Origin of the sequence: Streptomyces sp. NPDC057486, assembly GCF_042802415.1 — a bacterium.
Taxonomy (GTDB): Bacteria; Actinomycetota; Actinomycetes; order Streptomycetales; family Streptomycetaceae; genus Streptomyces; species Streptomyces yanii.
Genome location: NZ_JBHVEE010000052.1, coordinates 1 through 57,671, shown reverse-complemented (window position 1 = coordinate 57,671; position 57,671 = coordinate 1). Strand labels below are relative to the sequence as shown.

Genomic DNA, 57,671 nt, shown 5'->3' with positions numbered 1-57,671 from the left:
CCCCGACTCGATCGCCGTGGTGGCGGCATTGACGATCCCCTGGAGCAGTATCGCCGTACGCCGCGGATCGTCATCCCCCAGCTCCGCCAGCGCATCCGTCAGCGGAGTGAGCAGCTCCCGGTGTGCCTGCGCCGCGCTCTCCCTGACCACTGCCGCGTCCCGGACCCCGGCCAGCGCCTGGGCGATCCGGTGCTCGCCGCTGCGTACCAGCTCCAGTTGCGACGTCACATACGCGGCGATCTTCTGCTCCGGTGTGGCGGCCGCCGACATGCCCGCCCTGATGGCGGACGTCCAGCGCGGCATCGCGTCCTCGACGACCGCGGCGAGCAGTTCGGGGCGGCCGGGGAAGTACTTGTAGACGCTGTTGCGGGCCAGGCCCGTGGCCTTGGCGACCGCCGTGAAGGTCACCGCTTCCGCGTCGCCGCCCTCCAGCAGTGCGCGTGCCGCCCGCACCAGGGCCAGCCGCTGCTGGGCGTGGTGCTCGGCGACCGTGGCGGCGCTGATCTTGGGCACCGGCCCAGTTTAGTGCCGTGACCGGCAACGTCCGCCCCGTGGGGAGTGCCGTCCGTTGCGTGCGATCGCAAGGCGGCCGAACGTCCTCGGGCGGGGTCCCGCCTGCTCGAACGAAGCCGTCGGGGGACCCACTTGGCGACGGTGTGTCGCCATCATCTATCTTGGCGACGCACCGTCCCTAACATCGATCCTCGAAGGGAACCGCCGTGTTCCTCGCACTGCTGGAGCTGCGCGCAGCCCGTGGCCGCTTTCTGCTCATGGGGTCCGTCGTGGTGCTCGTCGCCGCACTCGTCGGCATCGTCTCCGGCTTCACCACCGGCCTCGGCGACGACACCGTTTCGGCCCTGCGCCGCCTCCCGGCCTCGCACCTGGTGTTCTCCTCCGACGCCCGGTCCGACCAGTTCGCCCGTAGCCTCCTCGACGACCGGGCGGCGGCCGCCTGGCGCCGGGAAGCCGACGCCGACGCGACCCCCCTGGGCGTCTCCATCACCCGCGGCACGACGGACCGCGGCGCCGAGGTCGACCTCGCCGCCTTCGGCGTCGAACCCGGCTCCTTCCTCGCCCCGTCCGTCACCGCGGGCCGGGGCCTCGACCGCACCGCCGACGACAGCATCGTGATCTCCGCCAAGCTTGCCGACGAGGGGGTACGGGTCGGGGACACCCTCGTCGTCGACCGGCTCGGCATCCGGCTGCACGTCACCGGCCTCACCGACCGTTCCGCTTACGGGCATGTTCCCGCCGCCTACGTCCCGTTGACCACCTGGCAGCGCATCCGCTTCAGCACCCCGGGCGCCCCGGCCTCCGCCACCGCCACGATCCCCGACCAGTTCAGCGCCCTGGCCGTACGCGACTCCGGCGGCGGCTCGTTCGCCGCCCTGGACCAGCGGCTGTCCACCACGACGCTCACCAAGGAGAGGGCGTACGAGGCGGCCCCCGGCTACACCGGTGAGCGCGTCACGATGAACTCGATCCAGGTTTTCCTCTACCTGATCGCCCCGCTCGTCGTCGGCGCGTTCTTCGCGGTGTGGACCGTGCAGCGCCGGCCCGAACTGGCCCTGCTCCGCGCCCTCGGCGCCTCCCGCAGGCGGCTGCTCGCCCACACCGTGCTCCAGGCCGCGCTGGTCGTCGGTCTCGGCACCGCGGCGGGCGCCGTCCTCGCCGCAGCTGTCGGGCTGCTGGTCGGTGAGCAGGTGCCGTTCAGTCTTCCCGCCGCCACGCTCGCCGTCACCATGTGCACCGTCGCCGCCGTCGGCCTCGCGGGCACCGCCCTGACCCTGCGCCGGGTCACCACCGCCGACCCGCTGACCATGCTGGGAGCCAACCGATGAGCCTCGAACTGACCGGCGTCACCGTCGAATTCGGTCGCGCCGACGCCCGGACCACCGTCCTCGACGGCCTCGACGTCACCTTCGAGCCGGGCTGCACGACCGCGCTCGTCGGCCCGTCCGGATCAGGCAAGTCCACCCTGCTCGCCGCCGCGGGCGCCCTGCTGCGGCCCACCGCCGGCCAGGTCCTGCTGGACGGCGAGGACCTGGCGACCCGCACCGACGCACAGCGTGCGGCGATCCGCCGCGAACGGATCGGCTACATGTTCCAGAGCGGCAATCTGCTCTCCGGGCTGCCCGCTGTCGAACAGCTCCTGGCCGCCGTGTACATCAGCGGCAGACGCCCTCGCGCGTACCGTGCCCGCGCCGAGGAAGCGCTGACCGAGGTCGGCCTCGGCCACCGCCTGCGCCACCGCCCGGAAGAGCTCTCCGGCGGCGAACGCCAGCGCGTCGCCCTGGCCCGCGCACTGTTCCTCGCGCCGAAGCTGCTGCTGGTCGACGAACCGACCGCGGCCGTCGACCGCTCACAGGCGGGCGAACTGGCCGCTCTCCTGGTCGACCGCACCCGCCGGGACCGGTGCGTCACCGTCGTCGCGACCCACGATCCGGTGGTGGCGGAGGCGGCCGACCGGATCGTCGACATGGCGGAGTTGACCGGTGCGGCGCGGGAGCCGGTGTCCGGCGGCCGCTGAAGGAGCACCCGCGTACGTGCTGCCCGGGGACGGGGCCGTGCGTACGCGGGTGCCGCCACCTATCCGACGGGCGTGACCGTCACCGTCCGGCTTCCCGAAGCCTGCTTCCCGTCCGTCCGGTAGGTGGCTGTCAGCGTGGCGCTCCCTGAGGCGCCCGCCGCGACCGTGACCGGCACCTTGACGTCGGCTCCCTGGCCCGGCCTGAGCGCGGGCACCGTCACCTGCTGCGTCCCCCAGCCGCCGGGCACGGTCAGGTCGAGCGTGCCCTGGCTCCGCCGCACGTTCATCCTGTTGACGACCCGGACCGTGATCTCGGCGCCGGTGCCTGCCGTCAGGGCCGCGGGCGGGGTGAGGGTGATGTCCGCGCAGGTGCCGGCCAGCCACTTCAGATCGAACGACGCGTAGGTGATGTGCTGGTAGTCGGCGCGCTCGTACAGCAGCCCCACCCGGCCGCCCGGCAGACGCGTCAGCGTCGAGTAGGCGGCGGCGCCCGGATCGACGACCTTCCTGATCGGCCAGGTCTTCCCGTTGTCGCAGGACATCTTCACCGTGAGGTTGCGCCGCGCCGAAGTGTCCTCGGTGTTGCTGAACAGCAGCCAGGACGACTGCGGGTTCGACGCCGGGGCTCCGGGGTTGTAGCGGATGACGGACGCGTTGTTCGCCGGGTCGACCAGGTTGGTGTCCTGGGTGAACGGGGTGTAGTTGACGCCGCCGTCGGTGGAGTAGGCGATCGTGCGGTAGGGCCTGGACCGGTTGTTGAGCATGACCGTGTCGTCGGACAGTTCGACGGTCTTGTTCTCGTCGCCGCCCGGACCGACGGGGTTGCCCATGTGCCAGGTCTCGCCGTGGTCGTCGCTGTAGGCACTGACCGCGTAGTTGGCGCCGTTGTTGCGGATCGCGTATTGCTGGATCAGCCGGCCCCGGTACGTGCCGTGCCGCAGCTGGATGCCCTCGCCGGAAGCCGCGAACATGCCTGCCCAGGCAGGGTTCTTGATCTGCTTGGTGATACGGCGGTGGGTCCACGTCACACCGTCGTCGTCCGAGTAGCTGTAATCGGCCTGCAGGATGTTCGGGTCGGTCTCGTCATTGCCCGTTCCGGAGCCGAAGAAGCCCTGGTTCACCGAACCCGCGTAGAAGAGGAAGATCCGGCCGGTCGTCCGGTCGGTGAGCAGGCTCGGGTCTCCGTAGCCGTTGGGCGCCGCCTCCTTGCGGACCACCTGTTGTGCCTGCCAGGTGACGCCGCCGTCGGTGCTGCGACGCAGCACGATGCCGATATGGCTCGGCAGGTCACCGAGGGTGGGGCGGGCGTCGTAGGCGGCGAGCAGGGTGCCCCGGACCGAGGTGGTGAGGGCGGGGATGCGGTAGTGGGGCGAGCCCACTCCCGCGACGGTCAGGTCCTGGGAGGTCAGTTCGCCTGCGGCGGGGGGCGCCGCGCCGTGCGCGGTGCCGGTGGTGGTCAGCACCATCAGGGCGGCGGACAGCAGGGCGACGGAGACTCTGCGCTGCATGAACGATTCCTCTTCTCGGTGGGGGGCGGGCGGCCCATCTGGCCGTTCGCCCCGCGAACAGGGAGGGCACCGCGCAGTCCGCGGGCGAGTGACCCGTCCATGGCACGGAGGAGGCCTCGCGGGTCGGTGTGGGGGTGTGGCGTACTGCGCGCCAGGATCAGAGCCAGACAGATGACGTCTGATGTCCTGTTGGCACACGGACCCTAGGCACCACCGCGGCACCCGTCAAGGGTCCGCAGGGCCAGGTCCTGCGAGCGGCAGGGCCTGGCTCCGTTCTCCGGCGGGCGTCGGCGCCCCGGTCAGTCCACGGCTGCCACGTCGCGGGCGCGGGCCTCCGCGATCCGCCGCCTGACCGGCGCGTAGTGCTCGCCCAGCGCCTTCGTGAACCCGGCGATGTCACCGGCCCGCGCGGCGTCCACGATGTTCTGGTGGGCGGCGATCGTCGCCGTCTCGTCGGCATGCGTGAATCCGTCGAGATGCGGCGCGACGATCGCGTACACGTCCCAGAAGGCCATCGACAGCTGGCCGATCAGCTGATTGCCGAGCGGTGCCACCAGCAGTGCGTGGAACGCCCGGTCGGCTTCCACGAAGCCGTTCCCCTCCTGCGCCCCGGTCGCGCGCATGGTGGCCACCAGGCCTTCCAGCGAGTCGAGCTGTTCCGGGGTCAGCAGCGAGACGATCCGGTCGGCCATCCCGCGTTCGAAGAGCTCGCGTACGTCGACGAGGTCGGCCATCACCTGGAAATCGTCGTCGGGGGAGAGCAGTCCGCGGAAGGTCAGGCTCTCCACCAGGGCGGACAGGCTCAGCCGGCCGACGTATGTGCCGTGCCCGTGGCGGACCTCGACGATGTCCAGCGCATTGAGGATCTTGACGGCCTCACGGACGCTGGAACGGCTGGCGCCGAGCGCCTCGCACAGGGCCGGCTCGGTGGGCAGCGGGTCCCCGGGGCGGAGTCGCTCTTCGAGGATGTAGCGCTTGATGCCCTCGACGACTTCCTGCCGGAGCAGCTGCCGGCCGGGCCTCGTACCGGACATATGTGAACTCCCCACCTCTTGACCCCTCTCCATTGTCAAGCTACGTTCCCACGCTATCAAGGCATCAGACATCTGACGTCTTATGCTTCGGGCTTCGCGATCCTCGTGATCCTGCTTCCGCCCTCGTTCCTTCCCGCCCTTCCGTCCCACCCCTGACGTCCCTGGAGGACCCGTGCCCGAGCTGAGATCAGCCGGTGTCGAGCGCCGCACCTTCCTGCGTTACACCACTGCTGTCGGTGCGGCAGCAGCCATCACGGCGAGCCTTTCCGCATGCGGCGGACCGACCTCGACCACCGACGGTTCGTCGGGCAAGGGCGGCGGCAGCGGCCTCATCGAGGCCGGTCTCTCGTACCCTCTGTCCACCGGCTTCGACCCGATGATCACCTCGGGCGCGACTCCGTACGCCGCCAACATGCACATCTTCGAAGGCCTTGTGGACCTCGACCCGGCAACGCTCGTGGCCCGCCCCGCGCTCGCCACCGAGATGCCGAAGAAGATCAACGCAACGACCTACCGGGCCACGCTCCGCGAGGGCGCCACCTTCCACGACGGATCGCCGGTCACCGCCGACGACGTGGTGTTCAGCTTCGAACGCATCCTGGACCCGAAGAACGCCTCACTCATGGCGCAGTTCGTGCCGTTCATCGACAAGGTCGAGGCCGTCGACGCGAGCACGGTCGAGTTCAAGCTCAAGTACGCCTTCGCGCTCTTCCCGTCCCGTATCGCCGTGGCCCGGATCGTCCCGAGGAAGATCGTCGAACCCGACCCCAAGGCGTTCGACGCCAAGCCGGTCGGCTCCGGGCCGTACGCGTTCGTCTCGGCCACCCGCGAGGACAAGATCGTCTTCGAGGCCTACGACAAGTACAACGGCCCGCACCCGGCCAAGGCCAAGAAGATGATCTGGCGCCTGATGTCCGACCAGTCGGCGCGCGTCAGCGCCATGGAGTCCGGCCGGGTCCAGGCCATCGAGGACGTCCCGTACATCGACGTGAAGCGGCTCTCGGGCTCGACGAAGACCGAGTCGGTGCAGTCCTTCGGGCTGCTCTTCCTGATGTTCAACACCGCCGACAAGCGGTTCGCCGACAAGCGGGTGCGCCAGGCGCTGCACTACGCCCTGGACACCGAGAAGATCATCTCCACCGCGATGGTCGGCAACGCCGCGGCGGCCACGGGCTATGTCCCGGCCACCCACCCCGACTACCACAAGGCCGCCACCGTCTACACGCACGACGTGGCCAGGGCGAAGAAGCTGCTCGCCGACGCGGGCGTCAAGGACCTGTCCTTCACGGTGCTCACGACCGACACCGGCTGGGTCAAGGACATCGCTCCTCTGCTGAAGGAGAGCTGGGAGGCGGCGGGCGTCAAGGTCACGCTCGACATCGCGCAGTCGCCCGCCCAGTACGCCAAGGTCGACAAGGGCGGCTTCGACGTCCTCGTCGCCCCCGGCGACCCGTCCGTCTTCGGCAACGACGCCGATCTGCTGCTGCGCTGGTTCTACTACGGCTTCTGGCCGGAGAGCCGGTACGGCTGGGGCAAGTCCGCCGCGTACAAGCAGGTCAAGCAGCTCCTCGACAAGGCCGCCCAGGCAGTCGACGAGACGAAGCGCAAGGCGCTGTGGGGCCAGGTCACCGACCTCGTCGCCGACGAGGCCGCGCTCTACCCGATCCTGCACCGGAAGCTGCCCACCGCCTGGAACGAGAAGGCCCTGCCCGGCTTCAAGCCGCTGCCCACCACGGGCCTGTCGTTCCTGGACGTCAGCCGCGCCTGACCGCCCGACGCCCGACCGGGCCGGCGGGGGATACGCCGCGCCCGTCCTCCGCCGCCGTGCATCCGTCCGACGGGCATCCGGCGACGGAACCCCCACACCTGATCACCCGGTGCCGAACCACCGCACCCGATCACCCGGTCCGGTCCACCCCAGCCAGGTGGACCGGACCCGGCCGACCAACCACAAGGAACCCGACGATGGTTGCTTTTCTCCGGCTCGCGCTGCGCCGCGTCGCGATGATGCCGGTGATGATCCTCGGCATCGCGCTGCTCGTCTTCGTGGTGCTGCAGTTCTCGCCGGTCGACCCGGCCTTCAACGCGCTCGGGGAGAGCGCCACCCCCGAGGCCCGTGCGGCCTTCGCCGAGGCCAACGGGCTGGACGACCCGCTGCCCGTGCGGTACGTCCACTTCCTCGGACAACTGCTCCACTTCGACCTCGGGATGACCGTCCCGCCGAGCCAGCCCGTCTTCGACCGGATCACCGCCGCCTTCCCGCTCACCGTGCAGCTGACGTTCCTCGGGCTGATCCTCGCGGTCGTCCTCGCCGTCCTGTTCGGTGTGACCGGCGCGATGTACCGGGACCGCTGGCCCGACCAGCTGTTCCGGGTGCTGTCCATGGCCGGGGTCGCCATCCCGTCCTTCTGGCTCGGGGTGCTGCTCATCCAGCAGTTCGCGCTGAACACGCCGATCTTCCCGACCGGCGGATACACCAACCCCGCCGACTCCTTCAGCGGCTGGCTCACCACCATGGCGCTGCCCGCGATCTCACTCGCACTCCCGGTGTCCGCCTCGCTCGCCCGTCTCGTACGGACGTCGATGGTCGCCGAACTCGACCGTGACTACGTCCGTACCGCCCGCGGCAACGGACTTCCGCCGCTCCTGGTCATCCGCTCGGTGCTGCGCAACGCGCTCGTCACCCCGCTGACCGTGCTCGGCATCAAGGTCGGCTACCTGCTCAGCGGCGCCGTCGTCATCGAGGCGATCTTCGACCTGCCGGGCATGGGCAAGCTCATCCTCGAAGGTGTCACCGGCGGCGATGTCGCCCTGGTCCAGGGCACCGTACTGACCATCGCCATCGCGTTCCTGGTGGTCAACGTCATCGTCGACCTGCTCTATCTGCTGGTCAATCCCCGCATCAGGACGGTGTGACATGTTCGCCACGGGCCGACTGGCCAACAGACTGTCCCGACCGGGCATCGCGTTCCGCGCCCTTCCGGTCACCTCCCGCATCGCACTCGGCGTGCTGCTCGTCGTCATCCTCGGCGCCGTCCTCGCCCCGCTGGTCACCCAGGACCCGCTGACCACCGGGACCCCGGTGCAAGCACCCAGCGGCGCCCACTGGTTCGGAACCGACCGGGCCGGCCGCGACGTCTTCGCCCGGGTCGTGCACGGCTCCCGCTACTCACTGATCATCGGACTCGGTGCGACCGCCGTCGCCCTGGTCGTCGGCGCCGTCCTCGGTTCGCTCGCCGCGACCTCCCGCAGGCTCGGCGACGAGTCCGTGATGCGCACCCTCGACGTCGTGATGTCGTTCCCGCCGATCGCACTGGCCGCCGTCCTCGTGGCGGTCTTCGGCACCAGCATCCCGGTGATCATCTTCACCATCGCGTTCGTCTACACCCCGTCGCTGGCCCGCGTGGTCCGCGCCAATGTGCTGTCCCAGTACGGCGAGGACTACGTCGCCGCCGAGAAGGTCATCGGCGCCCGACGCGGCTACATCGTGCTCCGCCACGTCGCCGTCAACTGCATGGCCCCGGTCATGGTGTTCGCCACCGTCATGGTCGCCGAGGCGATCATCTTCGAGGCGAGCCTCTCCTTCATCGGCGCCGGAGTGCAGGACCCCGACCCCAGCTGGGGCAGCGTCCTCGCCTACGGCCGGCAGATTCTCCTGGCCGGCGGCTGGTGGGCCACCTTCTTCCCCGGCCTCGCGCTGCTGATCACCGTCCTCGCGCTCAACATCCTCTCCGAGGGGCTCACCGACGCCTCCGCCGCGCCGAAGAGCGCCCGCGCCGCCACCGACGCGACCACGGCCACGGCCACGGCCCCCGACCCCGTCGAGGACGCGTCCACCGTGGACATCGACGCAGCCCTCACCAAGCTCGCGAACCGCGTCGACGCCACCGAGCCGACCATCACCGCGGTACGTGAGGACGCCGCCGAACTCCTCGTCGTACGCGACCTCGCGATCCGCTTCCCCGACCGCTACGGCGCCATCCCCGTCGTCGACGGACTCGACTTCACCGTCCACGAGGGGGAGACCCTCGGCCTCGTCGGTGAGTCCGGCTGCGGCAAGTCCATCACCAGCCTCGCCGTGATGGGCCTCCTCGCCCGCAACGCCGAGGTCAGCGGTGAGATCCTGTACCGCGGACGGGACCTGCTGAAACTCTCGCCGAAGGAACGCCGCGCCCTGATGGGCCCCGAGATCGCGATGGTCTACCAGGACGCGCTCTCCTCCCTCAACCCGTCCGTACTCGTCGGCACCCAGCTGAAGCAGCTCACCTCGCGCGGCGGCACGAAAACCCCCGCCGAACTCCTCGAACTGGTCGGCCTCGCCCCCGAACGCACCCTGCGCAGCTACCCGCACGAGCTCTCCGGCGGCCAGCGCCAGCGTGTCCTGATCGCCATGGCCCTGTCCCGCAGTCCGCGTCTGCTCATCGCGGACGAGCCGACCACCGCCCTCGACGTCACCGTCCAGGCCCAGGTCGTCGAACTCCTCGTCCGGCTCCGCGACGAGCTCGGCTTCGCCATGGTCCTCGTCTCGCACGACCTCGCGCTCGTCGGCGACCTCTCGCACCGCGTCGCCGTGATGTACGCGGGCCGCCTCGCCGAGATCGGCGCCACCCGCTCCGTGCTCACCGATCCCACCCACCACTACAGCCGTGGCCTCCTGGGCTCGGTCGTCTCCCTGGAAGCGGGCGCCGGCCGGCTGCACCAGATCCGTGGCATCGTCCCCGGCCCGCAGGGCTTCGGCGAGGGCTGCCGCTTCGCCTCGCGCTGCGCCGCAGCCACCGAGCTGTGCCGCACCACCACCCCCGGTCTCACACGGCGTGGCACCACGAACGACCACGGCTTCGCCTGCCACCACCCGGCGCAGGCCGTACTGCTGGAAGGGAGCGCCCTGTGATCAGGCTCGACGGCGTCCACGTACGCCACAAGGCCCGCAGCGGCGGGTTGTTCCGCCGCGACGCGGTGCATGCCCTCACCGACGCCACCCTGGAGGTGGGGCGCGGCGAGATCGTCGGCCTGGTCGGCGAGTCCGGCTGCGGCAAGTCCACCCTCGCCCGGGTGCTGACCGGACTTCAGAAGCCCACCGAGGGCCAGGTCCACTTCCACGGCAGTGACCTGTGGGAGATGTCCGCCGACCGGCGCCGCGATGAATTCGGCTCCGCCGTCGGCGTCGTCTTCCAGGACCCGTCCACCGCCCTCAACCCGCGGCTCACGGTCCGTCAGATCCTGCGCGACCCGCTCGACGTGCACCGGCGCGGTACGCGCGAGGAGCGCGAGGCACGCGTCGAGGAGCTGCTCGACCTGGTCGGGCTGCCCGGCCACACCCTTGCCGCCCTGCCCGGACAGCTCTCCGGCGGCCAGCGTCAACGCGTCGCCATCGCCCGCGCGCTCGCACTCGAACCGGAGCTCATCGTCGCCGACGAGCCGACCTCCGCCCTCGACGTCTCGGTCCGCGCCCAGGTCCTCAACCTCCTGGTCGACCTGCGTGAACGCCTGGGCCTCGGCATGGTGTTCATCTCGCACGACATCCAGACCGTGCGCTACCTCGCCGACCGCATCGCTGTCCTCTATCTCGGCCGCATCGTCGAGGAGGGGCGTGCGGCGGATGTAGCGGGCACCCCCGCGCACCCGTACACCGAGGCACTGCTCTCCGCGACCCCCAGCCTGCTGGAGACCACCGAACGGATCGTGCTGACCGGCCCCGTGCCCTCGGCCACCAACCCGCCGTCCGGCTGCCCGTTCCGCACCCGCTGCTGGAAGGCGGACGAAGCGTGCGCCACGGTCTTTCCCGCCATGACCCCCGGCAGCGCCGAGCACCGCTGGCACTGCGTCCATCCGCAGATCCCCGCGTCCCCCACCGGGGCGCCGGCTCCCGTACCGTCGACAAGGAGCACCGCATGACCGCCCGAACCCTCCGCCGCACCGGAGTGATCCCGCCCGTCGTCACCCCGCTCACCGCGGACGGCGAGATCGACCGGCCCTCCCTGGAGCGGGTCGTCGGCCATCTGCTGGACGGCGGGGTCAGCGGACTGTTCGCCCTCGGCAGCTCGGGCGAGACGGCCTATCTGACGCCCGGGCAGCAGGACGAGGTCATCAAGGTCATCACGGCCGCGGCGGCCGGACAGGTCCCGGTCCTCGTCGGTGCGATCGAGACCACCACCAACCGCGCCATCGAACGGGCCCGCGTCGCCGCGGCGCTCGGGGCCGAGGCGGTCGTCGTCACCGCGCCGTTCTACACCCGCACCCACGACACCGAGATCGACCGGCACTTCCGTGATGTCGCCGCCGCCCTCGACCTGCCGGTCCTCGCGTACGACGTGCCGGTCTGCGTCCACAGCAAGCTCGGTCCGGAACTCCTGCTGCAGCTCGCCGCGGACGGTGTGCTGGCTGGAGTCAAGGACTCCAGCGGTGACGACGGCTCGTTCCGCCGGCTCGCCCTCGGCGCTCGCGAACTACCCGGATTCTCGGTGCTCACCGGCCATGAGCTGGTCGTCGACGCGATGATGCTCGCCGGCGCCGACGGATCCGTTCCCGGGCTGGGCAATGTCGACCCGCACGGGTACGTACGTCTTCACGAGGCCGCGGTACGGGGTGACTGGGCCACCGCCAAGGCCGAACAGGACCGCCTTGTCGACCTGTTCGACATCATTCGCGCGGTCCGCCCCGGCACGGCCTCCGCCACCGCCGCCGGCCTCGGTGCGTTCAAGACGGCGCTGATGCTGCGCGGCGTCATCACCACCAATGTGATGAGCCCGCCGATGCGCCGCCTGGACGCCGCGGAGACCGCGAGGGTCGCCGCGTGCCTGGACCGCGCCGGGCTGGCCCGCCTCTGACGGGCCGTTCCCACGGAAACAGGTCCGGTAGGACGGCCGAAGCCGTCCTACCGGACCTGTCCGCGATCCAGCTGTTACGTCACCTCTGCCCGGCGCGGGCGCGACGCATCAGCACCGTGCCGCCGAGCAGCAGGACGGCACTCGCTCCGGCCGCCAGGCCGAGGTCGGCGGCCCCGGTGTGAGCCAGCTGCGAGTCGGGGTAGTTCGGGGTGCGCGGCACTGTCGTATCGGTGACGGGCACCGTGGTGGTCGGGGGAACGGTCGTGGTGGGCGGCACGGTGGTGGGGGGCACCGTGACGGGGGGAACGGTGACGGGGGGCACCGTGACGGGGGGCACCGTGATGGGGGGAACGGTGACGGGGGGAACGGTGACAGGGGGCACCGTGACGGGGGGAACGGTGACGGGCGGCACCGTGACGGGCGGCTCCGTGGTGGGGGGAACGGTCGTGGTGGGCGGCACGGTCGTTGACGGCCGGTCCCCGTTGCCGCACCTGTTTCCGGACGTGGGGTTCAGCGCACCGACGACATCGACGGAGTTGCCGCAGGCATTGACCGGGATATCGACAGGAGCCTGGATCAAGTTCCCCGACAGCACCCCGGGGGAGTCGCTGGCCGAACCCTCGGCGCTCGCACCCCGGGTCCCGTCGGCCCCCCGACCGCTGTCGGCGTTCTCGCACTCATTACCGACGGCCGGGTTCAGCAGCCCGACCACATTGACCGTGTTGCCGCAGAGGTTGACGGGAACGTGCACCGGCACCTGCACGGCATTGCCGGAGCCGACGCCGGGAGAATTGGCGGACGCCCCGTCGGCCGAGGCATCCGCGAACGCGTAGCCGCCCGCCGCGGTCAGGATTCCTGACGCCGCCGCCATGACGATCATGCTTTTACTCAAGGCTTTACGCATTGGTTGCCCTTTCTTAGGACATCGGGCGCGGGCGGAATGCCCGCATTTCTCTCACTAGGCGGTGGCAGTAACCGCCCGGGGCTGCCGCCCCGACGGTTCTCCATGTCCGTGGTCGACAAGCAGTGGTCGCGTCGCGGCGGAATCGGTGAGTCTGTGCCTGACACGCTCCGAAAGTGCGCTTGTCGACAGTCGTAACGATGGGGAATTGGTGAAGGAAACTCGAAAGTCCACGGAAATTACGTGACCACCCGGACGGATGACGCACGCATGTTCGTCAGCCCGTTGTTCACGCGGAATTACGGGTTTCCTGACGGGCCTTCGTACGAGTGTCCGTGACGCCCGGGCATTCGGGTGAATGAAGAGAACCAAACGTCCTGCGCCGAGTTGGGCAGGGCGCTCCGACATGGGGCGTCAAGTACGAGAAGGGTTAATCGTGATCAAGAAGGTTCTGGCTACGGGTGCCGTTGCCGCCTCCATTGTCGGTATCTCGGCAACGCTCGCTCCGCAGGCGATGGCCATCGGCAACGACACCGGCACCACGTCGGTCAACGGCAACGGCACCTCGCAGTCCTTCGGCAACTCCGAGACCCGTGGTGACTGGAGCCCGCAGTTCGGTCTGGTCCAGGGCAGCCTGAACAAGCCCTGCGTCGGCCTCCCGGCCAAGGTCAACGCCGGTTCGCTCCTCGGTGTCGTCCCGGTCGCGGTCCAGGACGTCAACGTCCTGTCCTCGCCGCAGAACCAGCAGTGCACGGAGAACTCCACCCAGGCCAAGGGCGACGAGCCCCTGTCGCACATCCTGGACAACATCCCGGTGCTCTCCGGCAACGGCGCTTCGAACAGCTGATCCAGCCGCACCGAACTGGCCCGGGCCGCCGGCGTTCCTCCCCTGCGCGGTCCGGGCCCGCTGCTGCCCGCCACTCCCTCGGCGCATCGGAGATGCCGGATGATTCCGGCGGTGGCGCCGGGCGATCGGTTTATTGCGTCATTCGGGCGGATTTCCGCGAATTCTCTCCTTGAAGAGTTTCGTGCACGGTCTTGCATCGTTACGAATTACAGTGGCGGAGTTACGAGCGATCAGGACTGCGCTCGTGCGGCACGAAAGTCGTGACCGCTCCGGACTCCGTCAAAGAAAGGGATGAAAGTGAAGTACACCAAGGTTGCCGCTATCGCCGCCGGAACGCTGATGGCGATCGGTGCCGCTACGCCCGCCTTCGCCGACTCCGGTGCCGGTGGTTCCGCTCTGAACTCCCCGGGCCTCCTTTCCGGTAACGTCATCCAGGTTCCGATTCACGTTCCGGTCAACGCCTGCGGCAACACCCTGAGCGTGATCGGTCTGCTCAACCCGGCCATCGGCAACGCTTGCGCCAACGCCTGACCGTTTTCGGCGGAGCCCCGTGCTCATTGCCGGTTCGCCCCGGATCGCATCTCCTGCGATCCGGGGCGTTCCTCTTTTCTGCGTTCTCCGTTCCGGAGGTACGCGGCGCTGCCCGGGTGCGGCGGAACGACCGGAGGCATTCCACCGGCCCGGGGCGCGGAGCGCCGGCGGCTGGAGGCGGACACCCGGACAGCTGCGCAGAACGGAGCACCTGACAGTGCACCACTGATTCCGGCCCCGAAACCCCGAAAACACTCGTTCCAGTGATTAGTCATGCAATCGATCGAGTGGTCCGACAGAAAAAGGAGACCGCACAGTTGCCCGGCCGGAATCGGATCGTTACCCAGGGCGAAAGCGGCAGAGGTCACAGGTAAAGAAGGCTTGTGCGGCGCGGGGACGCGACCGAAACGGATGCCGCCGCAGAAGGGAACCCGAAAAGTGAAGTACGCGAAGACAGCTGCGTTCGTTGCCGGTTCCGTGGTTGCTCTCGGAACGGCTGCTCCCGCCTTCGCCGTTACCACCGCCACGGCCCCCGTTTTCAGCCTCGACGGCGGCGTCAACCAGGTGCTGGAGGCGGCGCCGCAGGGTGTCGAACCGATCGTCGACACCGTCAGCGGCGCCACCGACTCGGTGCAGAAGAAGGGCACCGTCACCGAGGTCGCCGGTCAGGCGGCCGGTGCGGCCCGGGGCGCTGCGCCGCTCCTCGGAGGCGTGCCCCTCGGCGGCTGATCCGTCGCAAGGCGGCAGTTTCCCCCGCCCATGGGCAGCATTCTCATTTCTCCGCTGTCGATGCCGCGTATTTCCGTGAATGTGCATGGCAGTAGCACCGTTCGGGTGAATTGCCACAACTCATCCCGCCGCCGCGAGTTGATCAGATCGCTCCGGACAGGCGGGCGGCAGAGATTCCAGAAGGGCTATTTTGTGATCAAGAAGATTATGGCTTCGGCAGCCGTTGCTGCTTCGGTCGTCGGCGTCTCCGCCGCCATCGCCCCGCAGGCGATGGCCATCGGCAACGACATCGGCACCACGTCCTACAACGGCAACGGCACCGCGCAGTCGTTCGGCAATTCCGCCACCGCCGGTGACTGGAGCCCGCAGTTCGCGCTCCTCCAGGGCTCGCTCAACAAGCCCTGCGTCGCCCTGCCGGCCAAGGCCAACGTCGGTTCGCTCGTCGGCGGCGTCCCGGTCGCGGTCCAGGACGTCAACGTCCTGTCCTCGCCGCAGAACCAGCAGTGCACGGAGAACTCCACGCAGGCCAAGGGCGACGAGGCTCTGTCGCACATCCTGGACGACATCCCGGTCCTCTCCGGCAACGGCACCACCAACGGCTGAGCCGTACCGCTCCGCACACTCCTTGCCGGGCCCTCGACGATTCCCCGGACGTTTCGCAGGGGGCGCCGAGTCCGCCTCTCCGCAGCGCGTGACAGAGAACCGCAACACCCGTGGGGCCAGTCCGTCCACGCGGCAGCCGATTCCCGGCGGCCCGGACGCACTGGCCCTCCGGCTGTCGCCGGGCGGCCGCCCGAACCCCTCGTTGGAGGGGTGTACTGGGCCGGTTGCCGCAGTTGCGGCGGCCGTCACCCATCGAACCGGGTACAGGCGTCCCATGGACCAGTACGACAGCCAACGCCCGTGGGGCCGGCACCGGCACGCGGAGGACGACACCCCGATCTACGACCGCCTGCTCGCCGAATGGCAGGCGGCCCGGCGGGACCGGGACCGGGCATTGCGTCCCGAGCCCGATCCGCCCGTCCCGGACGGACTCGTGCCCGCTGCTCGCACCTCCTGCGAGGACCTCGGCGAATGACCTCGAAGCGTCGAACTCATTCCGGACGGAACCCATTTGAGTGGTACTGCGGAACCGACGCTTCCGTAACCGGTTGATCAGTTCGTTCCACAGCGGGACGCTCTGAAAGGTGAAGCTTGATGAAGAAGATGATGGCCGGCGCAGCAGTGGCCGTGTCCCTGGTCGGTCTGTCGGCCGCCGCGGCCCCCGCGGCGATGGCGATCGGCAACGACCAGGGCACCACGTCGGTCAACGGCAACAATGGTCAGCAGGCGTTCGGCAACAGCGTCACCCAGGGCGATCACAGTCCGCAGGCACAGCTCGTCCAGGGCTCGCTGAACAAGGCGTGCGTCGGCCTGCCGGCCAAGGCCAACGCCGGTTCGCTCGTCGGCGTACTGGTGCCCGTCGCGGTCCAGGACGTCAACGTCCTGAACTCGCCGCAGAATCAGCAGTGCGCCGAGAACTCCACGCAGGCCAAGGGTGACGAGGCGCTGTCGCACATCGCGGACGACATCCCGGTGCTGTCGGGCAACGGCTCCCTCAACAGCTGACGCCTTGTGATGTGCGGGCGGCCGGGCCGAGCTCCGGACCGACCGCAACCCCGTGTCCGTACGGGACCGCACGCGCCGGTGCCCACCACTCCACGGGGGGTGGTGGGCATCGGGCGTATCCGGGTGTACAGGTCAGCCCAGGGAACGCACCGGCAGGACGCAGTGGGCGGAGGTCATGATGACGTCCTCGTCGGCGGCGAAGGAACGCAGCAGCTCCTCGCTCACGTGGTGGCCGGGCACCGCTTCGGGCCACGGGCGGGTGGCGAACATCGCGTACGCCTCGCCCTGCTCGTGGGCCGCGGCCAGCCACTGCGGTGGTACGGGGTACTGCGCGGTGAAGTGAGGAAGCGTCAGCACCGCCTGGCCGGCCTGGACAAGGAGCTTGACCGGGAGGCCCGGTGTCTCGGCGGCGCGTACGAGACCGGCGCCGACCGGCAGTCCGCTGCGCTCCAGGGCCACACGCAGGGCGGCCTCGCCGACGGCCGGGCCGTCCGACCCGTCGCCCAGCGAGTAGACGAGCAGGAAGGCGACATCGTGTCCGCCCTCGGGGTGTTCGCCGCTCCACCCGATCAGGGAGAGAGTGCCCAACTGGGCTGGTGTGAACGTGCCGATGGCGGTCCGGGGTGAGGTCATGCTCGGCACCCTAACGGCCACTGACCGGTCGTTGTGCATGCGTATCACCTGATCGAGGGAGATCTACGGATATCTCCGATGTGAGTGCCGGACCGGGCCGGCCGCGCGCCCTCCGTGCGCATCCCCCCGGACGGCTGGATCAAAATGTGTTGACGCCGTCGGGCGGTCCCGGGCTATCGTGTGCAGCGTTCCGGACGGCGGGCATGAACCGCCGGTTTCGGCCCGTGCATGGACCAGGAGGTGAGGACATTGATGACTGTCGCCGCGGTGGGCGCTGCCCACATCCCGAAGAGCATCGTTCTCACTCCCGTGGTCGCCGGCTGACCTTTTCCGCAACTTCTGCGCGCCCGTGTGCGCGTCGCCGGGGCCACCCTTTGAAGGGTTTCCCTTGTCTTTCTCCTCGCTTTCCCCGCTTTCCTCCCTCGTAGGCTCCTCCGCGTCGCATTCGCTGGCACCGTACGGCTGGGACGACGACTGGGCCGCCGAGTTCGCTCCCCACGCCGAACAGGGCCTGCTGCCCGGACGGGTGGTGCGGGTGGACCGCGGTCAGTGCGATGTCGTCACCCCCGACGGCACCGTGCGCGCCGACACCGCGTTCGTGGTGCCGCGCGACCCGATGCGGATCGTCTGCACGGGTGACTGGGTCGCCGTCGACCCCGAAGGTGATCCACAGTTCGTACGGACACTGCTGCCGCGTCGTACCGCCTTCGTGCGCTCGACGTCGTCGCAGCGGTCCGAGGGGCAGGTCCTCGCCACCAACGTCGACCACATCGTCATCTGCGTCTCGCTCGCCGTGGAGCTCGACCTGGGGCGGGTGGAACGCTTTCTGGCGCTCGCCATGTCCAGCTCCAGCGGTGATGCACTGCTGCGGGACGGGGCGTCCGCTCAGGACGGCGCCGCTCAGCCGCTGGTGGTGCTGACCAAGGCGGACCTGGTACCGGACGCCGCCACGCTGGCGTACCTCGTCCAGGACATCGAGACCGTCGCCCCCGGTGTGCAGGTGCTGCCCGTCAGCTCCGCCACCGGGGAGGGGCTCGACGTGCTCGGCGCCATCGTCTCCGGCGGTACGAGTGTGCTGCTCGGGGTGTCCGGCGCGGGTAAGTCCACGCTTGCCAACGCCCTGCTCGGCGACGACGTGATGGCTGTGCAGGCAGCCCGTGACGTCGACGGCAAGGGCCGGCACACCACCACGACCCGCAACCTGCTGGTCCTGCCTTCCGGAGGCGTCCTGATCGACACCCCTGGGCTGCGCGGGGTCGGCCTCTGGGACGCGGAGGCCGGTGTCGGGCAGGTGTTCTCGGACGTGGAGGAACTGGCCCAGGAGTGCCGCTTCCACGACTGCAACCATGGGTCCGAGCCCGGCTGCGCCGTACTCGCCGCCATCGAGGACGGCGCGCTGCCCGAGCGGCGCCTGGACAGCTACCGCAAGCTGCTCCGCGAGAACCAGCGCATCGTCGCCAAGACCGATGCCCGGGTGCGGTCCGAGATCCGCCGCGACTGGAAGCGCAAGGGGGCCGAGGGCCGGGCGGCCATGGACGCCAAGCGGGGCCGGCTGCGGTAGCGCACGGGGGGCTGGTCCACGTCCGAAAACCGCGAGTGCACCATTGGGGGGTGGCGCACACTGGACGGTGTGATGCACGAACAGACCAGGTACGAGGCGGTGAGCAGCCGCGACGCGCGTTTCGACGGGGAGTTCTTCTTCGCCGTCGAGACCACCGGCATCTACTGCCGGCCGAGCTGCCCCGCCGTCACCCCCAAGCGGAAGAACGTCCGCTTCTACCCGACCGCGGCCGCCGCCCAGGGCCACGGCTTCCGGGCCTGCAGGCGATGCCGCCCGGACGCCGTCCCGGGGTCGGCGGAATGGGACGTACGCGCCGACGTCGTCGGCCGCGCCATGCGGATGATCGGCGACGGCGTGGTCGACCGTGAGGGCGTTCCCGGTCTCGCCCACCGGCTCGGCTACAGCTCGCGCCAGGTGCAGCGGCAGCTCAACGCCGAGCTGGGCGCCGGACCCGTCGCCCTGGCCCGTGCCCAGCGCGCACACACCGCACGGGTGCTCCTCCAGACGACTGGGCTGCCCGTCACCGAGATCGCGTTCGCCTCGGGCTTCGCCAGCGTGCGCCAGTTCAACGACACGATCCGGCAGATCTACGCCCGTACGCCGAGCGCACTGCGGGCCGAGGCCGGGACCGGGCTGGGCGCGGCGGTACGGGAGGCGCGCACGACCGGGGTTCCGCTCCGGCTCGCCCACCGCGGGCCGTACGCCGCACGTGAGGTCTTCGATCTGCTGGCCGGTGAGACGGTCGCCCGGATCGAGGAGATCAGCGGTGAGCCCGGCGCCCGTACCTACCGGCGCACCCTGCGGCTGCCGTACGGGACGGGCATCGTCGCCGTCGACGAGCGATCCGCGGGGGCGTGGCTGGACGCCCGGATCCACCTGACCGATCTGCGTGACCTGACGACGGCGGTGCAGCGGCTGCGGCGCCTCTTCGACCTGGATGCGGATCCGTACGCCGTCGACGAGCGGCTCGGCGCCGACCCGCTGCTCGCACCGAGCGTCGCCGCCCGCCCGGGGGTGCGGTCGCCGGGGGCGGCGGACCCGGAGGAGTTCGCTGTACGGACGCTGGTCGGCCGGGACGCGGCGGAGCGGCTCGTGGAGATGTACGGGAAGGTTCTGGACGTGCCCTGCGGAGGGCTCACGCATGTGTTCCCCGAGCCGGGAGCGCTGGCGGGAGAGGCGGAGGCTCCGGCGCTGCGGGCGCTGGCGGCCGCGCTGGCGGACGGGGACGTACGGCTCGACGCCGGGGCGGACCGCGAGGAGGCCGAGTGTGCGCTGCTGCGGCTGCCGGGGATCGGCCCGGAGGACGCGGCGCTGATCAGGATGCGGGCACTCGGTGACCCCGACGTGGATCCGGACGGGCGCCCCGAGGCGGAGCGGTGGCGGCCCTGGCGTTCGTACGCCGTGCGCCACCTGGAGCTCCGGGAACTGTCTTCGGATCATGCCGGATCGGCCTGATCCGAACAGGACAGCCCTCAGGCCCCTTCTCGCGACCGCGCCGGCCTGCCCATGCTGGCGGTGGTGCTACCGGCAGTGGCCCGCACCCACCGGCCGACCGACGCCGTCTTTGCGTGGCCCCTGTCAATCGACCTGGCCGGCCTGCCTGTTGACGTCGACTGGCCGGGGATCCAGTACTACGCGATCGTGCTCGTCGCCTCGCTGGGGGGGCATCGCATCCACGATGCCGCTGCTCAGGCGCATCACGGGACCCGAAACGGCACGCAACGAGCAGCAGGAACGACGACGGCTCGGACCGGTTAACTGCAGCCGGTCCGAGCCGCCCCTCGTTCACGGCCGGGGCCGGACTCAGACCGGCAGGCCCCAGCGCGGCGCGGTGGTGTTCGGGGTGACCGGGCGGATCGTCAGGTCCGGGCGGTCACCCTCGGCCGTGATGAGCGCCGAGTCGCCCTTGCGGAGCTCGATCCGGACCGTGCCGTCCGCCACCTCCTCGTACCGCAGCGGCCGTCCGTGGTGGTCCCGGATCTCGATCGGGCCCTCGATGCCGTGGCGTACGACGCAGGGGGCGCCGGCCTCGCTGGTCAGCCGGAGCCAGCGGGTGCGGCCCTCCTCCCGTACCGCGCTGAGCAGGAACGCGCCCTGGGTGCGGAAGTCATGGACGGTCAACTCCCGCCAGGCGGCGGGCAGCGCGGGGAAGACCCTGATCGTGCCGCCCCAGGACTGGCACACCATGTCGTGCAGCGACTGGGCCGCGGAGAGCGGGGTCTCGATGACCGGGCCCGACTCCTTGTACATCGTGTTCGCCTGGATGAAGCGGCTCATGAGCTGGCCGAGGTACTTCAACGCGTCCTCGCCCTTGCCGAGCAGCGCGGACATCGAGGCGGCGCCGGTGAAGGTGTAGCCCTGCAGAGCGCCTTCGAACCCCACCCAGTGGGCGAGGGACTTCTCGATCAGGGCGCGTTCGTCGGGTGTCGCACCCGTCACCTCGTACAGCGGATACACCGCGAGCATGTGTGAGTAGTGGCGGTGCGACTTCGCGAACGGGACCCCGGCGCCGATCATGAACCCGTTGGCGTCGACCGGGTACGGAGCGAGCTTGGTCAGTACCTCCTGCCAGCGCGCGGTCAGCGGGTCGTCGACGCCGAGCTGCTTCGCCGAGTCCAGCAGGGTGCGGCAGCCCCAGCGCAGCAGCATCAGGTCGTAGTTGCAGTCGGGGGCGTTGACGCCGTACTCGGGGGAGAACGTCGCCGGGAGATGCAACTTGCCGTCCGCGCCGGGCGTCAGGAAGTGCAGGTAGTAGTTGACGGCCTTGCGCAGCAGCGGGAACAGCGTGTCGCGCAGGATCGAGTCGTCCATGGTGTGCCGGTAGGACAGCCACACGTTGTGCAGCGCCCAGGTGAGATTGCCGACCTCGGGGGTGGGAGGGTCCTGGCCGGGAATGCCGACGCCGTATCCGAGGACGGGGGCGGTGGCACCGCCGTTGATCAGCTGCGGGTCCGTGGTGCGTGGCAGTCCGGCCGAATCGGCTCGGTAGGGGGTGGCCACTTCCTTGGAGAGGTTGTCGCGGAATTCGCTCAGGGACCGGGTGATCGCGTCGAGCTCCAGGTGGTTGGAGCCGTGGATCAGCCAGTACTCCAGCTGGGCGTTGAGGTTCCACCAGGTGTTGGGCCAGGGAGTGGGTTCGAGCCAGGGACCGGAAGTGGCCATCACGGGCGCGTCCTTGCGCGCCGCCGATGCCGTCTTGTACAGCTGGATCCAGTAGAAGCGCTGCATCCGGGCGTCCGGGAGCGACAGGAAGCTCTTTCGGTAGTACCGGTCCCACCAGCGGTGATGCGGTACGACGAGCCGGCCGTACGGGAGGGCGGCCGCGGTCCTCACGCGGCGCAGCGCACGGTCGCGGGCCGTTGCCCTCGGGTGCGAGTGCGTGACCGTGACGTACAGGGTGCGTGCCCCGTCGCGGGCGACCTCACGCCAGGCGGTGACATGCTCGCCGCCCGCCAGCAGCGGCTGGACGGCGGCAGACGATCCCCCGTGCTCCTCGACAGTGGCGGGCGGATTGCCGGTGTAGCCGGCGGGAGGCTTCTGGAAGCCGGCTCGCGGGCTGACGGCATCGGCCGGGTGGAAGACCCAGCGGAAGCCCTGCTCGCCCTCGCTCGGGGTGATTTCGACGGCCAGCAGATCGCTGGAGGAGTGGACGAAGGCGCGCAGCTTCAGGGTGCCCGCAGTGGTGGTGATCGTGCCTTCGAGTTCGGCGGTGCGCAGCCGCATCCACCACTCGATGCCGGTGATGGTGCCGGCCGGTTCCAGGGTGAAGTGGCCGATCGGCAGGCGGGCGAGGCCGAAGAGGGAGCCGAACTCGGGGCGGTGGTCCTGGACCTCGGAGTGCTGGACGTTGAAACGGACCGCCGTGGTCGTGGCGCCCGGTTCGGCGTAGATGCCGGAGCCGAGGCGTCCGTTGCCCAGATACGGGCCCTCGTACCAGGTGGTCGGCAGCTTCTGCCAGAGCAGATCGGCGTCGTCGAGGACGGTGCGCCAGCTGTCAGCGGGGGAGTGCACGACGGGCGCGGGGGAGCCGGCAGGCGCGGTGGCCGGGGCTGCCGCCTGGGCGGGGAAGGCCGCGCCGCCCAGTGCCAGGGCGCCGCCGAGCGCGGTACCGGTGGCGAGAACAGTTCTTCGGGAATGGGACGGCGACGAGGGGGCGGTCCCGGGCGTGCGGGAAGGATCCGGTGCAGTGGGCAAGGCGTCTCCTGGCGACTCGTACACAGGCGCATCAATTCATCCGAGCTATTCCTTGACGGAAGGTAAGCAAGGGGCGCCTGGGCGTCAATAGTTCGGGAGAGATCGGATGTGTTTCCGTCCACCTGGACGGAATCCACGCTGGTGGTCGCAGGGAAGGGGGTGGGCGGTCAGCCCCGGAGCACCGCTCCCAGCCACGCCCCCGTCACCAGCAGACACGCGAAAAGCTCGACGAGTACGGAGTAGCCGGTGGCCCGCATCACCGAACGGAGCGAAGTCCGCGCCGCGCCGCCGCTGCCGAGCCGCAGGCGCTCTGCGCCGTAGATCGCCCCGACGTATCCCAGGATTCCGCCCACCACCGGCACCAGGAAGAAGCCCACGATCCCGGCGATCCCGCCCAGCATCAGCGTCCTGCGCGGCGCCCCGGCCTCGCGCGGGCGGCGCGGGCGCAGCAGCGGTTTCAGCGCCTGGTTGAGCAGCAGGAGTACGGTGGCGCCGATCAGTACGGCCCAGGCGGTCGGGGTCACGTCGGTGAGCGCCCACCACAGCACGGCGGCCCAGACAATCGCCTGGCCCGGCACCCCGGGTACCAGCACGCCCACCAGACCGATCAGCATGACCAGGCCGACGGCGACGAGCTGCCACACACCCATCCCACCAGCCTGCCCGAGTCCGGCCCGTCCCGCCCGTCGCAGGGGTCGGGGCGGACGCCGTCGGCGCAGCTCAGAAGGATGATGGGGCAGTCCCGACGCCGTGGCGGACCCGTCTCGCTCAGGCCCGCGGCGTGCGGGCCACCCAGCCCCGTTCGTACGCGTGCCAGCCCAGCTGCAGCCGCGTCGACACCCCGGTCAGCTCCATCAGGCCCTTCACCCGCCGCTGTACGGTCCGCAGTCCCAGCTCCAGTTGCTTCGCCACGCTCGCGTCCGTCAGGCCGGCCAGCAGCAGCGACAGAATCTCCAGATCGGTCGGATCGGGGCCGACGGGGTCCTCGTGAGCCCAGCCGCTCTCCCCCAGCCGCAACGGCATGGCGTCGCGCCACACCGCCTCGAAGAGCCCCATCAACGATTCCAGCAGCCCGGAGGCATGGACGACCAGCGCCGCGGGCTCGGCACCCCGCCCGGTCATCGGCACCATCGCCAGCGAGGCGTCGGCGACGACCAGCTTGGTCGGCACCCGGTCGACGACCCGGCACTGTTCGTCCCGGCTCAGGGCCGCCGACAGCTCCAGGATTCCGGACGGCAGTGCGAGCACCTCCCGCTCGATCACCACCCGGAAGGACACCCCACGGGTCGCCGCCTGCTCCTCGGACTCGTTGTCCATGCCGCTGACGGCAATCGGCTTCCCGGTGACGAGGGCGCACACCTCGCTGGTCGCACCCAGCTGCAACTGATGGAAGCGGTGCGCCACCGCGCTCGCTCCCGTGACCACCTCGACCAGATCGTGCACGGCCGGCTCGGCCGCATCCGACCGGTACTCCTCGGCGAGCAGCGCCGCCGCCAGTTCCGCCTGTTCCAGTTCGTGGCGCTGCTGGGTCAGCAGCGCGCCCAGGGCGACCCCCGGCGGCGCCGCCACCCACCGCCCCGTGCGGGCGGACGACTGGGCGGCGAGGCCCTGTTGTTCCAGTCGGCGAAGCGCACGCTCGGTGTCCGACTCGGGAAGTCCCAGCCGGTGTGCGAGGTCGGAGACCTCCGCTGCGCCCACCGCGACGAGCGCACGGTAGGCGGACTCCTGTCTCCCGTCGAGACCTATGGCTCCCAGCACCCTTGGACCCTCCCCGGACGCGTCAATTCCGCATCGTTCCGCCCACTTCGGCCGGCCGGTCGTGGCGGAAAGCAGCCACGGCGTAAACCCGCCGTGTACATCATCCCTGCATCGCCCGTCGCCATGCCAATGTGGCGCCCACCGCAGCACCAATAGCCTCCGGAATCAGGCAGCTTGTGCCGTCCTGTTCCGTATTCATCTGGGGAGAGCGATGCGCCCGATATCGCGTACGGCACTGGGGGCGGCGACCGCCGCGGTCCTGGCCGTCACCGTGGTCGCGCCGTCCGTGGCAGCGCCACCGACGGAGTCCACATCGAAGAGACCGCTGACCGGCAGCGCGGCAGCCGGCGCCGACGCCGCCGCGAAGGGCGGCAAACCGGTCACCGTCACCCTTGTCACCGGCGACAAGATCCTGGTGAGCACGGACCGTTCGGGGGTCCCGTCGGCCACCGCACTGCCCCGTGAGGACGGCACCGTACCCCTCGTACAGACCCGGCAGTCCGGCAAGGACCTGTACGTCTACCCGGACACCGCGACCGACGCGCTCGCCGCAGGCACGGTCGACGAGGAACTCTTCAACGTCACCGGCCTGATCCGCCAGGGCTACGACGACGCGAGCACCACGTCGCTGCCGTTGATCGCGGTCTACGGCCAGAGCCTGGCCCGTTCCGCGCCCGCCGCCCCGCGCGGCGCGAAGCGCGGCCTTTCCCTCGACGCCATCGACGGCGTCGCGCTGAAGGCGGACAAGGCGAAGGCCACCGACTTCTGGTCGGACGTCACCAACAACCGCTCCCGCTCCGCCTCCGGTCTGAAGAAGCTCTGGCTCGACCGCAAGGTTCAGGCCACCCTCGACAGGTCGACCAAGCAGATCGGCGCCGACCTCGCCTGGGCCGCCGGATACGACGGCAAGGGCACCAAGGTCGCCGTCCTCGACACCGGTGTCGACGCCGAACACCCCGACCTCAAGGGCCGGATCGCCGCATCGGAGAACTTCACCGACTCCGACACCACCGACGACCGGCAGGGCCACGGCACCCACACCATCTCCACCGTGGGCGGGACCGGCGCGGCCAGCGACGGCAAGAAGAAGGGCGTCGCACCCGGCGCCGACCTGCTCGCCGGCAAGGTCCTCAACGACAGCGGCTTCGGTGCCGAGTCCTGGATCATCGCCGGTATGCAGTGGGCCGTCGATCAGAAGGCCGATGTCGTCTCCATGAGTCTCGGGAGCCCGACGCCGACCGACTGCACCGACCCGATGAGCGTCGCCGCCGAGGAACTCGCCCGGAGCAGGGACACCTTGTTCGTCGTCGCGGCGGGCAACTCCGGCCCGACGCTGAACACCGTCTCCTCCCCGGGCTGCGCCCCGAGTGTGCTGACCGTCGGCGCCGTCGACCGCGACGACTCCACGGCTCAGTTCTCCAGCCGCGGACCCGTGATCGACGCGCACACCCTCAAGCCCGAGATCGCGGCTCCCGGCGTCGCCATCTCGGCGGCGGCGGCCGGTGGCCGAGGTGTCTACGCGTACCGGACGATGTCCGGCACATCGATGGCCACCCCGCATGTCGCGGGTGCCGCAGCCATCGTGAAGCAGCGTCACCCGGACTGGACCGCACAGCAGATCAAGGCGGCCCTCGTGTCGTCGGCGAAGAGCGACATCCCCGGTGACGTGCGGGAGACCGGCGGCGGACGCCTCGACGTGAAGGCCGCCATCGACACCACCGTCGTCGGTGCCCCCGCCGTCCAGGGAGGCACGTTCAACTGGCCCCAGGGCAAGTCCGACCGCACCACGGTCGACGTCCCCTACACCAACTCCGGCACCGAGCCGGTGAAGCTGTCGCTGGAGGTCCGGGGCGTCACCGGCAACGACGGCTCGGCCGTCCGCTCCTCCGTCGCGAAGCTCGGCGCGAGCAGTGTCACCGTTCCGGCCGGAGCCACCGTCAAGGTCCCGCTGCAGATCGACCCGACCGCGCAGCTGAAGGCCGCCCAGTACGGTGATGTCACCGGGCGTGTGCTGGCCACCGGCGCCGACGGCGTCAAGGTCTCCACCCCGTTCTCGCTGTACGTCGGCGCGGAGACCGTCACCCTGCGGGTCAAGCTGGTCGACCGCACCGGCAAGCCGGCCGCGGGCTCGTCCTCGCTGGACGTCATCGGTACCGACACCGCCACCGGTGAGCGCCGCTTCAACGACGGCTCGGCCGACCAGGTGTACCAGGTGCGCCCCGGCGCCTACTTCGTCTCCAGCTTCATCATGTCGCCGGACCTGAAGGACGCCACCGGCAGGCTCGTCGAGTCCGTCGGCTACCTGGCGCGCCCGCAGGTGAACGTCACCAAGGACACCACCCTGGTGCTGGACGCCCGCAAGGCTCACCAGATCCAGGTGAAGACGGAGGACCGCGCGTCCGAGAACCGTTCCACGACCCTCGCCTTCGGCCGCAGCTGGGACGACGTCTGGCTGCACTCGGGCTCGATCAGCGGTACCCGCATCGTCAAGAACTACCTGGTCGACATCCAGGGCAGGGCGAGCGACGGTGACTTCGAGTTCGACAGCGCCTGGCGTGCGTACGCCCCGCAGATCGAGAAGCTCTCGGTCGTCGGCGGCGCCGAACTGCACCCGGTGCTCGCGAGCACCGGCTCCGTCAACCTCGACGGTACCGGCGAGGCCGCGCTCGTCGACGCGGGCACCGGCACCCCCGCCGAGCTGAAGGCCGCCGATGTCACGGGCAAGATCGCCCTGGTGAAGGTCACCGACGACGGATCCATGAGCGCCCAGGCGAGGAACGCCAAGGCCGCCGGGGCCAAGGCGATCATCGTGCACCGGCCGTCACCGGGCCTCTGGCAGCCGGCGGTTGGATTTGGTTCGGCTCCGCTGCCCACCCTCGCCGTCGAAGCGAGTGAGGCCGCCGACCTGAACGCCGCCCTGGCAGCCGGCCCCGTGAAGCTGAGCTGGAAGGGCACTGCCGCCAGCCCGTTCGTCTACAACCTGAGCTTCCCCGAGACCGGACCGGTCACCTCGGACCGCACGTACAAGGTCCGGGACAGCGAACTCGGCAGGTCCACCGCCACGTACGAGGCAATGGGTGTCGCGGCCGACTACGCCGATGCGATGCTCTTCGACCGGCCGTTCGGCGGGCGTTACTCCGCATCGTTCGACGTCGTCGCCGTCCCGGGCAAGCGCACCGAGTACTACTCGGCGGGCGACACCGGCTGGGAGCGGTACGTCTCCTCCAGCCTCCCCTGGGGCGAGTCCATGGTCGACCCGGCACATACCTACACGGCCGGCTCGAAGCGTACGGAGAACTGGTACCGGGGGATCGTCGGTCCGTCCACTCCTCGCGACGCGCAGGGCAAGGAAGTGCTTGCAGCCGAGCGTCAGGACAACCTGATCGGCGTTGCCCCCGGCTTCTGGGCGGACAGTGAACACGCCGGTATCCAGGGCTCCTTCGGGGATATCGGCAGCATGAGGCTCACCAGCGGTGGCAAGGTGCTCGGCGAGTCCGGGTGGCCGTCCGGAGTGTTCACCGTCCCGGCCGAGGACGCGGCGTACGAGCTCACCATGCAGACCTTCAAGTTCGGTCAGCCCGCCGCCGTGTGGAAGCGGTCCACCCAGACCGAGACCACCTGGAAGTTCCGTTCGAAGCGGGACGAGAACGCGTACTCTCAGGGTATTCCGCTGCTGTTCCCCGGATACGATCTGGCCACGGACGGCATGAAGACCCTGGCGGCGCAGGACGGCCAGAAGATCGGCCTGAGTGTCACGGGTCACGCCGGCTACACGCCCGGCAAGCTGACCGCGGCCAAGGTCTCGTACTCGTACGACGGTGGTACCACGTGGACCCAGGCCACCACCGCACAGCAGGACGGGCGTTGGACCGCGACCGTGAACCACGCGGGTGCGGCCGGCAAGCCGGTCACGCTGAAGACGGAACTGACGGACGCCAACGGAAACTCCGTCGTCCAGACCGTCGTCGACGCGTACGCGGTGCGCTGACCTCGGCCACACCATGACCGGTCCGCCGGGCGTCCTTCCCGTGGGGGGTGGGGTCGCCCGGCGGACCTCTTTTTTCCTGATGACCCGTTTTCGTACGGCCCGTGCGGTGGACAATAAGGGCATGAGTCAGCAGGGGGAGAGGCCCGCCGCCCACGAGGACGACTGGTGGCGCAGGCTGTACGACGAAACCGCCCCGGACGCCGGGGCGAGCAACGCGGCCGACAGTCTCGACGACCGATTCGACTCGGCTTCGGGGGCAGTGGGTCCGGCGGGGCCGGGCGTGGGCATCGCCTGTCCGGAACCACCCCGCGTGGCGCCCGCCGACGGTCCGCCCGTGCCGCCTCCGCCGCCACCTGCACCTCCGCCTCCGCCTCGGCCTGCGTCGGCACCGGAACCTCCACCTCCGCCGCCTGCACAATCCGTACAGGCGCGTGCGCCGTGGGAACCGCCGGCCGGCCCCTCGCGGCCGAGGACATTCACCACACCGCCGCCGGCCGCACCGCCGGCCACGCCGCCGTCCGTTGTCGAAGCGCCGGCCACAGCCTCCGTTCCGCCGCTCCCGAGACGGCCGGTCGCCTCGAAGCCGACGGCGCCCGAGGCGGCACCGACCACCGTGCTCCCGGCCGCACCGATCCCCGGGACCGCTCCCGAACCCCCTCCCGCCCCCGAGGCGCGCCCGGGCCTCTCGTACGTGGGCGACCGCCCGCCCACCTACGACGCCGAACCGACCGCCCTCCCCGCCACCGTCCCGCAGGAACTGGACGGACTCGTCGCCGACACCGTGCTCGACGGCGCCCGCTACGGGACATACACCCTCCGCGCCGCCTCTGTGCGCGGCGATTCCGCCCGGTTCAGGGGAGAGCCCCGACGCGACGCCCTGCTCACGGTGCGGTTCGGCGCCGCCGAGAGCGCCCTCGTGCTCGTCGCGGTCGCCACCGGGGCCCGTGCCACCGGGAGTGCGCATCTCGCGGCCGCGGACGCCTGCCGCTGGATCGGCGGAGCCGTCGGCCGCAGCCACACCAGGCTCTCCGAGGACATAAGAGCGGGTCGCCGCGGCGACCTCAAGTCGGGCCTGCACCGCCTCACCGACCGCAGCTACGGCAAGCTCCGCGCCCGCGCCGTCGAGCTGGGGCTCGAACCGGAGGAGTACACCGCGGGGCTGCGGTGTCTGCTGCTGTCGGCCGATCCCGCCTGCCGTACCCGGGTCTTCTTCGGGGTGGGCGGCGGGGGACTCTTCCGGCTGCGGGAAGGCGTCTGGCAGGACCTCGAACCGGACGTCCCGGAGACCGGGGTCATGACCGGGCAGGCCCTCGTCGGCTTCGGGTCCACGCCCCCCGGGAGCGAGCCCGACGACGACCGGCTGACCATGGACCTGGGGATCGCGACGCCCCCGTCCCCATACGTCGAGAGCCCGCCACCGCCACCCGCGCAGCCGTTCCGGTTCCGGGCCTCGGTGGCCCGCCCGGGGGACACGCTGCTCCTGTGCAGTGCCGGTCTCGCCGAGCCGCTGCGCGGCGAACCCGCCCTCGCCGAGGAACTCGCCGACCGCTGGACGCCCCAGGAGCCGCCCGGCCTGGCGGCTTTCCTCGCCGACACACAGCTCAGGGCGAAGGGGTACGCCGACGACCGTACGAGTGTCGGCGTCTGGGAGGCGTAACCGCGCGCGCCATGGGTTGATGGACTCCTAGCGCGGAGAGGATACGCACCCATGGCCAAGCAGAACGTGTCGGAGCAGTTCGTCGACATTCTCGTCCGGGCGGGCGTCAAGCGCCTGTACGGCGTCGTCGGCGACAGCCTCAACCCGGTCGTCGACGCCATTCGCCGCAACGCGGCCATCGAGTGGATCCAGGTCAGACACGAGGAGACCGCCGCCTTCGCCGCCGGCGCCGAGGCCCAGATCACCGGGTCCCTGGCCGCCTGCGCGGGTTCCTGCGGCCCCGGCAATCTGCACCTCATCAACGGCCTCTACGACGCCCACCGCTCGATGGCCCCGGTCCTCGCCCTTGCCTCGCACATCCCTTCGAGCGAGATCGGTCTCGGCTACTTCCAGGAGACCCATCCGGATCTGCTCTTCCAGGAGTGCAGCCACTACAACGAGATGATCTCCAACCCGCAGCAGATGCCCAGGCTGCTCCAGAGCGCCATCCAGCACGCGATCGGGCGCGGCGGGGTCAGCGTCGTCTCGATGCCGGGCGACATCGCCTCCCAGCCGGCGCCGGAAAAATCGATCGAGCACGCCCTGGTCACCGCGCGGCCGACAGTCCGACCCGGTGACGAGGAGATCGAGAAGCTCCGCCGGATGGTCGATGACGCGAAGCGGGTGACGCTGTTCTGCGGCAGCGGCACGGCGGGTGCCCACGCCGAGGTCATGGAGTTCGCCGAGCGGGTGAAGGCCCCCGTCGGTCATGCGCTGCGCGGCAAGGAGTGGATCCAGTACGACAACCCGTACGACGTCGGCATGAGCGGACTGCTCGGCTACGGTGCCGCGTACGAGGCGACCAACGAGTGCGATCTGCTGATCCTGCTCGGCACCGACTTCCCGTACAACGCCTTCCTGCCCACCGATGTGAAGATCGTCCAGGTCGATGTGCGCCCCGAGAACCTGGGCCGCCGCTCCAAGCTGGATCTGGCGATCTGGGGCGATGTCCGTGAAACGCTGCGCTGTCTGACGCCCCAGGTGAAGGTCAAGACCGACCGCAAGTTCCTCGACCGGATGCTCAAGAAGCACGCCGACGCGCTGGAGGGCGTGGTCAAGGCGTACACCCGCAAGGTCGAGAAGCACATCCCGATCCACCCCGAGTACGTCGCCTCGGTGCTCGACGAACTCGCGGACGAAGACGCGGTGTTCACCGTCGACACCGGCATGTGCAACGTGTGGGCGGCCCGCTATCTCACCCCCAACGGCAAGCGCCGGGTGATCGGTTCGTTCAGCCACGGCTCGATGGCCAACGCGCTGCCGCAGGCGATCGGCGCCCAGTTCGTCGACCGGAGCCGGCAGGTCGTGTCGATGTCCGGCGACGGCGGATTCACCATGCTGATGGGCGACTTCCTCACCCTGGTCCAGTACAACCTTCCGGTGAAGGTGGTCCTGTTCAACAACTCCGCGCTCTCCATGGTCGAGTTGGAGATGCTGGTGGCGGGGCTGCCGTCGTTCGGTACGACCAACAAGAACCCGGACTTCGCGGCGATCGCCCGGGCGGCCGGGGCGTACGGCGTACGGGTGGAGAGGCCCAAGCAGCTCGAAGGCGCCCTCAAGGACGCCTTCAAGCACAAGGGACCGGCCCTGGTCGATGTTGTCACCGACCCCAACGCGCTCTCCATCCCGCCGAAGATCAGCGCGGAGATGGTGACCGGCTTCGCGCTCTCCGCGAGCAAGATCGTGCTGGACGGCGGCGTGGGCCGGATGCTTCAGATGGCCCGCTCCAACCTGCGGAACGTGCCCCGTCCCTAAGGGCTGCCCCGTAATCCCTGGTGGGCGCACGACGACAACTGCGGCACCTCGCCGCGTTGTCGGAACGCCCGTCAACGACGCCGTCCACGGGAACCGGTTGGCACTCGACGAACATGAAGTCGCCTGCTTGCGGCTCGGCCTGAGCAAGGAATCCGGCGGGCCGGGACGGCGTCACACCGTGAAGACGCGCTCGACTTCGTCGCGCTGCGTGCACAGGTCCCAGTAGAGGGGAGCGACCTCCTCGGCCGATGCCGCCGGTACTCCGGGCGGGCCGTCCGTGCCGATCCACACGCCGATGGCGACGTGCGCGGCCTGGACGAATTATCGTCGCGGCCATGACAGGTCGGTGAGCTGCTGGTGGTCGGCCAAGCGCGGCGCCTACCGCAACCAACAGGGAGGACTTCGCGATGTGGCCCAGCATTATTGCCGTGGTCGGCACACTGCTCGGGGGCGCTCTGACCGGGCTGCTTCAGATCAGGAGTACGCGGATCGCTCAGAGTGCTGCCCGTGCTGACCGGAGGGCAGAAGCGCTGCGCAGGGCGCTGGGCGAATTGGTGGCCGCCCTGGGCGACCATCGGCGTGCCATGTGGCATCGCGAAGTCCTGCGCCTCGACGGAGCGAGCGGAGAAGCCGTCGAGGCAGCCCGCACGGCCTCCCATGCCACGCGCTCGGCCGTGACCGGCCCACTGGTCGCGGTATCCGTCCTTGAACAATCCCTTGCTGGGCCGGCTCGTCAGGCTGCCCTGGCCGCTTTCAACCTGCGCGACGCCACCGACCACACTGTCCTGGCCTCCCGCCGCGAGGCCGCCATCGCAGCGACCGACGAACTGGTCGCCGCTGCCGGCCGAGCCATGGCCTGACGTCCGGGACGGCCGGGTGACGCAACCCGGGCACCCCGACGAACAGACAGACTTCGACACTTGTCCAAGACCGAACCACATCGGGAAGGAGAGCAGTCTTGGGAGTGTCGGAGATCCCCATCAGCTCGGCGAGTTGACCGCGAACCCGCGGTCCGCCCTCCAGACTCAGGACAGCCCACCCGCGGGTTCACTGCGTTCGGCGGCTCGCCGCAGGGGCCGGTGACCTCCCGGGACAGAACACCCAGGGCCACTCGTTCGGATCACGCCGGGCTCGCGCGCCCCGGTGCCGGATCCGGGCTGATCCAGGCAAGGCCCGGGTAGGGTCCGGCGGCTCAACGGCGGGGCGGTCGCTCAGGCCGGGGTCAGTCGCACCGTCAGGATCTGGAACGGCCGCAGCGCCAGTACGAGACCGTGCTCATCGGTCGTCGCGTCATGCAGGGGCCGTTCCAGCAGGTCGGTGATCCGGGCCCGCACGACGGGGAATCCGACCCGGAGCGTGGTCTCCGCCCGGCCGCCCGCCGACTCGTACAGCCGGACGACCACATCGCCGCTGCGGTCCTCGGCGAGCTTCACCGACTCCACGGTCACCGCCGGATGCCCGGTGGTGACCAGCGACGGCACGGCCGGGGCCACCGCCGCGCGCAGCGGCAGATTGAGCGCGAGCCCCTCGCGCACCGCGTCCGGGACCTCCGCCCCGGGTGCCAGCGCGTACCGGAACCGATGCGTGCCGAGGTCGGTCTCCGGATCGGGGCTGTGCGGAGCGCGCAGCAGGGTCAGCCGTACGGTCGTGGCGAGCCCCGACCCGTGCGGGGTCCGGGTCACGTCGTGCCCGTACGTGGAGTCGTTGAGCACCGCGATCCCGTATCCCGGCTCGGCGACCCGCAGCCAGCGGTGCGCACAGATCTCGAAACGCGCCGCGTCCCAGCCGGTGTTGTCGTGCGTTGCGCGGTGGACGTGCCCGAACTGGATCTCGGACGTGGACCGTTCGGCATGCACGTCGAGAGGGAACGCGGCCTTGAGGACTTTCTCGGACTCCTTCCAGTCCACCTCGGTGTCGATGTCGATCTGTCTGCTTTCCGCCGCCAGCCGGATCTCCTGCACGATTCGCGACGTTCCGAACGAGCGCACCACGCGCACGGCTGCTCGCAGCGGTCCCTCCTCGATCAGCTCGACCGAGTCGGCATCGATCAGATCGGTGCGGGACCGTCGGTAGTGCCGGTCGATGTCCCAGGCGTCCCAGTGGTTGGGGTGGTCCGGGTGAAGCTGAAGGAGGTTGGCCCGGTGACCGGGGGCGAGGACCTCACGCCGTGCACCGAGGTCACGGACGGAGGCGATCAGCCCGTCGCGGTCGACGGTGAAGCGCAGCAGCCCGTTGTCGAGGACGAATCCGCCGTCCGCCGTGCGGCCCGCCGTGACCTCGCGTTCGGGCACCGCCGACCCGTCGAGCAGTCCTGCGCCCAGCCCCGGCGCCTCGGCGAGCACCGCCGTGCGCCAGTCGGCCAACTGCTGGACATGGGCGCCGGACGGCAGCACGGCGCTCGCCTCCGCGTCCAGCTCCAGCACCTGACGGCGGTCGTACGGGGAGGAGTTGAGCGCCACCAGCCCTTCCGCGGCGCCGAGCGCGGTCACCGCGTCGGCGACCAGGTCGGCCAGCTCAGCCCGCACCTGTTCGTAGGTGTCGCGGGCCTCGCGGTGCACCCAGGCGATCGATGAGCCGGGCAGGATGTCATGGAACTGATGCAACAGGACCGTCTTCCACACCCGGTCCAGCGTCTCGTACGGATAGGCATACCCGGGCGCTCGAAGCGCTGCCGTCGTCGCCCACAACTCGGTCTCCCGCAGCAGGTGTTCACTGCGGCGGTTGCCCTGCTTGGTCTTGGCCTGGGTGGTGTACGTCGCCCGGTGCAGCTCCAGATACAGCTCCCCGGACCAGACCGGGGCCTGCTCGGCGTACTCCTCCTCCGCAGCCGCGAAGAACGCCGACGGCTTCTCGATCGTGACGCGCGGAGAACCCTCCAGATCGCGGAGCCGGCGCGCCTTCTCCAGCATCTCGCGGGTCGGACCGCCGCCGCCGTCTCCCCAGCCGAACGGCACCAGCGAGCGGGTCGCCCGCCCCTTGTCGGCGAAATTCTTCTCCGCGTGGGCGAGTTCACGGGCATGGAATTGTGCGTTGTACGTGTCCACCGGCGGGAAATGGGTGAAGACCCTGGTCCCGTCGATGCCCTCCCACCAGAAGGTGTGGTGCGGCATCCTGTTGGTCTGGTTCCAGGACAGCTTCTGCGTCAGGAACCACTTCACCCCTGCCAGTTCGGCGAGTTGGGGGAATGCCGCCGTGTAGCCGAAGGAGTCCGGCAGCCAGATCTCCTCCGTCTCCACCCCCAGCTCCTGCTCGAAGAATCGCTTTCCGTGCACGATCTGCCGCGCCAGCGCCTCACCGCCCGGCATATTGGCATCGGACTCCACCCACATCGAACCGACCGGCGCCCACTGTCCGTTTGCCACCGCGCGCTTGATCCGCTCCCAGATGTGCGGCTGATGGTCACGCACCCAGGCGTACTGCTGGGCCTGCGAGCAGGCGAAGACCAGCTCCGGATAGTCCTGGGCGAGCGCGGTGACATTGGCGAACGTGCGCGAGGCCTTCCGTACCGTCTCGCGCAGCGGCCACAGCCACGCCGAGTCGATGTGTGCATGGCCGGCGGCCGAGATCCGGTGCGTGCTCGCAGACGCCGGGCGGGCGAGTGCCTCGGCGAGCTCGGCCCGGGCCCCGGACGCCGTGCCCGCCACATCATGCAGATCCAGTGCGTCGAGCATCCGCTCCAGCGCCCGCAGGATCTCGTGCCGGCGCGACCGGTCGGCGGGCAGTTCGTGCATCAGTTCCGACAGCACCTCGGTGTCCAGGACGAGATGCCAGACCTCCTCGTCCAGTACGGCGAGATCCGCGGACGCGAACCGGTACAGGGGCTGGTCGCCCGCCGTGAGGACGTCCCCGAGCGGGGTCGGCGCGAAGCCGTGCTCCAGCACGGCCGGGTTGGCCGCCGCCTCGAGCAGCAAGGAGACCGGCTCACCGCCCGACGCCGCGGTCGCGACCGTCAGATGGCGATTGCGGGGGTGGATGCCCTTGAGCGGTACGCCCTCCGTGTCGTAGAGCATCCCCTCCGCCTGGAAGCCCGGCCCCTGACCGGAGAAACCGGGGTCGACGACCACCTCGACGTGGCGCCCAGCCCACGCCTCGGGCACCGTGCCCTCCAGCCGGAACCAGCTGGTCGACCAGGGCCTGCCCCACTCCGTACCGGTCCCGAACGGCTCGTACGTCCCCTTCAGCGCCTCCGTCACCGGCACCGGTTCGCCCGGAGCGTGCCACACGGTGAGGGTGAGCGGGGACCGTTCCGCGTACTGGGCGGGGCGGATGAATTGCTGGAGGGCGCGCTCCAGGCGGCCCTCCACCAGCGTGCGGTCGTCGTGCATCACGGCTCCTCGGGATCGGCGGTCGCGGGGCGTTCATGGCACCACTTCCCCGGTGACGCGAGGGGCACCCCCGACGGGCGACGGCCTACCGCGGTGGGCACCGGAGGGACCGAGCTCCGGTGCCCACCACAGGCAGGTCTACCACCGGGTGACACCCGGCGCGTGGAAGCGCCACAGCCGGTCGGAGCCGTTCAGGTGCTGGTCCGGATACGGGCTGGATCGGCTGCCGGAACCCTTGTACGTGTCGAGCGTCTGTACGTGTCGAGCGGCGGGGCGAGCGGCGCATTGACCCGAGGGCGCTACGGGTTCGCTCCGCGCCGGCCCATCCGCCACGGGCCATGGGTCGGACAAGGGCCGGTCCCAACCCGGCGGCGCGGGCAGCCGAGCCGGGAAGGGGGCGCAGGCGAGCACGGCTGCATGAACGTCACCACAGGGGCTCCCGCGGCGGTCAGTTGAGCCGCAGCGTGCCTGGCGTGGTCCGTTCCTCGACGATCTGCACCAGCTGGTCGAAGAGGGTGGGACCGCGGCCGGCCAGCGCCTCGTCGAGGGCCCGCCGAAGAGCAGGCCTGTTGGTGGGATGTGCGTGGCCGATCTGCTGTCGCAGCCGGCGTGCGGTCTCCTCGTGGCCCAGGGCCCGGGCGGAGAGCGCGTGATCGCGCCAGTCGATGACGAAGTCACCATCGTCCGGCGTTCCCATGCCGCCGCTCAGACAGTCCGCGAAGGCGTCGAGGTTGCGGCCGAAGTAGCCGCCGGGCCCGTTCACCGCCTCGCCGATCACCTGCCAGAACCGCTCCAGGCCGGTGACTTCGGAGCCCTCGATCACATAGGTCACGGTCATGGGCGCAGGGTAACTCCTCGGTGATCCGGGGATCCGCGCCGCAGGTGGGGGGCTACGGCGCGGATCGGACCGGAGGGGTGGAGCGGACTTACGTGTGCGGGCCGCCGGGACTCAGCAGCCGTAGTCGACGAGATCGAACGTCGCGTAGTGGTCGGCGGTGTAGTAGTCCTCCTGGGACGCCTCGCCCGTCACGATCCGCCGCGCGCCGCGGGTCGGGGAGCCCGGGGTGATGACCGTGTACTCGTGGTAATAGCCGGTGCTCCGGCTGGGCAGCACGCCTTCACGGTTCTGGAAGACGACCCCGTCCTGCGAGTACGGGAAGGGGCCGCCCGCCTCGATCAGATCGAGGGTGTCGTGCGCCTGGGACGGCAGGCCGGAGTAGCAGATGCTGCCGACCGACGTGGCCGCGGCGGTGGCGGACGCCGTGACCGGGCCGCCGACGAAGAGGACGGACAGGAGAGCGGCGACGCCACCGAGCATGGTGATCCGTGGGGGGATTCGCATGTCCACCATGATGACGCGCGTAGACATGGTCACGTCAACGCCAACACGTGTGAATTTTTTGGAAGTTAACAGGACCGCCGCGAATGTAACGGCCGAGCGTCCGCGAATCCGGGGTGCGCCCGCCCTCTGTGCACATATTGATGAGTCGACAAGCGTGACAGCCCCTGTGCGGGGCATGCATCCCGAGAGGAAGTTCGACGAGAAGGGGGCGATCGACTGTGCACGCGGGGGAGACGATGGAGCGTCAGCACGATGTTCAGCTGCGCCGCAGACTGGCTCGCACCGACCTGTCGGCCGTTGCCGAAGTGCGGTGTGCGTTACGGGAGTTCCTGCGATATCGATGGCGGGAGGAATCCGCCGAAGTGGCGGAACTCCTGCTCAGTGAACTGGTGACCAACGCGCTGGTCCACACGGATCACGGAGCGGTCGTCACTGTGAACGTGACGCCGGCGACGTTACGCGTCGAGGTCCGGGACTTCGTCACCCGACTTCCCATGTCGTACGTACCGAACGCCGACGACGGTACGCACGGCAGGGGATTGGTCCTGGTGCACGCACTCGCGGACGCATGGGGGGTGACGGCGCACGCGCTGGGAAAGGTGGTCTGGTTCGAGCTGGAAGGTGAAGGGCGCACCTGAGGGGCCCCTCGCTGCCTTGCCCGAACGGGTGGTTGCGCGGACGTCCTCCCGGACAACCACCCGTGGCACTCAGCCGAACTGCTGCTCCAGATCCTTGAGTTTCTGCTCCAGCGAGTCGAGCCGTGGCAGGGTCTGGGTGTCGTCCTCGGCCGTGAGATCGACGGTCCTCGGGTCGCTCGTGCTCCGGTCCGAGGTGGCCTTCGAGCTCGTGCCGTTCACGGCTTGCAGGGATGGTCGGGGGCGCAGAGGCAGCTGTCCCGGCTCCGCTGTGGCGGGCTCCCCGGCGGACTGTGAGCCCGTGGCCGGGGCGATGGACTGGACGTCGACCTGGGTGCCTCCCGGGGCCACCCGGCTCCAGGCGCGGTTCTGCCGGTTCAACGCCTTGATGTGCGCCCGGTCCAGCTTCTCCTGGTCCTTCCTGCGGAGACGGTTCTGCTCCTTCTCCCGCCGGTCCTCGCGCACCTCGTCGACCGCCTCGTCCAGCGTCCTTACGCCTTCGAGGAGCATCAACGACCAGGCGCCGAAGGTCTCCCGGGGTGCGCGGAGCCATCGCACGATCCGGATCTGCGGCAACGGGCGGGGCACCAGTCCCTGTTCGCGCAGTGCCGCACGGCGGGTCTGCTTCAGCGCCCGGTCGAAGAGCACCGCCGCCGACAGCGACATCCCCGCGAAGAACTGAGGGGCGCCCGCGTGGTCGATGCCGCGCGGCGCGTGCACCCAGTTGAACCAGGCTGCCGCTCCGGCGAAGGTCCACACCAGCAGACGCGAGCCGAGCGCCGCGTCACCGTGACTGGCCTCGCGCACCGCGAGCACGGAACAGAACATCGCGGCCCCGTCGAGGCCGAACGGGACGAGGTACTCCCAGCCGTCGGCGAGACCGAGGTTCTGACGGCCGAAGCCGACCAGCCCATGAAAGGAGAGCGCGGCGGCGACCGCCGCGCAGCAGAACAGCAGCACGTACGAGGCGGTGGCGTAGAGCGCCTCCTTGCGCCTGCGGCGTTCCTCGCTGCGTTCCCAGCTGTCGTCGGCCGCGGACGAGTCGACGGCGCGCTTCCCGCGCGCGACCATCGCCACCGCCGCCGTGACCCCCACGAGCAGCACAGCGCTCGGCAGGAGCCAGTTCAGCGATATGTCGGTCAGTCTCATGCGCGGTCCCTTGCGTCGCGTTAGGGGTTTCGGGCGCCATAGTGGCGGAATTCCCAACGGACCCAGGCAGTTCCGGGGCAAGAGAACGCCATTGGGGCGGCGAGGCATACGGATAGGCGCACTCTTGTCGAACTGCCTTACGTAGCAAGCGAGTTGAGTTCGAATTGCGCCGCCCGTGCGACGGTGCGAGTCAGGGGGCGGGCGTCAGTTTCCGTACCCGGTCGGTGTCGCACGTGCGCGGACAGGTGACGCAGGTGTCCTCGGGCCGCAGCGTGTAGAAGAGGCAGCAGCTGGCGCGGTCGCGCGTCGGCAGCGACTCACCGTTCGGTCCGGTGAGCTCACGGAAGCCCGCCGTGCCGACGTACGGCTTCGTGGCGCCGGGCAGGAGCGCCTCCAGCTCGGCCATGGCCCGTCGCTCCTCACCGAGCAGATGGGCGATGTACCAGAGGCCTTCGACGATCTCGTCCGTCGCCATGCCCCACAGCGCCCTCCTGCCACGGCGCATCCGGGGCCCGAAGCCGTCGAGCACCGGGCCGAGGTGTTCGGCCACCGCCGCAAGTACCTCGGCCCGCAGGGCGGCCTCGTCCGCCACCACCCGGGCGCCCGGAAGTGCGGCCGCCGGGTCGTCCGGCAAGCACGCGAACTCCCTCACGCGTACGGTCAGATGACCCAGGGCCCGCTGGAACGCGACGTCCTCGACGGGGATCCGCGGCACCCTGCGGTGCAGGAACCACGGCACGGTCACCAACAGGCAGGCGGGCCAGGCGTAGCGGTGCAGTCCGAAGCTGGCGACCACGTCGGGGCGGGCCTGTTGTCCGTAGTCCCGCAGCACCTGCGCGTCGTCCCAGGCGAGAAACGTGTCCAGGGCCGCGCCGCCGGCCGCGAGCTCGTCCGCACCCACCCAGCCGGCGCCGGAAGGGGTCGTCCCGCCGTCCCCGAGGACCTCGGCACGCAGCCCGGGGAAGACCTCGGCGAGGCGGGCGTACGCGTCCGTCACGGCGGACAGCGTGGTGCCGGGGAGCAGGGTGGGGAGGGTCATGCAGGGACCACCGAATCGCGATCGTTTGCAGGTAAGCCTTACCTTACCCGAACTGATCGGTGTTTGAACTGCGGCCTCGTCCGCTTATGGTGCACAACGGGCATGGTGCACGCGAGCCGGCCCACGGCCGGCCGAGGAGGTCCGAGTGGAGCAGGGCAGAGCGTGTGAGCAGGCGCGGGCGCCGTACACGTCGGCCGCGTCCGCGTCCGCGCCGCCGTCGGTACCGCCCGTCCGGATGCCGGAACAGACGCTCGGCAATCAGCCATGTGCCGAGCCGGCCGGTGCCGAGCCGGTGCGTGGCGAGCACACCCACAGCGAGCCGCCCGCGCCCCGCGTCGTGGTGCAACGGCACTCCGTGCGCGGCCAGATCCTGGACGCCCTGCGCGCCGCTCTCGTCGACGGCGAGCTGCTGCCCGGGCAGGTCTACTCCGCCCCCGTGCTCGGCGCCCGCTTCGGCGTGTCGGCGACGCCGGTCCGTGAGGCGATGCAGCAGCTGGCCATCGAGGGCGCCGTCGAGGTCGTGCCGAACCGCGGCTTCCGGGTTGCCGAGCGTGGCCCGCAGGAGCTCGCCGAGCTGGCCGAGGTGCGCGCCCTGATCGAGGTGCCCGTCATGCTGCGGCTGGCCCGCACCGTGGAGCAGGCACGCTGGGCCGCCCTGCGCCCGCTGGCAGAGGCCACCGTCGCGGCCGCCGCGGTCGGGGACCGGGCGAGCTACGCCGAGTCCGATCGCGCCTTCCACCGTGCGGTCCTCACGCTCTCCGGCAACCAGCAGCTCGTGATGGTTGCCGACGATCTGCACCGGCGCTCCCAGTGGCCCCTGGAGAACAACCCGGCCACGCGCCGCGCCGATCTGCTCGCCGACGCCGCGGAGCACACCGCGCTGCTCGACGCGCTGATCGCCCAGGATCTCGCCGTCGTGCAGTCGCTCGTACGCGAACACTTCGCGGGCGCGGACCGCTGACACCACGGTCGGGGCTGCCGCCACCTCCAGAGGTCGCTGTGGCTACCCTGTGCCTCTCATCGCATGATCGTTCTTGAGGGGGCGGGATGGTACGGAACCGGGGGCTGTGGGCGGTGTCCGGGCTGGTGGTGGCGGTGCTGGGACTGGCGCCGGCAGCGGCGGGCTGTTCGCACGACTCCGAGTCCGGGACGTCCACCAGGAACCCTTCCGGGACTCCGACGGCCACGACGCCGTCGGCGAGTCCGAGGCCCGACCGCACACCTTCTGTGCCCGCCGGGGCTTCGCCGACGCACACCGCACCTTCGGCTTCCGCTCCGGTCGCGTTCTCCGCGCCGCCGACGAAGCGGCCCGCACCGCCGAAGTCCCCGGTGGCACCGCCCAGACGCGACAGCAGCGGGCAGGACGCAAAACCCGCCGCCGCGGTGCCGCAGAACCCGAACCGTGGCACGAACCCGCCGCCCGCGCCGCCACGTCCGACACCGACCCCCGAGTGGAGGGACGCGGGATGGCAGCCCGGTGATCCGGTCGAGGACCGTACCTGACGGTCCTTTGCGGCGGCACCGTGCTCACGGCCTTCCCCCGGCCGTCAGTTGGCCTCGGCCGTTCCGGGGGCCGGTGGCTCCAGGTGCGGGGCCAGCCAGGTCGGTACGCCGCCCAGGAGGCGGAAGAGACGCCCCGCCTCGGCGCGCAGCCGCGCCGCCGCCTCCGGTTCCGGCTCGGTGTCCGCCAGAGCGATGAGCGCCGGGGCCGTGCCGACCAGATAGCCCAGCTCCTCCCTTATCCGCAGGGACTCGGCGAACCCGTGCCGGGCCTCGGCCAGTTCGCCCTCGCGCAGCGCCAGCAGCGCCAGGTGGCGCCAGGTCGAGGAGAGCAGCAGCTCGTCGCCCTGGGCCGTCGCGCCGGCGTGCGCTCTGCGGTACGCGGCACGTGCGGCCTGCGGCGAGTCGGCGATGTTCTGCGCGATCAGGCCGCGGCGGAAGTCGAGCAGCGGGCGGCCGGGGGCCGCGGGGGAGAGGAGAGCGGCGGACCGGCTCAGCGCGACCCGGGCCTCGTCGGCCCGGTCCCGTACCCCGAGAAGGGTCGACGCGTATGCCAGATGGCCGCGTTCGCAGGCGGCGGCGCCGCGCTCGGCGTCGTCGTGGGCGAGGGCCTCGGCGGTGCGCAGGGCGTCCTCGGCGTCGGTCCAGCCGTCGCCGGTGTACAGACAGCGTTCGGTCAGCAGAGCCGTCCGCTGGAGTGCCGCGGCCGGATCGGTCGTGGCGTCGCGTTCGAGCAGAGCGGCGGCGTCCACCCAGCAGGCGCGTGACCGCAGCCGCCATACCGCTGTCTGGAGCGGCGGATCGTCATCTGCTGTCGTTCCGGAACCAGACATGGCGGTATGCGCCACATTGCCCTCCCCGAGCGCGCCATTGAGCTGTTGAGGGCCTGTCCTCGAGCCGGGGCCCGACCCTGGTTCGAAGACAGGCACTGAGTCTGGCGGCATCTCAGCACGGAATGGCACGCCGGGCCAAGGGGTCAGGTGAATGAATTCACAATCGGCCGGTCGTGGGGAGGGCTGTGGTAGACGCGTGGAGTCAGCTCATACGCAGGGCGAGGAAGAAATCGAGCTTGTCCTCGAGGCGCGAAAGGTCACGCCCCGTCAACTGCTCGATTCGCCCGACCCGGTAGCGCAAGGTGTTGACGTGCAGATGCAGCCGGGCCGCGCAGCGGGTCCAGGAACCGTCGCAGTCCAGGAACGCTTCCAGGGTCGGGATCAGTTCGGCCCGGTGGCGCCGGTCGTAGTCGCGCAGCGGGTCGAGCAGCCGTGCGGTGAACGCACGGCGCACATCGTCCGGGACGAACGGCAGCAGCAGGACGTGCGAGGCCAGCTCGTGGTGGCCGGCCGCGCAGACCCGGCCCGGACGGGCCGCCGCCACCCGGCGGGCGTGCCTGGCCTCCTCCAGGGCGCCCCGCAGCCCCTCGGGGGAGTGCACGGCGGCGCTGACACCCAGTGTCAGACGGCCGTCGTCGGCGAGGCCTGCGGAGAGCGGTTCGCGGACGGCGGCGAGCAGCGCGTCGGCGTGCAGCGCCGGGTCGCCCTTGACGCCGGCCCCGGCATCCCCGGCGTCCGGGGTCTCGGCGTCCGCGAGCTCCGGCACCGGTGCGGCGACGGCGGGCAGCGGTACGAGGGCGATCGCCTCGTCGCCCGTGTGCGCGACCGCGATCCGGTCGGCGGAGTCGGGGCCGGTGACCGCCGGGTCGACCAGGATCTCCTCCAGCAGCGCCTGGGCGGCGGGGCCGCCCGCGATGCCGGCTGTGCCCGCGCCGCCCGTGGAGCCCGGCGTGCCCTCCACGTCCCAGTCGACCCGGGCGACGACGACCTGCCAGTGCGGGGCGGTGCCGAGACCGGGCAGCAGGACCGGGGCGGCGACCCGCAGCCTGGCCGCGATCTCGGTGGGCGCGGCACCCGTCTGGACCAGCTCCAGGACCTCCTGGGCGAGCCTGCGGCGTACCGTGCGGGCCGCGTCGCGCCGGTCCCGTTCGACCGCGATCAGCTGGGTGACGCCCTGGAGCAGATCCAGCCGGGCAGCCGGCCAGTCGCTCGCGTCGGCCTCCACCGCGAGCAGCCAGTCGGAGAGGACCGACTCGCGGACATCGCGGGACGCGGGGGCGGCTCCCCTGCCGGTGTTCCGGATCGGGAACAGCGAATAGGTGGTGCCGTCGACCGTGGCCCGGTGCGGACCCCGGCGGCCGGTGCGGGTGGCGGCCAGATGCCGGCCGGCCAGCACCGCGCCGACCGGGCCGGGCAGCGGCGCACCGGCGCCCGCGATCTGCCGACCGGTGGGGGAGAGCACCCAGGCATGCAGGTCAAGGTCCGAGCCGAGCAGATCGAGGACCACCTCCGGGCCGCCACCGGCCGGACCCGAGGTCATCAGCCTGCGGTGCCGGTCCACGACCGCCGCCAGGTCGCCCGCCCGCTCGCCGGACACCTGGCGCACCACATGCTCGGTGATCGTTGCGAACGCGACGGTCTCATGGACGGCGAAGAGGGGCAGCCGGTGCCGTGCGCACGCCTCGATCAGATCGTCGGGGATGTTGCCGAGCTCCGCCTCGCCGGCCGCGAGTCCGGCGACCCCGGCGCCGGCCAGGATCCGCACGAACGGCTCCGAGTCCGCCGCGTCCCGGCGCCACGCCAGGCCCGTCAGGACCAGCTCACCGCCGGCCAGGTAGCGGCTCGGGTCCCGCAGGTCGGTGGTCATGACGCCGCGGACGGACCGGTCGAGCTCGTCCTCGCCACCGAGCAGCCGCAGGCCCAGCGCATCGGTTTCCAGCAGTGCGCGCAGCCGCATCTCGTTGCCGCCGATCTCTTTCGTTGGTGCGGGTGAAAACTGGGTATTGCGGTGAGGTTACTGATCCCCGCCATTCGTTCGAATCTACAAGACGAGGACGGCGACCAGCCAACTCCTTCATGGTTTCGGTGACTGCACCGTGTGGAGTCCCGGTTGTGTACTGGGCCACACACCGCGTTAACAGCACATGAACAAGCCAATCGAGGGCCGGCCGTCCCCAGCCCCAGCGAACGACCCGAATGAGAAGAAGAGAGCCACTCATGGACTTCCTTCGCCCCGCCAGCTGGGAGGAGGCGCTCGCCGCCAAGGCCGAGCATCCGACGGCTGTGCCCATTGCAGGCGGCACCGATGTGATGGTCGAGATCAACTTCGACCACCGGCGGCCCGAGTACCTCCTGGACCTGAACCGCATCGGTGAGCTGTCCGAGTGGGAGGTGGGCCAGGAGAACGTGCGGCTCGGCGCCTCCGTGCCGTACAGCCACATCATGGAGCACCTGCGGGCCGAGCTGCCCGGTCTGGCGCTCGCCTCGCACACCGTCGCATCCCCGCAGATCCGCAACCGCGGCGGCGTCGGCGGCAACCTGGGTACCGCGTCGCCCGCCGGGGACGCCCACCCGGCCCTGCTCGCCGCCGGCGCCGAGGTCGAGGCCGAGTCCGTACGCGGAACCCGGATGATCCCGATCGACGCCTTCTACACCGGCGTCAAGCGCAACGCCCTCGAACCGGACGAGCTGATCCGGGCCGTGCACATCAAGAAGGCCGACGGGCCGCAGCAGTACTCCAAGGTCGGCACCCGCAACGCGATGGTCATCGCCGTGTGCGCCTTCGGCCTGGCCCTGCACCCGGAGACCCGCACGGTCCGTACCGGCATCGGCTCCGCCGCCCCGACACCCGTCCGGGCGAAGGAGGCCGAGGAATTTCTGAACGCCGCGCTCGAGGAGGGCGGGTTCTGGGACAGCCGCACGATCATCACACCGTCCATCGCCGCGCAGTTCGCCACGCTCGCCGCCGGCGCCTGCAACCCGATCGACGATGTGCGCGGCACCGCGAGCTACCGCAGGCACGCGGTGGGGATCATGGCCCGCCGCACCCTCGGCTGGACCTGGGAGTCGTACCGCGGCAACGGCCGCAGCACCGAAGGAGCTGCCTGATCATGCGCGTCAATTTCACGGTCAACGGTCGTCAGCAGGAGGCCGACGACGTCTGGGAGGGCGAGTCCCTCCTCTACGTGCTGCGCGAGCGGATGGGCCTGCCCGGCTCCAAGAACGCCTGCGAGCAGGGCGAATGCGGCTCCTGCACGGTCCGCCTGGACGGCGTCCCGGTCTGTTCCTGTCTGGTCGCCGCAGGTCAGGTGGAGGGCCGCGAGGTCGTCACCGTGGAGGGCCTCGCCGACTTCGCCGCCCACCGTTCCGAGGCGCACCCCGGCAGTGGCTGTGCCTCCGGCGCCTGCGGGACCACGCTCGACCAGGCCCGCCGGTGGGAGGCCCGACCGACCGGTGAGCAGCCCCGGGACGCCGGTGAACTCTCCCCGATCCAGCAGGCGTTCATCGACGCGGGCGCCGTCCAGTGCGGCTTCTGCACCCCCGGTCTGCTGGTCGCCGCCGATGAGCTGCTGGAGCGCAACCCGGAGCCGTCCGACGCGGACATCCGCGAGGCGCTCTCCGGCAACCTCTGCCGCTGCACCGGCTACGAGAAGATCCTCGACGCGGTCCGCCTCGCGGCCGCCCGCGCGGAAGAAACGGTCTGACGATGGGCGTTACCGGCTCCCCCACCAACATCCACCAGGGCACCCGCACCAGGGGCGGCATCGGCGAGTCCACGCTCCGCCCCGACGGCATCCTGAAGGTCACCGGCGAGTTCGCGTACTCCTCCGACATGTGGCACGAGGACATGCTCTGGGGTCACACGCTGCGCTCCACGGTCGCGCACGCCGAGATCGTGTCGATCGACACCTCCGAGGCGCTCGCCACCCCCGGCGTCCATGCCGTGCTCACCTACGACGACCTGCCGACCTCGGTGAAGAACTACGGCCTGGAGATCCAGGACACCCCCGTTCTCGCCCACGGCAAGGTCCGCCACCACGGCGAACCCGTGGCGCTCGTCGCCGCCGACCACCCGGAGACGGCCCGCCGTGCCGCCGCGAAGATCAGGATCGACTACCGCGAGCTGCCCGTCATCACCGACGAGGCCTCCGCCACCGCACCCGACGCGATCCTCGTCCACGAGGGCCGGAGCGACCACCACTCCGGGCACGTCCCGCACCCGAACATCGTGCACCGCCAGCCGATCGTCCGCGGTGACGCGGACGCCGCCGCGGCCCGTGCCGATGTGATCGTCAGCGGCGAGTACGTCTTCGGCATGCAGGACCAGGCCTTCCTCGGCCCCGAGTCCGGCCTGGCGGTCCCCGCCGAGGACGGCGGTGTCGATCTGTACGTCGCCACGCAGTGGCTGCACTCCGATCTCCGCCAGATCGCCCCCGTCCTCGGCCTGCCCGAGGACAAGGTCCGCATGACGCTCTCCGGCGTCGGCGGCGCCTTCGGCGGCCGCGAGGACCTGTCGATGCAGATCCACGCCTGCCTGCTGGCGCTCCGTACCGGCAAGCCGGTCAAGATCGTCTACAACCGGTTCGAGTCCTTCTTCGGGCACGTTCACCGCCACCCCGCGAAGCTCTGGTACGAGCACGGTGCGACCCGCGACGGCAAACTCACCCACATGAAGTGCCGCATCGTGCTGGACGGCGGCGCCTACGCCTCCGCCTCCCCGGCCGTCGTCGGCAACGCCTCCTCGCTCTCCGTCGGCCCGTACGTCATCGACGACGTCGACATCGAGGCGATCGCGCTCTACACCAACAACCCGCCGTGCGGCGCCATGCGCGGCTTCGGCGCGGTCCAGGCGTGCTTCGCCTACGAGGCGCAGATGGACAAGCTCGCCGCCGAACTGGGCATGGATCCCGTCGAGTTCAGGCAGCTCAACGCCATGGAGCAGGGCACCCTCCTGCCGACAGGACAGGTCGTCGACTCACCGGCCCCCGTCGCCGAGCTGCTGCGCCGGGTCAAGGCCCGGCCGCTGCCGCCCGAGCGCCAGTGGGAGGTCGCCGGCGAGCAGGCCGACGTACGGGCACTGCCCGGAGGCCTGTCCAACACCACCCACGGCGAAGGCGTCGTACGCGGCATCGGCTACGCGGTCGGCATCAAGAACGTCGGCTTCTCCGAGGGCTTCGACGACTACTCGACCGCCCGGGTCCGCATGGAGATCGTCGGCGGCGAACCGGTCGTCACCGTGCACACCGCGATGGCGGAAGTCGGGCAGGGCGGCGTCACCGTCCACGCCCAGATCGCCCGCACCGAGCTCGGCGTCGCCCGGGTCACCATCCACCCGGCCGACACCCAGGTCGGCTCGGCCGGATCCACCTCGGCCTCCCGGCAGACATACGTCACCGGTGGCGCGGTGAAGCACTCCTGCGAGGCCGTCCGCGAGAAGGTCCTGGAGATCGGCCGCCGCAAGTTCGGCACGTACCACCCCGCCTGGGCCACCGCCGAGCTGCTCCTCGAGGACGGCAAGGTCGTCACCGACGGCGGCGAGGTGCTGGCCGATCTGGCCGACGTACTGGAGGACGAGGCGGTCGACATCGAGCTGGAGTGGCGCCACCGGCCCACCGAGGCGTTCGACCTGCGCACCGGCCAGGGCAACGGTCACGTCCAGTACTCCTTCGCCGCGCACCGCGCGGTCGTCGAGGTCGACACCGAACTCGGCCTGGTCAAGGTCATCGAACTGGCCTGCGCCCAGGACGTCGGCAAGGCCCTCAACCCGCTGTCCGTCGAAGGACAGATCCAGGGCGGCACCACCCAGGGACTGGGTGTCGCCGTCATGGAGGAGATCATCGTCGACCCGAAGACCGCGAAGGTGCGCAACCCGTCCTTCACGGACTACCTGATCCCCACCATCCTCGACACGCCGACCATCCCCGTCGATGTGCTCGAACTCGCCGACGACCACGCCCCGTACGGGCTCCGTGGCATCGGCGAGGCCCCGACCCTGTCGTCGACCCCGGCCGTCCTCGCGGCGATCCGGAACGCCACGGGTCTGGAGCTGAACAGGACGCCGGTGCGCCCCGAGCACCTCACCGGCACCTGACCGACAGCTCCCACCGGACTCTCCGGGCGGTGTGTGCCTCCCAGGAACGTCACACGTCCACCGCCCGCACCACCCGGAGACCTCGTGTACCGCACCGCTCGCGGTCCGCGGCCCTGCCGAGCGGTACCGCAGCCGCGGTACCGCTCGGCCGGAAACACCCGCAGTACCCGCACATCCACTCTGCATGAACAGTTCGCCTCGGGCCGTCCCCCGGGTCGTGCAGCCAAGCAGTCATCCCAAATCCCGCATCACGAGTCTCCATCGCGGGTGCCCCTGTGAACCTTGGGAGTCAGGCATCATGACCCAGCAGTCAGTGGAGCCCAGGACCACCGCGGAGGAGGCGGGCCCCGGCTCGCGCATCCCCGCCGGCAGATCCTGGCTCGACCGGTACTTTCACATATCCGAGCGTGGATCCACGGTTGCGCGCGAAGTGCGCGGCGGCGTCACGACCTTCATGGCCATGGCGTACATCCTCCTGCTCAACCCGCTCATCCTCGGCGGCAAGGACGTCGAAGGACATCTGCTCAGCCGGCCGGGACTGATCACCGCCACCGCGCTCGCCGCGGCCGCGACCACCCTGCTGATGGGCTTCGTCGGCAAGGTGCCCCTCGCGCTCGCGGCCGGGCTCAGTGTCTCCGGCGTCCTCTCGTCGCAGGTCGCCCCCGAAATGACCTGGCCGCAGGCCATGGGCATGTGCGTGATGTACGGCCTGGTGATCTGCCTCCTGGTGGTCACCGGTCTGCGTGAGCTGATCATGAATGCGATCCCGCTCGCGCTGAAGCACGGCATCACGATGGGCATCGGCCTGTTCATCGCCCTGATCGGCCTCGTCAAGGCCGGATTCGTGCACGAGAACCCGGCTCCCGGCGGCGGTCCCGTCTCTCTCGGCCTGACCGGTGAACTGGCCGGCTGGCCGGTGCTGATCTTCTGCGTGACGCTGCTGCTGATCTTCATGCTGCAGGCGCGCAACATCCCCGGTGCGATCCTCATCGGCATCGTCGTCGGCACCCTGATCGCCATGGTCATCAACACCGTCGGCGACATCGACCCCAAGGCCTGGTACAGCGGTGCGCCGGAGCTCAAGGGCAGCGCGGTCTCCTCGCCGGACTTCTCGCTCTTCGGGAACGTCGATTTCGGCGGCTGGGGCGACGTCGGCGCGATGACCGTCGGCTTCATCGTCTTCACTCTCGTGCTCGCCGGCTTCTTCGACGCGATGGCCACCATCATCGGCGTCGGGACGGAGGCCGGGCTCGCCGACGACAAGGGCCGGATGCCCGGCCTGTCCAAGGCGCTGTTCATCGACGGCGCAGGCGGTGCGATCGGCGGCGTCGCCGGAGGCTCCGGTCAGACCGTGTTCGTCGAGTCGGCGACCGGCGTCGGCGAAGGCGCCCGAACCGGCCTCGCCTCCGTCGTCACCGGACTCTTCTTCGCGGCCTGTCTTTTCTTCACCCCGCTCACCGCGATCGTGCCCGCCGAGGTGGCTTCCGCCGCCCTGGTCGTCATCGGAGCGATGATGATGCAGAACGCCCGTCATGTGGACTGGAGCGATCGCGCCGTCGCGATCCCGGTCTTCCTGACCGTGGTCCTGATGCCCTTCACCTACACCATCACCACCGGTGTCGCAGCGGGTGTCATCTCCTACGTGGCCATCAAGGCGGCCCAGGGCAGGGCCCGGGAGATCGGCGGCTTCATGTGGGGGCTCACGGTGATCTTCGTCATCTACTTCGCCCTGCACCCGATCGAGAACTGGCTGGGCGTCAACTGACCCCCGCCCCTCCACACCTCGCTTAAGGAGACACGCCATGCTGGACATCGCCGAAGAGCTTCACCGGTGGGTCGGGCAGGGACGCGAGTTCGCCGTCGCCACGGTCGTGGCGGTCGGCGGGAGCGCACCCCGGCAGCCGGGAGCCGCCCTCGCCGTCGACCGCGACGGCAACGCGATCGGTTCGGTGTCCGGCGGGTGTGTGGAGGGTGCGGTGTACGAGCTGTGCCAACAGGCCCTCGATGACGGCATCACCGTACGGGAGCAGTTCGGCTACAGCGACGAGGACGCCTTCGCGGTCGGTCTGACCTGCGGCGGCATCATCGACATCCTGGTGACACCGGTCCGCGCGGACGATCCCGCACGCCCGGTGTTCGCCGCCGCGCTCGCCGCCGCGGCGGCAGGGCGGGCGGCGGCGGTGGTACGGATCACCGACGGCCCCGCCGAACTCCTCGGCCGCCCCCAACTCGTCCACCCCGACGGTTCGTACGAGGGCGGGCTCGGCGGACACCCCGAGCTGGACCGCACCGCCGCGGCCGAGGCCCGCGCCATGCTGGACGCGGGCCGCACCGGCCCCGTGACCATCGGCGCCGAGGGCTCACGCTGCGGCCGCCCCCTCACTCTGCTCGTCGAATCGAGCGTCCCGCCGCCCAGGATGATCGTCTTCGGGGCCATCGACTTCGCCGCCGCCCTGGTCAGGGCCGGCGCATTCCTCGGCTACCACGTCACCGTGTGCGACGCCCGCCCCGTCTTCGCCACGGCGGCCCGCTTTCCCGACGCCGACGAGATCGTCGTCGACTGGCCGCACCGCTACCTCGCGTCGACGACAGTCGACGCGCGCACCGTGCTCTGCGTGCTCACCCATGACGCCAAGTTCGATGTTCCGCTGCTGGAAATGGCGTTGAAGCTCCCGGTCGCGTACGTCGGTGCGATGGGCTCGCGCCGCACCCATCTGGAACGCAACGACCGGCTGCGCGCGGTCGGCGTCACCGAACTCGAACTGGCCCGGCTGCATTCGCCGATCGGCCTCGACCTCGGAGCACGTACCCCCGAGGAGACCGCGCTCTCCATCGCCGCCGAGATCGTCGCCGACCGGCGTGGCGGCAGCGGCGTCCCGCTCACCGGCGCACACACCCCGATCCACCACGAGGCCGGCCGGTCGGCGGCCGGCCGCATCTCCTCGGTGGCCTGACCGGCTCTCGGACCGCGACAAGGGAGAGCGTGATTCTCTGTGTGAGCAGTAAGGGGGCTACTGCGGTTGACATGACTGCTGATCTCAGTGGGCGGTCCTCTCGATGCGTCGCCCGCGGCGTGCTGGGAACCGGCTGCCGGCGGACTCCGGCGTGGTGAGCAAGGCGGCGAAGAACCCCGAGACGCACAGTCAGAACCGTTCGCTGATCCATCTCGGGCGAGCACCAGTTGGGCGGCGTCCCGGCGTACCTGCGATTTCCAGCCTCGGAGGACTGTTCGTTTTTCCGTAGACCCGTGGGTCGGCTACATACTGGCAGCCGCGGATATGCGGTCGCACGCCTGGCAGTTGCTTTGTGCCCTGCTCGCCGCGCCCCTGCTGCTCGTCGCTTTGGTGGTCTTGATGCACCAGTGGTCGGGGCCGGGCCGGTCCACCAGACCGCGCGGCGAAGGCCGGGGACGCCTGGTGAAGGTCGGGGCCGGGCTGTGCCCCGTGTTCCTGGGAATCCTGAGCTGGTCGCCAACCGCATTCGCGACATACGGTGCCAGCCAGACCGCCGTACTCGTGTCGCTGCTCGGCACCGTCGGGGCCCTGGCTACGGCGCGGGCGAGGTGGCGGAAGGGCCGCACGGTCCCGTCGAGGTGAGGCAGGCCGTCACGGTCCGAGGCAGTTGCGACGCTCTGCGGGGCCTCGGCCTTGAGTGTCCGAGTTCACGGGGCGTTCGGGACGTTCCTCTCTCGGAAGCCACGCCCGCCCTGCGTGCCCTGTTGCCTGCGTCCGTTGCGCAGGTCGGCGTGACCCGTGGCCCCCTTGCCGCACGTCAGGGGAATATGCTCGTTGTGTACTCGCCGCAGGGCGAGGCACTGCCGCTCGGGACGCTCAAGCGAGACGCCCTCGCTGTGCTGGGGCCCGGTGCCTTGGTGGAGGGCGTAGGACAGGGCTGGAACGGGGGCGCAGCTCTGCTGTCCTCCCAGTTGCGTTGGGTGACGTTGCTGGGCGTCGCAGGAGTGGCACTGGTGGCGCTGGCGGCTGCGCTGAACTGTCTGGCCGAGGTCGTGCGTTTCGCCCGGTCCATCGCCCCGGTGTCCGTGGTGAGCGGCAGCCGACGCGTGTACGCGACAGTGGCCGTTTGGACCCTCGCGGTGCCCCTGTGCGTCGCCGCGGTTCTGGGTGCGGTCAGTGCGGTCTGGGTCACCTTGCCCTACACCACCGCGCCGCGGAATGGCCGGCTGCCACCCCAGATGCTGACAGCAGCAGTGGTGGTGTTGAGCGTGTTGGCGGCGGCTGTGGCGAGCTTGGCCGCCATGAGCGCGGTGCGGGAATCGAGGCGCTGGCGCCCACGGCATGACTGAGGCAGGAGTGGCTCGGTGGTGCCATGAAGGCCAAGAAGGCCTCGCTGTCGATCCGTTATGACGACGGCAGAACCTGGAGCGCGACCGAGCTGCACAGGACCTCTGAGGGCAACTGGACCGCGCGGTTCAGGACGCCCGAGGTCACCTCACCGGCAGGGGGCCGGTGTGCCCGTCGTACTGGCGGACGCCGGCCCTCCTGCTGCGCGGGTTCCGTCAGCGCATGCTGGGCGGGAGCAAGACCGTGCCCCATCGGGCGGACGAGCTCGAAACGCGCCTGCCGGCGGGGGACCTCACCGGCGGGCGCCGCCGACCGTGAACGCCGCGCAGAGCAGCACCGGTGCCGCGGCGAGGGCGAAGCATGCCGCGAGCGGCAGGTGCCCCAGCATCGGACCGACCACTGCTGTTCCGCCCGATGACCCGGCATTGACCGCGGTGTTGATCCACGCGCCGGCCTGAGTACGGCTGCCCGCGTCGACGGACTCGTCCGCGATCAGATACGCCGTGGTCAGGGCCGGGGCGACGAACAGCCCGGCGACGGCGACCGCGCCGACCAGCACGTACACGTTCGGCGACAGTCCGGTCGCGAGCAGGGAAAGCCCCAGGGCGACGGCAAGTGCCGCCAGCCGCAGCCGACTCGACGCGTGCCACGAGACGGCGCCGTAGGCCAGACCGCCGACCGCGCTTCCCGCGGAGAGCGCCGCCAGCACCCAGGCCACGGCCGCATCCTGGCCGTGCCGGTCGGCGAAGGCCACCACCAGCAGGTCCAGCGCCCCCAGGCACAGCCCGACACCGGCCGCGACCGCCGCCGCGTGCCGCAACCCGGCCACGCCGAACAGCCGTTTCCTCGACGGTGCCGCAGAAAGCGGCTTCGTCCTCGGCGGGCGGACGCCCGCACCGCGCACGGCCGGAGACGCCACCAGGGTCGATGTCCCGACCAGCACCAGCGCGGCACTGACCGCCACACCGGCCGCGGGTTCGGCGAACTTCACCAGCAGACCCACCAGCAACGGCCCGGTGACGAAGAGGAGTTCCTCGGCCACACCGTCCAGGCTGTAGGCGCGCTGGAGCAGTTCCCGGTCGGGCACGAGGCCTTTCCACAGGGTCCGCATCACGGGTCCCAGCGGTGGTGTGCAGGCGCCGGCGGTCACGGCCAACGCTCCCAGCCGGACCCCCGACGCACCGGGCTGCCAGGTGACGTGGGCCAGGACCGAGAGGATCAGCGCATACGCGATGGCCATCGGCGGCAGTGCGCGTCGTGGCCCGTACCGGTCGATCAGCGCGGCACGGGCGGGGGAGAGGAAGACGCTGGTCGCCCCGAACAGGGCCATGACGGCGCCCGCCACGGAGTAGGAGCCGGTGGCGTCCTTGACCGCCAGCATCAGGGAGAGGGAGATCATCCCGTACGACAGCCGACCCAGCAGCGCGGCGCCGAAGGTGCGGGAGGCATGACGGGTGCGCAGGACCGTTGCGTACGAGGGAGCGCGAGAGGGCATGGGCGAAGGCGAAAGCATGAGGTTCGTTCCTCGGGAAGGCAGCGCGGACCTGGCGCGCTGTGTGCGTCACGGGACACCGGAGTGCCGCACCCGGAGTGACGGGCGCGGTCAGTACGGGGTCCTACGCACAGAGGAGGAACATGCGAGCAATCCTAAGGCCCCTCGTGGCGGGCTGTGCCCCGTCGCGCCGCCCAGCACGCACGCTCCTTCCGGGCAAGCATTGCCGGTCGCGGCGCCAACAGGAGGCCGGCGAGCGGCACATGGCTCGGCCGACGTCCGCCGTGCGGCCGTTGTCCCCACGATCACCACGCTGGGCCGCCGCCACGCGCAGCGGCTCGAAAAGCTGCCGGAGGGCGTGCAGGACCAGCTGCTCGCGCCACTCTCCCCGGCCGAACGCACGCAGCCGACAAGTCTGTTGGCGCGGATCCCGGACCACCGTGCTCAGGCGGCGCGGCGGGCGTCAGGCGGACCGTCCGCCTGACGCACTCTCCAGGATCTCCTCGGCGGTCCGTCGCAGCCGGGGCAGGAACCGGCCGACCTCCGCGCCGCGGCGCAGGAGGTCGTCGGTGGATGTGATGCAGAGATCGGCGACGGCGGCGCGGAAGGCCGGCATGCGCGCGGTGTGCAGCGCGGGCGCGTCCGCGGCCAGGACGGTGTGGCAGCGGGCGAAGGTCGCGATGATCCAGAAGACGGCTTCACGGTGGTCGCCCCGGTCGACGAGCAGCCGGCTTCCGTCGACGGCGATCGGCCGCGCCTGCGTGGTGAGGTCGCTGCTGAAGAAGAACGGTGTCCTCGCGACCGCGGCCGTGGCATCGAAGGTGCGGGTCAGTTCGGACAGGTGCTGCCGGACAGTGGGGGCGGAGAGCTGCGCGCAGCCCAGGAGTTCCAGGAGTTCCGGGTAGAAGGACGGGTGCCCGTACTCGGTCAGTACCTCGCGGGCGGCGAGATAGCGCAGCCGGACGGTGGGATTGCGCAGTGCGGCGACCAGCAGGACGTGGGTGGTCACCCCGGTGGGGAACAGCCAGCCGGTCACCTGCTCGTGGAACGGCAGGGAGGTGTCGAACGCGGCGAGCCGGGACTCGATGCGGTGGAGGGCGTCCTCGCACCGGCGGCGGACCCACGGCCGTTCCGCGAACCGTGGTGAGACGGATGCGTGCAGGGCGCGCAGCCGGCCGGTGGGGTCGGCGATGACCGTGTCCTGACGGAAGCTGCCCGCCAGGTGGTACGAGGCGAGGACCGCGTCCGCCGAGGAGAGATCCGCCCACGCCGCATAGGTGATCTCCAGCAGGGCGCCCCGGAAGCGGAGCTTGCCGGGCTTGACCGGCGGTTCGTCCCCGGCGAGGACGACGACGACGTCGACATCGGAGGACGGCGGCAGTTCGGCGTCATCCGGCAGGCCGACGGTGGATCCGCTGAAGTACGCACCGCGGAAGCCGGGTTCGGGTCGGGCGTGCTCGGCGACCCATCGGGTCGCGGCAGATCGTGCCGCTCCGACTTTCACCACGGTCCTCCTCGACGGCGTCCGGTTGCCGGGAGCAGTCAACACGGCCGGCAGGGCGTTGTCAGTGTCTGCTGGTACCTATGGGTCCATGAATACCGATCACGCCCAGCCCGCGGAGCTGGCCGCACTTCGTGCAGCCTTCGAGAGCGGTGACCCCCTCGGCTGGGACCGGGTGCGTGCCTTCGAGGCGGAGCACGGCATCGTCCTGCCGGAGCCGTACCGCACCTTCGTCGCGGAGATCTCCGACGGTTCGTACGCGGGGCCGCCGGACTACGGCCTCGTACCGCTGGCCGAGATGCCGGACGACGGAAGGGAAGCAGAGGACGGGCAGTGCCTGGCCGAGCCGTTCCCGTTGACGGAGGCATGGTTGTGGGAGGACGACGACCGCCCGGAGGAGGAGCTCGAACCGCTCCTCGACCAGGTCTTCGGTCATGGCTCGATCGTCCTGGGCACCGATGGCTGCGGCATGGACTGGCACCTCGTCGTCACCGGACCCCATCGCGGTCACATCTGGCACATCACCGGTGAGGGGGCCTTGCCGTTCGGTGCCGAGTTCGGCTTCACCACCGGTGAACCGGGATTCGCGGGATGGGTCGCGCACTGGGCCGCGAACAAGCCGTGGTTCGACGCTCCGGAGGACGAGTCCGGCGCTGCGTAGAGCAGGTGTCAGGTCGCGTCGGGCTGTTCCTGTTCCGCGATGCGCCGCTTGGCCTCGGCCCAGCTGACCGGCAGATACTCGACCGGAGCCTCCCAGAACGTGAACGTCGAGCTCCGCATGGTCGGGCGCAGCCCGGTCATGATGCCGCGATGCGGTTCGGTCCGGGCGTACGCGTAGAGGGCGTCACGGCTCTCCCATGCGGAGAGGGTGAAGAAGGTGCGCTTCGTGGGCTGGGCGATGAGGGACGCGCCGAAGGCTCCGGGCGCGGACCGCACCTGACGCCATGCGGAGAGCGACTTCAGGAAGAAGCGCGGCACGTCCTTGAGGGTGCGCACCTCGAAGCGGGAGGCCATGACGACGACCTGGCCGTGGTGCGGGGCGGGGTGGGGAGTCACCCAGGGCAGAGTGGGCATCGCACATCTCACCTTCACGGTTGGGTAGTGGCACTATCCATATTGGATAGTACTACTACCTAATGCTGTGTCGAGGCGAGACGGGAGTCGCGTGCGGCGCCGGACCGGGAGAGGGGCGAGACGCGCGGTGGGGGCCACAGCCCCTGGGTACGCCGAGACGGCCACGGCGCCTGGTCGGCCGGGCGTGACATGCGGACGGGGGGGGGGGGGGCGCACAGCCCCCGCCACCCCCCCACCACGTCGGGGGGCGTGATATAGCCGCAGAGCACGCGACCAGATCCCGACCCCC

The 57,671-nt window shown here is 70.5% G+C and carries 47 protein-coding genes (1 of these 47 running past the window's edge); 29 read left to right on the top strand and 18 right to left on the bottom strand.

The window, feature by feature from the left end:
- Positions 1-513: the 5' portion of a TetR/AcrR family transcriptional regulator gene (locus ACFU6I_RS24000; RefSeq protein ID WP_384370296.1), read on the bottom strand. The gene continues 78 nt to the left of window position 1, outside the view; 513 of the gene's 591 nt are visible here — the first part of the coding sequence; its start codon is at positions 511-513; its stop codon lies beyond the left edge, outside the window.
- A gap of 206 nt (positions 514-719) precedes the next feature.
- Between ACFU6I_RS24000 and ACFU6I_RS23995 the strand changes: the two genes are divergently transcribed.
- Together ACFU6I_RS23995 and ACFU6I_RS23990 are read left to right on the top strand one after the other, a co-directional pair.
- A complete protein-coding gene (locus tag ACFU6I_RS23995; protein WP_384370293.1) occupies positions 720-1,841 on the top strand; it encodes an ABC transporter permease in 1,122 nt (373 codons plus the stop codon).
- Entirely contained in the window at positions 1,838-2,530 is a 693-nt protein-coding gene (locus ACFU6I_RS23990) for an ABC transporter ATP-binding protein (protein ID WP_384370290.1), read from the top strand. Before ACFU6I_RS23995 ends, ACFU6I_RS23990 begins: the two co-directional genes overlap by 4 nt.
- A gap of 59 nt (positions 2,531-2,589) precedes the next feature.
- Here the strand turns inward: ACFU6I_RS23990 and ACFU6I_RS23985 are convergent, their stop codons facing one another.
- Positions 2,590-4,038: an exo-alpha-sialidase gene (locus tag ACFU6I_RS23985; protein ID WP_384370287.1), complete on the bottom strand. Its 1,449-nt coding sequence runs from the start codon at positions 4,036-4,038 to the stop codon at positions 2,590-2,592.
- Between the two features lie 299 nt (positions 4,039-4,337).
- Entirely contained in the window at positions 4,338-5,072 is a 735-nt protein-coding gene (locus tag ACFU6I_RS23980; RefSeq protein WP_384370284.1) for a FadR/GntR family transcriptional regulator, read from the bottom strand.
- Between the two features lie 172 nt (positions 5,073-5,244).
- Between ACFU6I_RS23980 and ACFU6I_RS23975 the strand changes: the two genes are divergently transcribed.
- From ACFU6I_RS23975 to ACFU6I_RS23955, 5 genes are all read left to right on the top strand, one after another.
- Positions 5,245-6,840 carry an ABC transporter substrate-binding protein gene (locus ACFU6I_RS23975; RefSeq protein WP_384370281.1) on the top strand — a complete coding sequence of 532 codons (1,596 nt, stop codon included), beginning with the start codon at positions 5,245-5,247 and terminating at the stop codon, positions 6,838-6,840.
- A 197-nt stretch (positions 6,841-7,037) separates the two neighbouring features.
- The gene (locus ACFU6I_RS23970) at positions 7,038-7,988 is read left to right on the top strand and encodes an ABC transporter permease (protein WP_384370278.1); all 951 of its coding nucleotides are present in this window, start codon (positions 7,038-7,040) and stop codon (positions 7,986-7,988) included.
- Position 7,989: 1 nt separating this feature from the next.
- Positions 7,990-9,963, top strand: coding sequence for a dipeptide/oligopeptide/nickel ABC transporter permease/ATP-binding protein (locus ACFU6I_RS23965; RefSeq protein ID WP_384370275.1), 1,974 nt, complete (start codon positions 7,990-7,992; stop codon positions 9,961-9,963).
- Complete coding sequence (locus ACFU6I_RS23960) at positions 9,960-10,967, top strand: oligopeptide/dipeptide ABC transporter ATP-binding protein (RefSeq protein ID WP_384370272.1); 1,008 nt, start codon at positions 9,960-9,962, stop codon at positions 10,965-10,967. The genes ACFU6I_RS23965 and ACFU6I_RS23960 overlap by 4 nt, the downstream gene beginning before the upstream one ends.
- Entirely contained in the window at positions 10,964-11,899 is a 936-nt protein-coding gene (locus ACFU6I_RS23955) for a dihydrodipicolinate synthase family protein (protein ID WP_384370269.1), read from the top strand. The genes ACFU6I_RS23960 and ACFU6I_RS23955 overlap by 4 nt, the downstream gene beginning before the upstream one ends.
- A gap of 79 nt (positions 11,900-11,978) precedes the next feature.
- Here ACFU6I_RS23955 and ACFU6I_RS23950 read toward each other — a convergent pair whose 3' ends face one another.
- On the bottom strand, positions 11,979-12,779 hold the full coding sequence (locus tag ACFU6I_RS23950) for a chaplin (RefSeq protein ID WP_384370267.1): 801 nt from the start codon (positions 12,777-12,779) through the stop codon (positions 11,979-11,981).
- Positions 12,780-13,236: 457 nt separating this feature from the next.
- On the opposite strand from ACFU6I_RS23950, the gene ACFU6I_RS23945 reads away from it, so the two are divergent.
- The 6 genes from ACFU6I_RS23945 to ACFU6I_RS23920 all read left to right on the top strand — a co-directional run bounded on the left by ACFU6I_RS23945 (position 13,237) and on the right by ACFU6I_RS23920 (position 16,515).
- Complete coding sequence (locus tag ACFU6I_RS23945) at positions 13,237-13,647, top strand: rodlin (RefSeq protein WP_345513973.1); 411 nt, start codon at positions 13,237-13,239, stop codon at positions 13,645-13,647.
- Between the two features lie 297 nt (positions 13,648-13,944).
- On the top strand, positions 13,945-14,178 hold the full coding sequence (locus ACFU6I_RS23940) for a chaplin (RefSeq protein ID WP_384370264.1): 234 nt from the start codon (positions 13,945-13,947) through the stop codon (positions 14,176-14,178).
- A 438-nt stretch (positions 14,179-14,616) separates the two neighbouring features.
- On the top strand, positions 14,617-14,907 hold the full coding sequence (locus ACFU6I_RS23935) for a hypothetical protein (RefSeq protein WP_384370261.1): 291 nt from the start codon (positions 14,617-14,619) through the stop codon (positions 14,905-14,907).
- Between the two features lie 192 nt (positions 14,908-15,099).
- Positions 15,100-15,510: a rodlin gene (locus tag ACFU6I_RS23930; RefSeq protein WP_384037599.1), complete on the top strand. Its 411-nt coding sequence runs from the start codon at positions 15,100-15,102 to the stop codon at positions 15,508-15,510.
- A gap of 274 nt (positions 15,511-15,784) precedes the next feature.
- Positions 15,785-15,985, top strand: coding sequence for a hypothetical protein (locus ACFU6I_RS23925; RefSeq protein ID WP_384370258.1), 201 nt, complete (start codon positions 15,785-15,787; stop codon positions 15,983-15,985).
- 119 nt (positions 15,986-16,104) lie between these two features.
- Complete coding sequence (locus ACFU6I_RS23920; RefSeq protein WP_384370255.1) at positions 16,105-16,515, top strand: rodlin; 411 nt, start codon at positions 16,105-16,107, stop codon at positions 16,513-16,515.
- A 132-nt stretch (positions 16,516-16,647) separates the two neighbouring features.
- Here ACFU6I_RS23920 and ACFU6I_RS23915 read toward each other — a convergent pair whose 3' ends face one another.
- The gene (locus tag ACFU6I_RS23915; protein WP_384370252.1) at positions 16,648-17,148 is read right to left on the bottom strand and encodes a DUF5949 family protein; all 501 of its coding nucleotides are present in this window, start codon (positions 17,146-17,148) and stop codon (positions 16,648-16,650) included.
- Between the two features lie 388 nt (positions 17,149-17,536).
- Between ACFU6I_RS23915 and rsgA the strand changes: the two genes are divergently transcribed.
- Both rsgA and ACFU6I_RS23905 read left to right on the top strand, forming a co-directional pair.
- Entirely contained in the window at positions 17,537-18,709 is a 1,173-nt protein-coding gene (gene rsgA, locus ACFU6I_RS23910; protein ID WP_384370249.1) for a ribosome small subunit-dependent GTPase A, read from the top strand.
- Positions 18,710-18,781: 72 nt separating this feature from the next.
- Positions 18,782-20,164 carry a DNA-3-methyladenine glycosylase 2 family protein gene (locus ACFU6I_RS23905; protein WP_384370316.1) on the top strand — a complete coding sequence of 461 codons (1,383 nt, stop codon included), beginning with the start codon at positions 18,782-18,784 and terminating at the stop codon, positions 20,162-20,164.
- 348 nt (positions 20,165-20,512) lie between these two features.
- On the opposite strand, the gene ACFU6I_RS23900 is transcribed toward ACFU6I_RS23905, so the two are convergent.
- From ACFU6I_RS23900 to ACFU6I_RS23890, 3 genes are all read right to left on the bottom strand, one after another.
- Entirely contained in the window at positions 20,513-22,903 is a 2,391-nt protein-coding gene (locus ACFU6I_RS23900) for a glycoside hydrolase family 95-like protein (RefSeq protein ID WP_384370246.1), read from the bottom strand.
- 167 nt (positions 22,904-23,070) lie between these two features.
- Entirely contained in the window at positions 23,071-23,553 is a 483-nt protein-coding gene (locus ACFU6I_RS23895) for a DUF456 domain-containing protein (RefSeq protein ID WP_384370243.1), read from the bottom strand.
- A gap of 118 nt (positions 23,554-23,671) precedes the next feature.
- Positions 23,672-24,661 carry a helix-turn-helix domain-containing protein gene (locus tag ACFU6I_RS23890; protein WP_384370240.1) on the bottom strand — a complete coding sequence of 330 codons (990 nt, stop codon included), beginning with the start codon at positions 24,659-24,661 and terminating at the stop codon, positions 23,672-23,674.
- A 211-nt stretch (positions 24,662-24,872) separates the two neighbouring features.
- Here ACFU6I_RS23890 and ACFU6I_RS23885 point away from each other — a divergent pair, with 211 nt between their 5' ends.
- From ACFU6I_RS23885 to ACFU6I_RS23870, 4 genes are all read left to right on the top strand, one after another.
- Positions 24,873-28,649 (top strand): S8 family serine peptidase, encoded by a 3,777-nt coding sequence (locus ACFU6I_RS23885; protein WP_384370237.1) that lies wholly within the window; start codon positions 24,873-24,875, stop codon positions 28,647-28,649.
- Positions 28,650-28,770: 121 nt separating this feature from the next.
- A complete protein-coding gene (locus ACFU6I_RS23880) occupies positions 28,771-30,306 on the top strand; it encodes a protein phosphatase 2C domain-containing protein (RefSeq protein ID WP_384370234.1) in 1,536 nt (511 codons plus the stop codon).
- 51 nt (positions 30,307-30,357) lie between these two features.
- Entirely contained in the window at positions 30,358-32,100 is a 1,743-nt protein-coding gene (locus ACFU6I_RS23875) for a pyruvate dehydrogenase (RefSeq protein ID WP_384370232.1), read from the top strand.
- A 407-nt stretch (positions 32,101-32,507) separates the two neighbouring features.
- A complete protein-coding gene (locus ACFU6I_RS23870; protein WP_384370229.1) occupies positions 32,508-32,960 on the top strand; it encodes a protein kilB in 453 nt (150 codons plus the stop codon).
- 351 nt (positions 32,961-33,311) lie between these two features.
- Here ACFU6I_RS23870 and ACFU6I_RS23865 read toward each other — a convergent pair whose 3' ends face one another.
- From ACFU6I_RS23865 to ACFU6I_RS23855, 3 genes are all read right to left on the bottom strand, one after another.
- Entirely contained in the window at positions 33,312-36,425 is a 3,114-nt protein-coding gene (locus ACFU6I_RS23865) for an alpha-mannosidase (RefSeq protein ID WP_384370226.1), read from the bottom strand.
- Between the two features lie 448 nt (positions 36,426-36,873).
- Positions 36,874-37,263 carry a barstar family protein gene (locus ACFU6I_RS23860; protein WP_384370223.1) on the bottom strand — a complete coding sequence of 130 codons (390 nt, stop codon included), beginning with the start codon at positions 37,261-37,263 and terminating at the stop codon, positions 36,874-36,876.
- A 111-nt stretch (positions 37,264-37,374) separates the two neighbouring features.
- Positions 37,375-37,767, bottom strand: coding sequence for a ribonuclease domain-containing protein (locus ACFU6I_RS23855; protein WP_384370220.1), 393 nt, complete (start codon positions 37,765-37,767; stop codon positions 37,375-37,377).
- A gap of 236 nt (positions 37,768-38,003) precedes the next feature.
- Between ACFU6I_RS23855 and ACFU6I_RS23850 the strand changes: the two genes are divergently transcribed.
- Complete coding sequence (locus tag ACFU6I_RS23850) at positions 38,004-38,405, top strand: ATP-binding protein (RefSeq protein WP_384370217.1); 402 nt, start codon at positions 38,004-38,006, stop codon at positions 38,403-38,405.
- Positions 38,406-38,474: 69 nt separating this feature from the next.
- On the opposite strand, the gene ACFU6I_RS23845 is transcribed toward ACFU6I_RS23850, so the two are convergent.
- Together ACFU6I_RS23845 and ACFU6I_RS23840 are read right to left on the bottom strand one after the other, a co-directional pair.
- Entirely contained in the window at positions 38,475-39,551 is a 1,077-nt protein-coding gene (locus tag ACFU6I_RS23845) for a DUF2637 domain-containing protein (RefSeq protein ID WP_384370214.1), read from the bottom strand.
- A gap of 190 nt (positions 39,552-39,741) precedes the next feature.
- On the bottom strand, positions 39,742-40,590 hold the full coding sequence (locus ACFU6I_RS23840) for a (2Fe-2S)-binding protein (protein ID WP_384370211.1): 849 nt from the start codon (positions 40,588-40,590) through the stop codon (positions 39,742-39,744).
- A 145-nt stretch (positions 40,591-40,735) separates the two neighbouring features.
- On the opposite strand from ACFU6I_RS23840, the gene ACFU6I_RS23835 reads away from it, so the two are divergent.
- The gene (locus ACFU6I_RS23835; RefSeq protein ID WP_384370208.1) at positions 40,736-41,551 is read left to right on the top strand and encodes a GntR family transcriptional regulator; all 816 of its coding nucleotides are present in this window, start codon (positions 40,736-40,738) and stop codon (positions 41,549-41,551) included.
- Positions 41,552-41,657: 106 nt separating this feature from the next.
- Positions 41,658-42,071, top strand: coding sequence for a hypothetical protein (locus ACFU6I_RS23830; RefSeq protein WP_384370205.1), 414 nt, complete (start codon positions 41,658-41,660; stop codon positions 42,069-42,071).
- A 66-nt stretch (positions 42,072-42,137) separates the two neighbouring features.
- Here ACFU6I_RS23830 and ACFU6I_RS23825 read toward each other — a convergent pair whose 3' ends face one another.
- Entirely contained in the window at positions 42,138-42,923 is a 786-nt protein-coding gene (locus ACFU6I_RS23825; protein ID WP_384370202.1) for a hypothetical protein, read from the bottom strand.
- A 202-nt stretch (positions 42,924-43,125) separates the two neighbouring features.
- Entirely contained in the window at positions 43,126-44,880 is a 1,755-nt protein-coding gene (locus ACFU6I_RS23820) for a PucR family transcriptional regulator (RefSeq protein WP_384370199.1), read from the bottom strand.
- A 260-nt stretch (positions 44,881-45,140) separates the two neighbouring features.
- Here ACFU6I_RS23820 and ACFU6I_RS23815 point away from each other — a divergent pair, with 260 nt between their 5' ends.
- The 6 genes from ACFU6I_RS23815 to ACFU6I_RS23790 all read left to right on the top strand — a co-directional run bounded on the left by ACFU6I_RS23815 (position 45,141) and on the right by ACFU6I_RS23790 (position 53,317).
- Positions 45,141-46,031: a xanthine dehydrogenase family protein subunit M gene (locus tag ACFU6I_RS23815; RefSeq protein WP_267000448.1), complete on the top strand. Its 891-nt coding sequence runs from the start codon at positions 45,141-45,143 to the stop codon at positions 46,029-46,031.
- 2 nt (positions 46,032-46,033) lie between these two features.
- Positions 46,034-46,627 carry a (2Fe-2S)-binding protein gene (locus ACFU6I_RS23810; RefSeq protein WP_384370196.1) on the top strand — a complete coding sequence of 198 codons (594 nt, stop codon included), beginning with the start codon at positions 46,034-46,036 and terminating at the stop codon, positions 46,625-46,627.
- Positions 46,628-46,629: 2 nt separating this feature from the next.
- A complete protein-coding gene (pucD, locus tag ACFU6I_RS23805) occupies positions 46,630-49,014 on the top strand; it encodes a xanthine dehydrogenase subunit D (RefSeq protein ID WP_384370194.1) in 2,385 nt (794 codons plus the stop codon).
- Positions 49,015-49,312: 298 nt separating this feature from the next.
- Positions 49,313-50,779 (top strand): NCS2 family permease, encoded by a 1,467-nt coding sequence (locus tag ACFU6I_RS23800; protein ID WP_384370191.1) that lies wholly within the window; start codon positions 49,313-49,315, stop codon positions 50,777-50,779.
- Between the two features lie 37 nt (positions 50,780-50,816).
- Positions 50,817-51,968 carry an XdhC family protein gene (locus tag ACFU6I_RS23795; RefSeq protein WP_384370188.1) on the top strand — a complete coding sequence of 384 codons (1,152 nt, stop codon included), beginning with the start codon at positions 50,817-50,819 and terminating at the stop codon, positions 51,966-51,968.
- Between the two features lie 827 nt (positions 51,969-52,795).
- The gene (locus ACFU6I_RS23790) at positions 52,796-53,317 is read left to right on the top strand and encodes a hypothetical protein (protein WP_384370185.1); all 522 of its coding nucleotides are present in this window, start codon (positions 52,796-52,798) and stop codon (positions 53,315-53,317) included.
- Positions 53,318-53,607: 290 nt separating this feature from the next.
- On the opposite strand, the gene ACFU6I_RS23785 is transcribed toward ACFU6I_RS23790, so the two are convergent.
- Together ACFU6I_RS23785 and ACFU6I_RS23780 are read right to left on the bottom strand one after the other, a co-directional pair.
- Positions 53,608-54,810, bottom strand: coding sequence for an MFS transporter (locus ACFU6I_RS23785; protein WP_384370182.1), 1,203 nt, complete (start codon positions 54,808-54,810; stop codon positions 53,608-53,610).
- Positions 54,811-55,270: 460 nt separating this feature from the next.
- On the bottom strand, positions 55,271-56,311 hold the full coding sequence (locus tag ACFU6I_RS23780) for a hypothetical protein (RefSeq protein ID WP_384370313.1): 1,041 nt from the start codon (positions 56,309-56,311) through the stop codon (positions 55,271-55,273).
- An 88-nt stretch (positions 56,312-56,399) separates the two neighbouring features.
- Between ACFU6I_RS23780 and ACFU6I_RS23775 the strand changes: the two genes are divergently transcribed.
- Positions 56,400-56,969 carry an SMI1/KNR4 family protein gene (locus ACFU6I_RS23775; protein ID WP_384370179.1) on the top strand — a complete coding sequence of 190 codons (570 nt, stop codon included), beginning with the start codon at positions 56,400-56,402 and terminating at the stop codon, positions 56,967-56,969.
- 8 nt (positions 56,970-56,977) lie between these two features.
- On the opposite strand, the gene ACFU6I_RS23770 is transcribed toward ACFU6I_RS23775, so the two are convergent.
- Positions 56,978-57,382, bottom strand: coding sequence for a DUF3291 domain-containing protein (locus tag ACFU6I_RS23770; RefSeq protein ID WP_384370176.1), 405 nt, complete (start codon positions 57,380-57,382; stop codon positions 56,978-56,980).
- Positions 57,383-57,671: the final 289 nt, after the last annotated feature.

Coding starts and splice junctions, on each gene's coding strand:
- ACFU6I_RS23990 (WP_384370290.1), top strand. CDS start 1,838: ATGAGCCTCGAACTGACCGGCGTCACCGTCGAATTCGGTCGCGCCGAC.
- ACFU6I_RS23880 (WP_384370234.1), top strand. CDS start 28,771: ATGAGTCAGCAGGGGGAGAGGCCCGCCGCCCACGAGGACGACTGGTGG.
- ACFU6I_RS23800 (WP_384370191.1), top strand. CDS start 49,313: ATGACCCAGCAGTCAGTGGAGCCCAGGACCACCGCGGAGGAGGCGGGC.
- ACFU6I_RS23790 (WP_384370185.1), top strand. CDS start 52,796: ATGCTCGTTGTGTACTCGCCGCAGGGCGAGGCACTGCCGCTCGGGACG.
- ACFU6I_RS23770 (WP_384370176.1), bottom strand. CDS start 57,382: ATGCCCACTCTGCCCTGGGTGACTCCCCACCCCGCCCCGCACCACGGC.
- ACFU6I_RS23795 (WP_384370188.1), top strand. CDS start 50,817: ATGCTGGACATCGCCGAAGAGCTTCACCGGTGGGTCGGGCAGGGACGC.
- ACFU6I_RS23915 (WP_384370252.1), bottom strand. CDS start 17,148: ATGACCTCACCCCGGACCGCCATCGGCACGTTCACACCAGCCCAGTTG.
- ACFU6I_RS23965 (WP_384370275.1), top strand. CDS start 7,990: ATGTTCGCCACGGGCCGACTGGCCAACAGACTGTCCCGACCGGGCATC.
- ACFU6I_RS23905 (WP_384370316.1), top strand. CDS start 18,782: ATGCACGAACAGACCAGGTACGAGGCGGTGAGCAGCCGCGACGCGCGT.
- ACFU6I_RS23845 (WP_384370214.1), bottom strand. CDS start 39,551: ATGAGACTGACCGACATATCGCTGAACTGGCTCCTGCCGAGCGCTGTG.
- ACFU6I_RS23785 (WP_384370182.1), bottom strand. CDS start 54,810: ATGCCCTCTCGCGCTCCCTCGTACGCAACGGTCCTGCGCACCCGTCAT.
- ACFU6I_RS23865 (WP_384370226.1), bottom strand. CDS start 36,425: ATGCACGACGACCGCACGCTGGTGGAGGGCCGCCTGGAGCGCGCCCTC.
- ACFU6I_RS23815 (WP_267000448.1), top strand. CDS start 45,141: ATGGACTTCCTTCGCCCCGCCAGCTGGGAGGAGGCGCTCGCCGCCAAG.
- ACFU6I_RS23825 (WP_384370202.1), bottom strand. CDS start 42,923: ATGTCTGGTTCCGGAACGACAGCAGATGACGATCCGCCGCTCCAGACA.
- ACFU6I_RS23920 (WP_384370255.1), top strand. CDS start 16,105: ATGAAGAAGATGATGGCCGGCGCAGCAGTGGCCGTGTCCCTGGTCGGT.
- ACFU6I_RS23870 (WP_384370229.1), top strand. CDS start 32,508: ATGTGGCCCAGCATTATTGCCGTGGTCGGCACACTGCTCGGGGGCGCT.
- ACFU6I_RS23875 (WP_384370232.1), top strand. CDS start 30,358: ATGGCCAAGCAGAACGTGTCGGAGCAGTTCGTCGACATTCTCGTCCGG.
- ACFU6I_RS23775 (WP_384370179.1), top strand. CDS start 56,400: ATGAATACCGATCACGCCCAGCCCGCGGAGCTGGCCGCACTTCGTGCA.
- ACFU6I_RS23840 (WP_384370211.1), bottom strand. CDS start 40,590: ATGACCCTCCCCACCCTGCTCCCCGGCACCACGCTGTCCGCCGTGACG.
- ACFU6I_RS23850 (WP_384370217.1), top strand. CDS start 38,004: ATGGAGCGTCAGCACGATGTTCAGCTGCGCCGCAGACTGGCTCGCACC.
- ACFU6I_RS23855 (WP_384370220.1), bottom strand. CDS start 37,767: ATGCGAATCCCCCCACGGATCACCATGCTCGGTGGCGTCGCCGCTCTC.
- ACFU6I_RS23950 (WP_384370267.1), bottom strand. CDS start 12,779: ATGATCGTCATGGCGGCGGCGTCAGGAATCCTGACCGCGGCGGGCGGC.
- ACFU6I_RS23820 (WP_384370199.1), bottom strand. CDS start 44,880: ATGCGGCTGCGCGCACTGCTGGAAACCGATGCGCTGGGCCTGCGGCTG.
- ACFU6I_RS23925 (WP_384370258.1), top strand. CDS start 15,785: ATGGACCAGTACGACAGCCAACGCCCGTGGGGCCGGCACCGGCACGCG.
- ACFU6I_RS23860 (WP_384370223.1), bottom strand. CDS start 37,263: ATGACCGTGACCTATGTGATCGAGGGCTCCGAAGTCACCGGCCTGGAG.
- ACFU6I_RS23980 (WP_384370284.1), bottom strand. CDS start 5,072: ATGTCCGGTACGAGGCCCGGCCGGCAGCTGCTCCGGCAGGAAGTCGTC.
- ACFU6I_RS23970 (WP_384370278.1), top strand. CDS start 7,038: ATGGTTGCTTTTCTCCGGCTCGCGCTGCGCCGCGTCGCGATGATGCCG.
- ACFU6I_RS23895 (WP_384370243.1), bottom strand. CDS start 23,553: ATGGGTGTGTGGCAGCTCGTCGCCGTCGGCCTGGTCATGCTGATCGGT.
- ACFU6I_RS23810 (WP_384370196.1), top strand. CDS start 46,034: ATGCGCGTCAATTTCACGGTCAACGGTCGTCAGCAGGAGGCCGACGAC.
- ACFU6I_RS23985 (WP_384370287.1), bottom strand. CDS start 4,038: ATGCAGCGCAGAGTCTCCGTCGCCCTGCTGTCCGCCGCCCTGATGGTG.
- pucD (WP_384370194.1), top strand. CDS start 46,630: ATGGGCGTTACCGGCTCCCCCACCAACATCCACCAGGGCACCCGCACC.
- ACFU6I_RS23885 (WP_384370237.1), top strand. CDS start 24,873: ATGCGCCCGATATCGCGTACGGCACTGGGGGCGGCGACCGCCGCGGTC.
- ACFU6I_RS23955 (WP_384370269.1), top strand. CDS start 10,964: ATGACCGCCCGAACCCTCCGCCGCACCGGAGTGATCCCGCCCGTCGTC.